Source organism: Dactylosporangium thailandense, from assembly GCF_059739745.1.
Genome location: NZ_AP029195.1, coordinates 968326 through 1023327, shown reverse-complemented (window position 1 = coordinate 1023327; position 55002 = coordinate 968326). Strand labels below are relative to the sequence as shown.

The 55002-nt window shown below is 71.8% G+C and carries 58 protein-coding genes and 1 pseudogene (1 of these 59 only partly in view); 18 read left to right on the top strand and 41 right to left on the bottom strand.

What is annotated here, in order from left to right; genetic code table 11:
• Positions 1 to 1217: 1217 nt before the first annotated feature.
• Positions 1218 to 2051, top strand: a complete 834-nt coding sequence (locus AC6JBM_RS04350; protein ID WP_497982329.1) for a hypothetical protein — start codon at positions 1218 to 1220, stop codon at positions 2049 to 2051.
• Positions 2044 to 3018, top strand: coding sequence for a TRM11 family SAM-dependent methyltransferase (locus tag AC6JBM_RS04345; RefSeq protein WP_497982328.1), 975 nt, complete (start codon positions 2044 to 2046; stop codon positions 3016 to 3018). The genes AC6JBM_RS04350 and AC6JBM_RS04345 overlap by 8 nt, the downstream gene beginning before the upstream one ends.
• Before the next feature lie 186 nt (positions 3019 to 3204).
• Here the strand turns inward: AC6JBM_RS04345 and AC6JBM_RS04340 are convergent, their stop codons facing one another.
• The 3 genes from AC6JBM_RS04340 to AC6JBM_RS04330 form a co-directional block, all read right to left on the bottom strand.
• The gene (locus tag AC6JBM_RS04340; protein WP_497982327.1) at positions 3205 to 3456 is read right to left on the bottom strand and encodes a hypothetical protein; all 252 of its coding nucleotides are present in this window, start codon (positions 3454 to 3456) and stop codon (positions 3205 to 3207) included.
• Positions 3457 to 4192: 736 nt separating this feature from the next.
• Complete coding sequence (locus AC6JBM_RS04335; protein WP_497982326.1) at positions 4193 to 4576, bottom strand: hypothetical protein; 384 nt, start codon at positions 4574 to 4576, stop codon at positions 4193 to 4195.
• Positions 4577 to 4612: 36 nt separating this feature from the next.
• Positions 4613 to 4954 (bottom strand): hypothetical protein, encoded by a 342-nt coding sequence (locus AC6JBM_RS04330; RefSeq protein WP_497982325.1) that lies wholly within the window; start codon positions 4952 to 4954, stop codon positions 4613 to 4615.
• A 75-nt stretch (positions 4955 to 5029) separates the two neighbouring features.
• On the opposite strand from AC6JBM_RS04330, the gene AC6JBM_RS04325 reads away from it, so the two are divergent.
• From AC6JBM_RS04325 to AC6JBM_RS04310, 4 genes and pseudogenes are all read left to right on the top strand, one after another.
• Positions 5030 to 5203 carry a hypothetical protein gene (locus AC6JBM_RS04325; RefSeq protein ID WP_497982324.1) on the top strand — a complete coding sequence of 58 codons (174 nt, stop codon included), beginning with the start codon at positions 5030 to 5032 and terminating at the stop codon, positions 5201 to 5203.
• A 959-nt stretch (positions 5204 to 6162) separates the two neighbouring features.
• Positions 6163 to 6481 (top strand): annotated as a pseudogene (locus AC6JBM_RS04320) (IS1380 family transposase); the annotation flags it as partial.
• Between the two features lie 159 nt (positions 6482 to 6640).
• A complete protein-coding gene (locus tag AC6JBM_RS04315) occupies positions 6641 to 7090 on the top strand; it encodes a hypothetical protein (RefSeq protein WP_497982323.1) in 450 nt (149 codons plus the stop codon).
• Positions 7091 to 7144: 54 nt separating this feature from the next.
• On the top strand, positions 7145 to 7624 hold the full coding sequence (locus AC6JBM_RS04310) for a site-specific integrase (protein ID WP_497982322.1): 480 nt from the start codon (positions 7145 to 7147) through the stop codon (positions 7622 to 7624).
• A 32-nt stretch (positions 7625 to 7656) separates the two neighbouring features.
• On the opposite strand, the gene AC6JBM_RS04305 is transcribed toward AC6JBM_RS04310, so the two are convergent.
• Positions 7657 to 7926, bottom strand: a complete 270-nt coding sequence (locus AC6JBM_RS04305; protein WP_497982321.1) for a hypothetical protein — start codon at positions 7924 to 7926, stop codon at positions 7657 to 7659.
• A 60-nt stretch (positions 7927 to 7986) separates the two neighbouring features.
• On the opposite strand from AC6JBM_RS04305, the gene AC6JBM_RS04300 reads away from it, so the two are divergent.
• Positions 7987 to 8685 carry a hypothetical protein gene (locus AC6JBM_RS04300; protein ID WP_497982320.1) on the top strand — a complete coding sequence of 233 codons (699 nt, stop codon included), beginning with the start codon at positions 7987 to 7989 and terminating at the stop codon, positions 8683 to 8685.
• Here AC6JBM_RS04300 and AC6JBM_RS04295 read toward each other — a convergent pair.
• The gene (locus AC6JBM_RS04295; protein WP_497982319.1) at positions 8655 to 10073 is read right to left on the bottom strand and encodes a DUF6745 domain-containing protein; all 1419 of its coding nucleotides are present in this window, start codon (positions 10071 to 10073) and stop codon (positions 8655 to 8657) included. The two genes, AC6JBM_RS04300 and AC6JBM_RS04295, sit on opposite strands and share 31 nt — an antisense overlap.
• A gap of 147 nt (positions 10074 to 10220) precedes the next feature.
• A complete protein-coding gene (locus AC6JBM_RS04290) occupies positions 10221 to 11429 on the bottom strand; it encodes a cytochrome P450 (RefSeq protein WP_497982318.1) in 1209 nt (402 codons plus the stop codon).
• A gap of 351 nt (positions 11430 to 11780) precedes the next feature.
• Between AC6JBM_RS04290 and AC6JBM_RS04285 the strand changes: the two genes are divergently transcribed.
• Entirely contained in the window at positions 11781 to 13808 is a 2028-nt protein-coding gene (locus AC6JBM_RS04285; protein WP_497982317.1) for a phosphocholine-specific phospholipase C, read from the top strand.
• Positions 13809 to 13827: 19 nt separating this feature from the next.
• On the opposite strand, the gene AC6JBM_RS04280 is transcribed toward AC6JBM_RS04285, so the two are convergent.
• From AC6JBM_RS04280 to AC6JBM_RS04255, 6 genes are read right to left on the bottom strand one after another with little or no spacing between them, the layout of a single operon-like run.
• A complete protein-coding gene (locus tag AC6JBM_RS04280; protein ID WP_497982316.1) occupies positions 13828 to 15420 on the bottom strand; it encodes a hypothetical protein in 1593 nt (530 codons plus the stop codon).
• A complete protein-coding gene (locus tag AC6JBM_RS04275) occupies positions 15420 to 15719 on the bottom strand; it encodes a YciI family protein (protein WP_497982315.1) in 300 nt (99 codons plus the stop codon). The genes AC6JBM_RS04280 and AC6JBM_RS04275 overlap by 1 nt, the downstream gene beginning before the upstream one ends.
• A complete protein-coding gene (locus AC6JBM_RS04270; RefSeq protein WP_497982314.1) occupies positions 15716 to 17038 on the bottom strand; it encodes a hypothetical protein in 1323 nt (440 codons plus the stop codon). Before AC6JBM_RS04270 ends, AC6JBM_RS04275 begins: the two co-directional genes overlap by 4 nt.
• 43 nt (positions 17039 to 17081) lie before the next feature.
• Complete coding sequence (locus tag AC6JBM_RS04265; protein ID WP_497982313.1) at positions 17082 to 17849, bottom strand: SDR family NAD(P)-dependent oxidoreductase; 768 nt, start codon at positions 17847 to 17849, stop codon at positions 17082 to 17084.
• Positions 17846 to 18823: an alpha-ketoacid dehydrogenase subunit beta gene (locus AC6JBM_RS04260; protein WP_497982312.1), complete on the bottom strand. Its 978-nt coding sequence runs from the start codon at positions 18821 to 18823 to the stop codon at positions 17846 to 17848. Before AC6JBM_RS04260 ends, AC6JBM_RS04265 begins: the two co-directional genes overlap by 4 nt.
• Positions 18816 to 19751, bottom strand: coding sequence for a thiamine pyrophosphate-dependent dehydrogenase E1 component subunit alpha (locus AC6JBM_RS04255; RefSeq protein ID WP_497982311.1), 936 nt, complete (start codon positions 19749 to 19751; stop codon positions 18816 to 18818). The genes AC6JBM_RS04260 and AC6JBM_RS04255 overlap by 8 nt, the downstream gene beginning before the upstream one ends.
• 133 nt (positions 19752 to 19884) lie before the next feature.
• Between AC6JBM_RS04255 and AC6JBM_RS04250 the strand changes: the two genes are divergently transcribed.
• Complete coding sequence (locus tag AC6JBM_RS04250) at positions 19885 to 21015, top strand: mandelate racemase/muconate lactonizing enzyme family protein (protein WP_497982310.1); 1131 nt, start codon at positions 19885 to 19887, stop codon at positions 21013 to 21015.
• A gap of 59 nt (positions 21016 to 21074) precedes the next feature.
• On the opposite strand, the gene AC6JBM_RS04245 is transcribed toward AC6JBM_RS04250, so the two are convergent.
• The 6 genes from AC6JBM_RS04245 to AC6JBM_RS04220 all read right to left on the bottom strand — a co-directional run bounded on the left by AC6JBM_RS04245 (position 21075) and on the right by AC6JBM_RS04220 (position 26822).
• Positions 21075 to 21413 (bottom strand): L-rhamnose mutarotase, encoded by a 339-nt coding sequence (locus AC6JBM_RS04245; RefSeq protein WP_497982309.1) that lies wholly within the window; start codon positions 21411 to 21413, stop codon positions 21075 to 21077.
• On the bottom strand, positions 21410 to 22246 hold the full coding sequence (locus tag AC6JBM_RS04240) for a carbohydrate ABC transporter permease (protein ID WP_497982308.1): 837 nt from the start codon (positions 22244 to 22246) through the stop codon (positions 21410 to 21412). The genes AC6JBM_RS04245 and AC6JBM_RS04240 overlap by 4 nt, the downstream gene beginning before the upstream one ends.
• A complete protein-coding gene (locus AC6JBM_RS04235) occupies positions 22243 to 23199 on the bottom strand; it encodes a carbohydrate ABC transporter permease (RefSeq protein ID WP_497982307.1) in 957 nt (318 codons plus the stop codon). The genes AC6JBM_RS04240 and AC6JBM_RS04235 overlap by 4 nt, the downstream gene beginning before the upstream one ends.
• A 76-nt stretch (positions 23200 to 23275) precedes the next feature.
• Positions 23276 to 24571 (bottom strand): ABC transporter substrate-binding protein, encoded by a 1296-nt coding sequence (locus tag AC6JBM_RS04230; RefSeq protein ID WP_497982306.1) that lies wholly within the window; start codon positions 24569 to 24571, stop codon positions 23276 to 23278.
• Positions 24572 to 24591: 20 nt separating this feature from the next.
• The gene (locus AC6JBM_RS04225) at positions 24592 to 25581 is read right to left on the bottom strand and encodes a Gfo/Idh/MocA family protein (protein ID WP_497982305.1); all 990 of its coding nucleotides are present in this window, start codon (positions 25579 to 25581) and stop codon (positions 24592 to 24594) included.
• The gene (locus tag AC6JBM_RS04220) at positions 25578 to 26822 is read right to left on the bottom strand and encodes a M20 metallopeptidase family protein (protein ID WP_497982304.1); all 1245 of its coding nucleotides are present in this window, start codon (positions 26820 to 26822) and stop codon (positions 25578 to 25580) included. The genes AC6JBM_RS04225 and AC6JBM_RS04220 overlap by 4 nt, the downstream gene beginning before the upstream one ends.
• 111 nt (positions 26823 to 26933) lie before the next feature.
• On the opposite strand from AC6JBM_RS04220, the gene AC6JBM_RS04215 reads away from it, so the two are divergent.
• Positions 26934 to 27785 (top strand): amidohydrolase family protein, encoded by an 852-nt coding sequence (locus AC6JBM_RS04215; RefSeq protein ID WP_497982303.1) that lies wholly within the window; start codon positions 26934 to 26936, stop codon positions 27783 to 27785.
• Positions 27786 to 27918: 133 nt separating this feature from the next.
• Here AC6JBM_RS04215 and AC6JBM_RS04210 read toward each other — a convergent pair whose 3' ends face one another.
• The 6 genes from AC6JBM_RS04210 to AC6JBM_RS04185 form a co-directional block, all read right to left on the bottom strand.
• Entirely contained in the window at positions 27919 to 28641 is a 723-nt protein-coding gene (locus tag AC6JBM_RS04210; protein ID WP_497982302.1) for an SDR family NAD(P)-dependent oxidoreductase, read from the bottom strand.
• A 60-nt stretch (positions 28642 to 28701) separates the two neighbouring features.
• Positions 28702 to 29649 (bottom strand): alcohol dehydrogenase catalytic domain-containing protein, encoded by a 948-nt coding sequence (locus AC6JBM_RS04205; RefSeq protein WP_497982301.1) that lies wholly within the window; start codon positions 29647 to 29649, stop codon positions 28702 to 28704.
• Complete coding sequence (locus AC6JBM_RS04200) at positions 29646 to 30812, bottom strand: ABC transporter ATP-binding protein (RefSeq protein ID WP_497982300.1); 1167 nt, start codon at positions 30810 to 30812, stop codon at positions 29646 to 29648. Before AC6JBM_RS04200 ends, AC6JBM_RS04205 begins: the two co-directional genes overlap by 4 nt.
• A gap of 2 nt (positions 30813 to 30814) precedes the next feature.
• Positions 30815 to 31648 (bottom strand): carbohydrate ABC transporter permease, encoded by an 834-nt coding sequence (locus tag AC6JBM_RS04195; RefSeq protein WP_497982299.1) that lies wholly within the window; start codon positions 31646 to 31648, stop codon positions 30815 to 30817.
• Positions 31645 to 32526 (bottom strand): carbohydrate ABC transporter permease, encoded by an 882-nt coding sequence (locus AC6JBM_RS04190; RefSeq protein WP_497982298.1) that lies wholly within the window; start codon positions 32524 to 32526, stop codon positions 31645 to 31647. Before AC6JBM_RS04190 ends, AC6JBM_RS04195 begins: the two co-directional genes overlap by 4 nt.
• A gap of 68 nt (positions 32527 to 32594) precedes the next feature.
• Positions 32595 to 33818 (bottom strand): ABC transporter substrate-binding protein, encoded by a 1224-nt coding sequence (locus AC6JBM_RS04185; RefSeq protein WP_497982297.1) that lies wholly within the window; start codon positions 33816 to 33818, stop codon positions 32595 to 32597.
• Positions 33819 to 34068: 250 nt separating this feature from the next.
• On the opposite strand from AC6JBM_RS04185, the gene AC6JBM_RS04180 reads away from it, so the two are divergent.
• Entirely contained in the window at positions 34069 to 34881 is an 813-nt protein-coding gene (locus tag AC6JBM_RS04180) for an IclR family transcriptional regulator (RefSeq protein WP_497982296.1), read from the top strand.
• 34 nt (positions 34882 to 34915) lie between these two features.
• On the opposite strand, the gene AC6JBM_RS04175 is transcribed toward AC6JBM_RS04180, so the two are convergent.
• From AC6JBM_RS04175 to AC6JBM_RS04130, 10 genes are read right to left on the bottom strand one after another with little or no spacing between them, the layout of a single operon-like run.
• Complete coding sequence (locus tag AC6JBM_RS04175) at positions 34916 to 35728, bottom strand: IclR family transcriptional regulator (RefSeq protein ID WP_497982295.1); 813 nt, start codon at positions 35726 to 35728, stop codon at positions 34916 to 34918.
• A complete protein-coding gene (locus tag AC6JBM_RS04170; RefSeq protein WP_497982294.1) occupies positions 35712 to 36548 on the bottom strand; it encodes an MBL fold metallo-hydrolase in 837 nt (278 codons plus the stop codon). The genes AC6JBM_RS04175 and AC6JBM_RS04170 overlap by 17 nt, the downstream gene beginning before the upstream one ends.
• A complete protein-coding gene (locus AC6JBM_RS04165) occupies positions 36545 to 37705 on the bottom strand; it encodes an aminotransferase class V-fold PLP-dependent enzyme (protein WP_497982293.1) in 1161 nt (386 codons plus the stop codon). Before AC6JBM_RS04165 ends, AC6JBM_RS04170 begins: the two co-directional genes overlap by 4 nt.
• 14 nt (positions 37706 to 37719) lie before the next feature.
• Positions 37720 to 38802 (bottom strand): amidohydrolase family protein, encoded by a 1083-nt coding sequence (locus AC6JBM_RS04160; protein ID WP_497982292.1) that lies wholly within the window; start codon positions 38800 to 38802, stop codon positions 37720 to 37722.
• Positions 38799 to 39761, bottom strand: coding sequence for a Gfo/Idh/MocA family protein (locus tag AC6JBM_RS04155; RefSeq protein WP_497986409.1), 963 nt, complete (start codon positions 39759 to 39761; stop codon positions 38799 to 38801). Before AC6JBM_RS04155 ends, AC6JBM_RS04160 begins: the two co-directional genes overlap by 4 nt.
• A 14-nt stretch (positions 39762 to 39775) precedes the next feature.
• A complete protein-coding gene (locus AC6JBM_RS04150) occupies positions 39776 to 40537 on the bottom strand; it encodes an SDR family NAD(P)-dependent oxidoreductase (RefSeq protein ID WP_497982291.1) in 762 nt (253 codons plus the stop codon).
• Positions 40534 to 41502 (bottom strand): phosphotriesterase family protein, encoded by a 969-nt coding sequence (locus AC6JBM_RS04145; RefSeq protein ID WP_497982290.1) that lies wholly within the window; start codon positions 41500 to 41502, stop codon positions 40534 to 40536. Before AC6JBM_RS04145 ends, AC6JBM_RS04150 begins: the two co-directional genes overlap by 4 nt.
• A complete protein-coding gene (locus AC6JBM_RS04140; RefSeq protein WP_497982289.1) occupies positions 41499 to 42377 on the bottom strand; it encodes a carbohydrate ABC transporter permease in 879 nt (292 codons plus the stop codon). The genes AC6JBM_RS04145 and AC6JBM_RS04140 overlap by 4 nt, the downstream gene beginning before the upstream one ends.
• Complete coding sequence (locus AC6JBM_RS04135) at positions 42374 to 43300, bottom strand: carbohydrate ABC transporter permease (protein WP_497982288.1); 927 nt, start codon at positions 43298 to 43300, stop codon at positions 42374 to 42376. The genes AC6JBM_RS04140 and AC6JBM_RS04135 overlap by 4 nt, the downstream gene beginning before the upstream one ends.
• Position 43301: 1 nt before the next feature.
• Positions 43302 to 44642, bottom strand: a complete 1341-nt coding sequence (locus AC6JBM_RS04130) for an ABC transporter substrate-binding protein (protein WP_497982287.1) — start codon at positions 44640 to 44642, stop codon at positions 43302 to 43304.
• A 202-nt stretch (positions 44643 to 44844) separates the two neighbouring features.
• On the opposite strand from AC6JBM_RS04130, the gene AC6JBM_RS04125 reads away from it, so the two are divergent.
• Together AC6JBM_RS04125 and AC6JBM_RS04120 are read left to right on the top strand one after the other, a co-directional pair.
• On the top strand, positions 44845 to 45015 hold the full coding sequence (locus AC6JBM_RS04125) for a hypothetical protein (RefSeq protein ID WP_497982286.1): 171 nt from the start codon (positions 44845 to 44847) through the stop codon (positions 45013 to 45015).
• A 31-nt stretch (positions 45016 to 45046) separates the two neighbouring features.
• Positions 45047 to 45379 carry a YnfA family protein gene (locus AC6JBM_RS04120; protein ID WP_497982285.1) on the top strand — a complete coding sequence of 111 codons (333 nt, stop codon included), beginning with the start codon at positions 45047 to 45049 and terminating at the stop codon, positions 45377 to 45379.
• Here the strand turns inward: AC6JBM_RS04120 and AC6JBM_RS04115 are convergent.
• The 6 genes from AC6JBM_RS04115 to AC6JBM_RS04090 all read right to left on the bottom strand — a co-directional run bounded on the left by AC6JBM_RS04115 (position 45357) and on the right by AC6JBM_RS04090 (position 50509).
• On the bottom strand, positions 45357 to 46622 hold the full coding sequence (locus tag AC6JBM_RS04115; RefSeq protein ID WP_497982284.1) for an MFS transporter: 1266 nt from the start codon (positions 46620 to 46622) through the stop codon (positions 45357 to 45359). The genes AC6JBM_RS04120 and AC6JBM_RS04115 overlap by 23 nt on opposite strands.
• Positions 46623 to 46644: 22 nt before the next feature.
• On the bottom strand, positions 46645 to 48069 hold the full coding sequence (locus tag AC6JBM_RS04110; RefSeq protein ID WP_497982283.1) for an NAD(P)-binding domain-containing protein: 1425 nt from the start codon (positions 48067 to 48069) through the stop codon (positions 46645 to 46647).
• Positions 48070 to 48147: 78 nt separating this feature from the next.
• Entirely contained in the window at positions 48148 to 48651 is a 504-nt protein-coding gene (locus tag AC6JBM_RS04105; RefSeq protein ID WP_497982282.1) for a GNAT family N-acetyltransferase, read from the bottom strand.
• Positions 48648 to 48980, bottom strand: a complete 333-nt coding sequence (locus tag AC6JBM_RS04100) for an ArsR/SmtB family transcription factor (RefSeq protein ID WP_497982281.1) — start codon at positions 48978 to 48980, stop codon at positions 48648 to 48650. The genes AC6JBM_RS04105 and AC6JBM_RS04100 overlap by 4 nt, the downstream gene beginning before the upstream one ends.
• Before the next feature lie 27 nt (positions 48981 to 49007).
• On the bottom strand, positions 49008 to 50255 hold the full coding sequence (locus AC6JBM_RS04095; RefSeq protein WP_497982280.1) for a M28 family peptidase: 1248 nt from the start codon (positions 50253 to 50255) through the stop codon (positions 49008 to 49010).
• Positions 50252 to 50509 carry a hypothetical protein gene (locus tag AC6JBM_RS04090; RefSeq protein WP_497982279.1) on the bottom strand — a complete coding sequence of 86 codons (258 nt, stop codon included), beginning with the start codon at positions 50507 to 50509 and terminating at the stop codon, positions 50252 to 50254. The genes AC6JBM_RS04095 and AC6JBM_RS04090 overlap by 4 nt, the downstream gene beginning before the upstream one ends.
• 236 nt (positions 50510 to 50745) lie before the next feature.
• On the opposite strand from AC6JBM_RS04090, the gene AC6JBM_RS04085 reads away from it, so the two are divergent.
• The 5 genes from AC6JBM_RS04085 to AC6JBM_RS04065 all read left to right on the top strand — a co-directional run bounded on the left by AC6JBM_RS04085 (position 50746) and on the right by AC6JBM_RS04065 (position 53732).
• Positions 50746 to 51126: an ArsR/SmtB family transcription factor gene (locus AC6JBM_RS04085; protein WP_497982278.1), complete on the top strand. Its 381-nt coding sequence runs from the start codon at positions 50746 to 50748 to the stop codon at positions 51124 to 51126.
• A gap of 290 nt (positions 51127 to 51416) precedes the next feature.
• On the top strand, positions 51417 to 52133 hold the full coding sequence (locus AC6JBM_RS04080; RefSeq protein WP_497982277.1) for an arsenate reductase/protein-tyrosine-phosphatase family protein: 717 nt from the start codon (positions 51417 to 51419) through the stop codon (positions 52131 to 52133).
• Positions 52130 to 52570: a three-helix bundle dimerization domain-containing protein gene (locus AC6JBM_RS04075; RefSeq protein WP_497982276.1), complete on the top strand. Its 441-nt coding sequence runs from the start codon at positions 52130 to 52132 to the stop codon at positions 52568 to 52570. The genes AC6JBM_RS04080 and AC6JBM_RS04075 overlap by 4 nt, the downstream gene beginning before the upstream one ends.
• 32 nt (positions 52571 to 52602) lie before the next feature.
• Positions 52603 to 53334: an aquaporin gene (locus tag AC6JBM_RS04070; protein ID WP_497982275.1), complete on the top strand. Its 732-nt coding sequence runs from the start codon at positions 52603 to 52605 to the stop codon at positions 53332 to 53334.
• Positions 53331 to 53732 (top strand): arsenate reductase ArsC, encoded by a 402-nt coding sequence (locus AC6JBM_RS04065; protein ID WP_497982274.1) that lies wholly within the window; start codon positions 53331 to 53333, stop codon positions 53730 to 53732. Before AC6JBM_RS04070 ends, AC6JBM_RS04065 begins: the two co-directional genes overlap by 4 nt.
• A gap of 91 nt (positions 53733 to 53823) precedes the next feature.
• Here AC6JBM_RS04065 and AC6JBM_RS04060 read toward each other — a convergent pair whose 3' ends face one another.
• A protein-coding gene (locus tag AC6JBM_RS04060) for a tetratricopeptide repeat protein (protein ID WP_497982273.1) crosses the window boundary here: on the bottom strand, positions 53824 to 55002 show its 3' portion. It continues 630 nt past the right edge of the window; the window shows 1179 of its 1809 coding nt (coding positions 631–1809); the start codon falls outside the window, past its right edge; its stop codon occupies positions 53824 to 53826.

Here is a 55002-nt window from a genome sequence, read left to right as displayed (position 1 = left end):
TCGATGCACAACACGCACAGGGCGCGTCGGCGTCGACGCTAACGTGTGGTAGCCCAGGCGGGCGGCGGCTCGGCGGGCGTGGACATGCCGACGCCCGGTACCCCAGTCGCAACGAACGCGTGCGCCGCCCTACCCTGGCCCACCGATACGCCGCCCGCGGCAGGAGGCGGACCGCCGCCGGTATCGGTGGCCCGGGGGCTGGTACCGGCGCGGCGGGCATGCGCAACCGGTGCGATACCCGGCGGCCATCCGCAGCGGCACCGGTGGTGCCCGGTGCGGTATCGGTGACCGCTACAGGGCAGTGGATGGGCGCGCCGGCCGGTACCGGCGATCAGTGTCCGGTGCGCTACCGGCGGCCGCCGCCGTGTACCGGTCGCGCCAGGCAACGCCGACACCGAGGCCTGACACGCACGGCGACCGTCGTGGTCAACGAAGCGCGGTGCTGGTGCGGTGTGTCAGCCAGCTTCGGCCGCCGGTGTGCTGATGTCGGCACGCGGTGTCTGCCCTGGCTACGACGGGGCCGGGACCGCCACGGCAAGGTGACCGGTCTCGCCGGCCGTGGCGATGTGCGTGGCTGCCGCTGACCAGATGCCGCAGCCAAGACGGCGTATTCGTGACTGCCAGTGGTCGCTGTCCCGGTGCGAAGACCTCGGGTTGGCACACGGTTTGATCGCCGACCGGTCCGGTACCACCGGGCGTGACCGGGCCTGCGCCCGGCGCCGGCGGTGGGCACCGCGCGCGATACCGGACGGTGAGGGGGCCGGTCATCGGTGCCGGTTGGCGACTCCCGGCATCGGTGCGACCGGTGACGGGGAGGGCGAGCGGTACCGGCGGGCACCGCACCGCTCCTGGCCTGGTACCGGTATGCCGAGGGCACGCGTCGCCGCAATCCGCCGGGTGCTCGTTGAGGCTGACGGCCCACCGCGGGCGGGCCGACGCCTTCGACCGGACCGCCTCGGGCGCGCCCGGCCGACCGGTGGCCACCCAACTGGACCGGACGCCGTTGGGTGGGCGTCGAGTCCGGGGCTGGCTGGTTGGGTACCCAACCAGCATCCGGTTGGGCACCGGACTGCGTAGGTGGTTCGCGGTCGCCGTTCTCGCCCAACCTCGTTCGGTGTCGGCACCCCGCGCAGTTGGATGCTGCGAGGGTTAGTTGGCTGCCGGTTGGGCGCCGTTCCCGGCCGAGCGCTGCGGGCCGGGGTCCAGTTGGGCCATGGGTGGGCGTGAACACAAGCCGCCCGGCGCGGGACCCACACCCGCCCATAACTGACGACGACGACCGCCTCGACCACGAAGGTCCTGACCCGAACGCCCCGCATCACCCTGCCACCCCGCCCGACCCTGCCCCGAATACCGGCGACGTCGCGGGCGCCGTGGGTGATCCGCTTGCGTTGTCCGAACTGATCGCGAGCGGAGACATCGACGTCGTCCCCGGTGACCCGCCGGTGCCGCTCGCGGTGTGGCGCGTCGCGGACGTCGACGTCCGCTGGGGCCACCGCCGTGCCGACGCCTTGAGTCCGCGGCTGGCCGCGCTGCTGGTCGGCGTGCACACTCGCCCCGGCGACACGATCGTGTCGGTTGGCCACGACCTGGCCCTGGCCGGCGCGGCCGGCGCCGGCGGGCGCGGCTACCGCAGCGTGGCCCACTCCGACCAGCTCGCCGGTCTCGACCAGGCCGCCGGCACGGTCGCGCTGATCGTGCTGCCCTGGCCCCCGGTCAACCAGCCAGGCGGGGTGCGCCGGGAGAGCCTGATCGCCATGTTCGGCGCCTGCCGCCGGCTGATGAGCCCGGATGGCTGCACCATCGTCGCGCTGGCCGGGCTACCTCCCGACCAGACGTTCGTCGAGCACAGCAGCGCACTCATCCCGGCGGCGCACCAGGCCGGCCTGGGCTGGCTGCAGCACATCGTCGCGATCACTGCCCCGATCGTTGGCCAGCGCATCACCTGGCGGACGGCACCGGCCGACCCGGCGATGCTGCGCGCCGCCACGCACCTCAAGGTCCACCTCGATCTGTTCGTGTTCGTCGCTCGGGGTGGCCGCCATGGCTGAGCGCACCGAGCCGCATGTCGCAGCACCCGCCACGACCGGCGCTGGCGTGTCGCCCTGCTGCGGCGACACGCCGGCACCGGGCAACCAGTCACCGTTGCTGTCGGTGATCCTGGTCGGGCGGCGCAGCCTGGCCCGGCAGCGCCGCGGCCGGTTCGTCGCCGGGTCCGGGGCGCACCCGGCCCGGATGGCACCGGACCTGGCCGCCACCCTGATCCGCGGCTACACCCAGCCCGGCGAGCTCGTCTTCGGCCCCCTCGCGGGAACCGGCACCACCCTGGTCGAGGCCATCCACGCCGGCCGTGACGCCCTCGGCATGGAGTACGAGCCCGGCTGGGCGGCCCTGGCCCAAGCCAACATCGACCTAGCCCGCCGCCAGGGCGGTACCGGCCACGGCCGGATCCTGCGCGGCGACGCTGCCGGCCTGCCCCGCGGCGTGCCCGGCGAACTGCGTGGCCAGATCAGCCTGGTGCTCACCTCACCGCCGTACGGCAAGACCATGCACGGGCGGGTCGAGCACCGCCGCGGGCCGCTAACCCGCTTCCACAACACCTACAGCAAGTACTCCCCCGGCCTGGGCCGTGGCGGCAAGGCCGCCGCACACGAAGAGCCGGACCCGGCCAACCTGGCCCACCGTGGACGCGCCGCCCTCCTCGACGGCATCACCGCCGTCCTGGCCGGTTGCATCCCGCTACTCAAACCCGGCGGAATCATCGCTGTGGTCGCCCGGCCCTGGCGACGCGACCACTTCCTGGTCGACCTGCCCGGCCAGACCATCCAGACCGGTCTGGCCGCCGGCCTGGAGCTCATCGCGTGCCGCCGCGCGGTCCACGCCGCAGTCCGCGACGGCCGACTCGTCGCGCACCACTCGTTCTTCCAGCTACACGTGGCCCGGGCCAGCCGCCGCAAAGGCTCCCCGGTTAGCCTCATCCAGCACGACGACATCGCACTGTTCAAGGCACCTTACTAACCCTCGGCGGCCGGAATGAAAGCGCCGTACCACAGCCGCCGCACCGCGGCACCGCCCGAAAAGCCACGGCGGCCCGCGCCGGTGAGAGGCATAAGCGGCACCGCTCGAAGTCGACCGCGCCACGCGAGTCGCGCTACCGTCGCCGCCCGCCCGTGCCGGCCGCGGACCAGCCAACCCCGGAAGCCATCAGGTGCTGCGGCTGACGCTGACCCAACCGGATACCAGGCCCCGAATACCGAGCAGCAACGCCAGCAGGCGGTCCAGGCGCTGTTCGCTATGATCGTTGACGGGCTTCAGCGGCAGGCGTAGCACGGCCGACCGGCTTACCAGACGCGAGGCTCGGCCGACGAGGCTCAAGCCCCAGCCGGTTGGGTTCGTTGGGTCTGATTGGGCGTCTTTCAAGCGGTGCATACCAAGTTTGGCGCCCAGTTGGGTCATGGTAAGCGTGAATAGAGTTCCCGATCGCGACGCCGCAACTACCGACGACGACACGACCGAACCGCGTCAGCACATCGACACTCGCAACGACAGCTCGATATCTGGCCCACGGCATCTCATGCTCATCCCCCCAGATGAGCCGCCCGTGATCACGCCATCCGCCGCGCGCGCAATGCTTAAGATCCTCAGCGCAGCACGCGACCGGGCCCCACGACCGTCGGTACATGGCGATACGTCTTCACCGCCCAATCGTCCGAAGTGCGAGGCGGATTCCTGACGCCGCCCCTACGTAAGCACCTGGCCTGGGGGCGACAACCACAACCGGGCCGCGAACGTGAAGCTCGAGCACGAACGGTTGCGATCCCCGCTGGGGACGATGACGACGCCAAGCCTGCCGCGCCCGTCCAGCTGGCGCTCGTCATGTTGCGATCCCCGGTGGGGGCGATGACGACAGGAGCGGCGAGGACTTTGAACTCGACGGTTCGCTGTTGCGATCCCCGGCGGAAACTCCGCCAGAAGATCAGCGGCGGGCTACGCACCTGGGCCGGAGCCGAGACCTTCTGCGCCATCCGCAGCTACCTCTCCACCGCCCGTAAACACAGCATCAACGCCCTCGACGCACTCACCGGTCTCCACAACGGACGGGCCTGGCTACCCGGAACCACCTGAACAGTTACTCGCGCCGACCGCGATTGGGCACCTTCAATCGGTAAGCTTGCGAGCCCGCAGCCTGCCATTACGACTCTTGGTTCGACTCACCGCTCTCACCGACGAAATTGACCCGCCTCGAAAGTGCCGCAAGAATTTGGTCGACTCCCTCATTGATAATCAATCTATACCAGTACTTAACCGGCTCCACGGTTCGTAACCCTATCAGCCCTACGACACCACCTTCCGACTCAAGAACGCGAAAGAATGACTGCCACCCGTCGAAGGTTCTCCAGAGGTCGGATGCTGCGTAGCGGTACTGCCAGATATCCCTCAGGTTGTGTGCGTTCGGCCAACCGACATCCACGCTGGGCGAAGTCATTTCCTCGACAAATTCCAACAGTTTGTCGGTTTGACATTCCGGAATTGGTGGCGAAGAAGAAATCAGAGCAAGTAGCTCGCCCTTCGACATGCTAGTTGGTCTTCTATTCACGATGCCACCGGCCCGTTATCGACTGATCTCTCTTGGCACGCCACTAATGGTTCCCTCAATCAAAATTTCATGTTCAAATGCCATACCTGGATCAGCCCAGGGCTGGTCGTTGACGTGGATGTGCGGCTGCCCATCGGGGATTCTGGTGGCGAACGTGGTTGCCGACGTTTGCAGGAGCGGGTTGGTGGCGGTGGTGCTGACGACCAGGCCGACAGCGTTCGTGGTGTAGTCCGTCGAGGCCAGGTTGCCGTTGGCATCGGTGATGGTCTTAACGCGTCCGACCGGGTCATACGTTGTCTTGCTGGCGCTCTGGTAGTGGAACGCGCCGGCGGTGTAGTCGTCGGCCTGGTGGACCATCGTCGGATCGCCCTTGGATGGTGCGACTGTCTGCGGGAAGTCTCGCTGAACGTTGGATCGTCGTAGAAGGTCCGGATGTTCGAGATGACCTGGGCGGGCCGACTCACCGAGCTCGGCGCGGTGAGTGTGTTCATCGCCCCGGGGATCGAGGGCTTGGTTCCTTGGGTGAAGCTGCCGCGGGCGACGGCGTCGACCTCGACCTCGGCGGGTAGGGCGACAAGGTTCGCGGTCGTGTTCGGCGGGGCGTAGGTGGTGCGGGTGCACCGGTCGTAGGCGGTGTTTGCTGGGACGGTATGGGTGTACTCGAGGAGCGGGGAAGCGTAGGTCGCGCTGGCGGCATTGGTGTCGTAGCTGGTGTCGGTTTCGCTGTAGCGCCAGGTCGTCGCGCCGCTGCCGGTGACAGCCTGCCGTTTGAACGTCTCGACGGGGGCGACCCAGTTGGCTGTCAGCGCGGGCAGATCGGTCCGGGCGCGCGTTGCCGTGGCCGGCGAAACCCAGTACGAGGTGATCGTCGAACTGTCGACCGGGCCGCCGTTGCCGAGGTACGCGGTGCTTTCGAGTACAGCGCCGGCGAGCTGGTCGAGGTCCTCGTGGGTGCCTGACAGTCCCCCTTCCGGTTTTCGTAGTGGCCCGTGCTTCCGCGATTACAGAACTAGTGGTCCAGCTTGTCCAGATACTGTCCGTCTATCCCTGCTGGTGCATTTCCGCGGTCTCATCGCCGCCACGAGGAATGGCCACTCCCTGCTGGGCGTTTGTCGCCGCCCTCCCCGTCCTAGCCGTCACCGCCTGGGTCACTGTGAGCACCAACCAGGTCCCGATCGCCCCCACCGGGGATCGCAACACGTCGTACACGGCGTGCATGGTCGCCTCTTCGACCAGTCGTCATCGCCCTCCACCGGAGATCGCAACGCGAGGTCGACGCTGTCGGCGTAGGTGTGCCGCGGGTCGTCATCGCTCCCGTCGGGGATCGCAACGCGTACCCGCCACGGGCCTGCTCGACGGTGTCACTGGTCGTCATCGACCCACCGGGATCGCAACACGCCACAAAGCACTATGAGCCCGGGTCAATCGTTAAAGGTTGCTGCCCACATGCTGGGTCGAATGGGAACAGGTGCCGTCTGAGCTGGGAAGATAGGAATTGTCGAGGGTCATATCCATCCCGCCCGGAGGGCACTTGCATGGTGAAGCGTACCTGAACGCGTCCAAGGATCGTGGTGTCCGCCGACGGTCGTGGTGTCGTCGGTCATGCCGGTGCGCGCCCGCTCACCGACGTCGCCGATGTGACCGGGCTGACCGGCGCGTGCAGTGACGTGCTTGCCGGGTTGCGGCAGCGCCGTGGCGGCCATGACCCTGGCCGGATCGCGGTTGACCTGGCGGCGACGCTCGCCGACGGCGGGGAAACGATCTCGGACCTGGCCGTGCTGCGGGATCAGGCGGCGTTGTTCGGGCCGGTCGGCGTCCGACTCCACTGCGTGGCGACTGCTGTCCAGCATGGACGCCGCGGCGCTGCATCGACTGGCCGCTGCGCTTCCGCTCAGATCAATTGCAACTCCTCGCGGACGACGATCATGTAGTTCGGGTTAGACTCGGACCTTCGACACACTTTTGTGGCATACCTGCTGGCGAGTGTTCAAGTGGCACTGGACACTCGCCATACGCATCTCTGCACACCCGCGAAGGCGCGTCGTGACGCGGCCGATCGCACCTCTCATCCCGTCATCCGCGGACGGTGAGCCGCGCCGTCCGCTCGCCCGGCCGCCGCTCCCCCTCGCCGAGCTGGCCGAGGGACGGTCCCGTTCGTGGCACTACGCCGTCTCCACGATCGACAACCGCGGCCGGGCCGCGGAAACGTCGGTCGTCGGGCTCTCGGGTGGGGTGGCCGGCACGCGGCTGCACGTCCGCGAGCAGGGTCGCCTGATCGTTGCCGGCCTGGACGAGCAGGGCGTGTTCCAGATCAGCCGGACCGGGCACCTGCTGATTCCGGTCGCGGTCCGGCGGTGGTGCGGTCTGCGGCCTGGTGACCGGATTCTGCTCGCCGGCGACCCGGACCGGAACATGGTTGTCGTGCACCCGCCGGAGGCCATCGACGCGATGGTCGAGCAGCTGCACGCGATCCTTCTCGAAGACGCGTCGTGACCGCCGCAGCAGGACCAGCAGAGTTGCAAGCCGCTCGGCTACTGCTGGGCGCGGATGGGCATCTCCCCCGCGGATCTCGCCGGCGCCGGGCGGCCGGCGGCGCCGAGGTTCGCCGAGTACATCCCGGTCGTGCGGGAGGAGGTCGGTGACGGCAGTCGCAAGGCGTACAACACGTACTGGAACCGGGTCCTTGAGCACTGGTCGCAGGGGCGGATCGACGAGATCCAGGCGTCGGATATCGAGCGGCTGGCCGAGCACGTCAAGGCCAACCGGGTCCAGCGGCGCAACGCCCCTGGTGGGCACGGCTCGGCGGAGAATCTGATCGCCGCGCTGCGGTGCCTGTACCGGCCGGCCGTCGCTGACGGGTCGCTGTCCGAGGGCGAGAATCCGGCGCTAAAGGTCAGCAAGCCGCGGCGGATACCAAGCACGCGGCGGGTGCTCGTAGCGATGGACGACCACACGGGCGTTCCACGTACTCGAGGCGAGACCGGCCCGGATGGCAGCGGTCGGCGATTCAAGCGTGGCCGCCGGTGAGGTTGTCGCCGTGATCGGCAGCGCGACGCCGCTCAGGATTTGTGGCCGACCAGCCACATGCTGACGTTCTCGGGCCCGGTGCGGACCACGAGCTGGAAGCGCCCGAGGTCGGTCTGGTGGTCCGACGTGCGGGGGCAGGTGCCGTTGAAGGCCGGGGAGCACGAAGGCGTCGTGTCGGGCTGGGCGTGGCCGGCCAGGAAGTCGGTGACCCGCTTCGGCTCGTCGCCCCGCAACGCCGGCCCGGCACAGCCGGCGACGACCTGTTCGACGGCCTTGCGGGTCATGGTGATGTACCCGTTCACGCCCAGCGAATGTACGTTAATGCCAAGGCGGGGTGGCGGGAGGCCGACATCGCGGCGAGCGTGAACATCCTGGTCAGCAAGTGGAACCAGCTGCACGCCGAGCCCGACCCGTACAAGGACACGCTGAACAACGACAACGCCGACTCCATCGAGCACCGGTTCATCGCGCTTTGGGCGTACAACAGCGGACTGCACCCGTACGACCAGCGCAACCTGCCCGGCAGCGGCGGCCACTTCGGCCTGGGCTGGCTGAACAACCCGGCCAACCCGGACTACAGCACCGGCCGCGACGGCTTCCTGCGCGACACCTTGGCCGACGCGGAGGCGCCGAACCGCTGGAGCTCCCCCGAGCGGATCATGGGGTGGGTCGAGACGCCGCAGAACAAGGGCGGCCAGTTCAGCCAGGCCTACAAGTACCCGGTCTGTACGACTTCTGCGACACGCAGTTCGGCTGCTCCCAGGCGAACAACGGCTGCCGGGCCGTCAACAGCTCATGCTGGTGGCACGGGCACATGGACTTCGCCGGCTGTACCGCGGGCCGAACGTGCAGATCAACATGGTCTACACGCTGCGGGACACCGGCCAGTACAACCTCGGCTGCGCCATCCCCACGAACACGCTGAGCGGCAAGTTCCTGCTGTGCGGCGGGTCGCCGGCGGGGCAGGACGGGGCAGGACGGGGCACCGTACGCCGACCGTAGACGGTCGTCCCGATGCCGCGGGGCACCTTCAGGTCCCGGTCAGTGCCCCGCTGGCGTAGTCGATCCGGTCCGGCGGGTCGGCCGCCCGGCCGTGCGTGCACCAGGCGGTGACCCCGTCGGACCAGCGCAGGGCCGGGCCGTCCTCGCGGTGCAGCTGCGGGAGATGGTCGTCGGATTCCACGATGGACATCTCCAGTGGGCATTCGCTGATGACGACGAAGTCCGCGTTCGGCCACCACCATCCGGCGCGGCCGGCGTCCGTGTAAGCGTCGGCGAGCTCCCACAGGTTGCCGGGCAGCCGCAGGCCGGCATGCTCGCGAAGCCAGAGCGGGCCGGCGAGCAGGCTGGCCGCGTAGGCGCCGCCGACGTGCGGGCTGAAGGACTCGGCCAGGCGCGGCGTCTTCACGAAGCCCGGTGTGTCGGACTGGGCCGGTCCGGCGACGGCGGTCACCAGACGATCAGCGACGCCGACGACGGTCTGGCGCAGCAGCCGCTCGTCGGCGCCGAGCGGCACGTCGTCGTCGTCATCCAGACTCGCGTTGACGACGCTCTCAGTCGTGCTGTGCAGGCCGCGCAGGGCGACCCGGACCGGGTCGTGGGCCGCGCGTGCGACCTCGTCGCGCACGGCGTCGCCGGTCGCGGTGTCGACCGCGACGCGGACCGCCTTCGGCACCGCGTCCCAGATCCGCTCGGCGGTGCGGTCGAGGGCCGGCTCGGGCGCCGGCGGGCGCGGCGGCTCGGGCACCACGACCCGGGTGCACGCCGCCACCACCGCCGCGACGACAGCGCCGGCCACCGCCGCGGCCGGGCCCCAGCGCAGCCCGGCCCCCGCCGCGGGCCCGAACCAGCTGCCCAAGCCGGTCTGCACGCCGCTGAGCCAGGCGCCGATCGACGCGCCCTCCAGGGTGAAGACCACGGTCCCGACGAGCCCCAGCAGCGCGACGCCCACGCTCGGGCCGGCCTTGCTGCGCGAGTTCGAGCCCACCACCGCGACGACAGCGAAGAGGCCGCCGACGATCGCGCCCACGATGGCCGGCGCACCGGCCAGGCCGGCGTAGACGGCGACCCCCGACCAGGTGCCGGCGAGCGCGGCGGCGAGGAACCCGGCCACGACGCCGATTGCGGCGCCGATCCGGACGATCTCGCCCACACGGCGCCGCCGGGGCGCGGGCCTCGTCGGGGGCGGCGGCGGGTTTCGAAATCGCTCGATCCGGACCACGGCCTGCGCCACGGCCGCCGCGCCGACAACGGGCGAGCCGACCCAGACGACGTTGCCGTGCCACGGCAGCCCGGCCGCCTCGTAGCAGCGGCGGATGCCGGCCACCACCTCGGCCCGTCCGGCGTCATCCAGCGGTGCGCAGTCCGTGCCCCGTTCGATCCAGTCCCGCACGTACGGCGCGAATGTGTCGCGCTGCGCATCGGTAAGTGCGTCGACCCTATCCCGCATGGCGGCCCCCCGTTCCGGTACGAGGTGTGCAGCATCACGATACCGTCCGCTGTCGATGTCACGCGCCCGTCCACGCTGATCAGGAGCAGGGCGGTACTGCGGCCGGTGTCGGCGCCGCGGGTCCCCCCGGTGCCCGGGCCGGCCGGGTCACGCGGCGGCGGTCCGCCGGGCCGTCAGGGCCACCGGCAGCCTGGTCGGGCTGACCATCACCCACGGGTTGCGGAACTCGGCGGGTTCGGTGGCGTCGACGGCGATGTCGCCGTACCGGTCCAGCAGGATCTCCATGGCGATCCGCGCCTCCAGCCGGGCCAGCGGGGCGCCGAGGCAGAAGTGCAGCCCGTGGCCGAAGCCGAGGTGGGGGTTGGGCGCCCGGCGCGGGTCGAACCGGGTCGGGTCGGCGAAGACCCGCTCGTCGCGGTTGGCGGCCGCGAGCCAGGTGACGACCACCGCGCCGGCCGGGACGGCGGTCTCACCCACCGTGGCGTCGGTGGTCGCCCGCCGGGCCAGCCGCGGGAAGGGCGTGTACAGCCGCACGACCTCCTCGATCGCCCCCGGCAGCAGCGACCGGTCGGCCCGCACCTCGGCGGCGGCGTCCGGGTGCGCGTCGAGGCACAGCACCGTGTTGCCCAGGGTCGCCGTCGTGGTGATGTGCCCGGCGAGCAGCAGGAGCCCGGCGAACCCGACGATCTCCTCGTCCGACAGGCGGGTGCCGTCGGCCTCGGCGAGCACGAGCCGGCTGATCAGGTCCTCGCCCGGGTCGGCCCGGCGGGCGCGGATGTGCGCCAGCAGGTAGGCGTTCATCTCCCGCAGCGCCGGTGCGATCGCCTCCACCGCTTCCTTGCCGGTCAGCGCGGCCGGCGAGTCGTCGGGGCCGGCGTCGGAGCGCTCGAACAGGCGATCGGCCCAGGTGCGAAACAGCGGGCGGTCCGCCGCGGGGATGCCGAGCAGCTCGGCGATCACGATCACCGGCAGCGGATAGGCGAGGTCCTCGATGAGGTCGATGCGCCGCTCGCCGGCCCGCCGGTCCAGCAGCCCGGTCGTCACCTCGGCGATGCGGGGCTCCAGGCCGGCCACCGTCCTCGGGGTGAACGCCTGGCCGACCAGGCGGCGCAGGGTGTCGTGCCGGGGTGGGTCCATCCGCACGAAGTTGCCGCGCTGGAACAGGTCCAGGTCCTCCTGCTGGGGGAGCAGGTCGCCGAGGTCGGAGGAGAACGTCGCGGTGTCGGCGAGCACCGCGACGATCTCGGGGTGACCGAGTACGGTGCAGCACCGCCGCTCGTCGTCGTAGTACGCCGGACCGCGCCGGCGCGACTGCTCCAGCCACGCGTGCAGGTCGGACAGGGTGAAGGTCGGCATGGCGCATCACACTCCCGCGTGTGTCGGGGTCACGGGCCGCTCGCCGCTCGCACGGCCTACCCGGCCGCCCCGGCGCCAAACCGGCCGTTCAGGCGACCTCCTCCGGCCGGCTGCCTGCGGTGCTACGGGGGCGGCGGTTCCGGGCCGGCCGACCGGCAATGGTCGCGTCCCGGAGAGGTTCGAGCCCCGCGCGCATTGCCCAGTCTCGATACGTCTGCCATCGTTGATCGTCAAACTCCATCCTCCCGGAGACCAGATGCGTAGACGCCCGCATTTGGTTCTGGCCGTCCTCGCCGTCAGCTGACCCGACCAGGGGTTTCCAGCACCCCCTCACCCCGAAGGAGACCTCATATGGGACGGCTTAGCCGCAGAAGCTTCGTCACGCTGTCCGCAAGCGCCGCCGCGGGCGCGGTGGTGGCGCCGGGAATCCAGACCGGCCCGCCGGCCGAGGCCGCCGCAGCGACCACGGGCACGATCACCGATGTGCGGCACGTGGTCATCCTGATGCAGGAGAACCGCAGCTTCGACCACTACTTCGGGACCTTGAAGGGAGTGCGCGGCTTCGGCGACCGCAGCACCGTCACGACCAGCACCGGCGGCTCGATCTTCCGCCAGCCCAACGGCACCGGGTGGCAGTACCCGTGGAAGATGAGCAGCACCCTTCCCGCGGGCGGCGCGGACCCCGACGACATGGCTCAGTGCAACGGGCAGCTCGCGCACAGCTGGTCATCGCAGCACGCGGCGTGGAGCACCGGCAAACTCGACAACTGGATCTCCGGAGTCGGCAACGTCCGCACGATGGGCTACCTCGACCGGAACGACATCCCGTTTCACTACGCGCTCGCCGACAAGTACACCATCTGCGACGCCTACTTCTGTTCGACGCTGAGCGCGACGGGACCCAACCGCACCTTTCTCTGGAGCGGCAAAGTCGACGCCGGCAGCAAGGACGGCGGCGACGAGTCGGGGCTGACCTGGCAGACCTACGCCGAGGCGCTGCAGAACGCCGGGGTGACCTGGAAGGTCTACCAGCGTTCGAGCGACAACTTCGGCGACAACGGCCTGGCCTACTTCCAGCAGTTCACGAGCGCCTCGCCCGGCAACCCCCTGCACGATCGCGGCATGGCCTCGGTGCCCGGCACGAAGCCCACGCACGAGGCGATCGCCGACGCCATCAGGGCCGACGTCGTCAACGGCACGCTCCCCCAGGTCTCCTGGGTGGTCGCCAACGAGGCGTTCTCCGAGCACCCATCCGCCCCGCCCGGCGACGGCGCGCACTTCGTCAACCTCGTGATCCAGGCCCTCAACGCCGACGCGGGCGTCTTCAACTCGACCGTACTGTTCCTCAACTACGACGAGAACGACGGCTGCTTCGACCACGTGCCGCCGCCGGTTCCCCCGAGCGGCACCGCTGAGGAGTTCCTCGGCGGCGTACCGATCGGGCTCGGCTTCCGCGTGCCCATGCTGGTGATCTCGCCGTGGACCCGCGGTGGCTGGGTGAGCTCGGAGGTCTTCGACCACACCTCCGTCATCCGGTTCCTGGAACGGTGGACCGCGGCGCTCGGCAGGCCGGCGACATGCCCCAACATCAGCGCATGGCGCCGAAAGGTGACCGGCGACCTCACCGGCGTCTTCGACTTCGCCTCGCCCGTGTACGGGCTGCCGCAACTGCCCGCCACCAGCGTGATCACCCACGCCTACTGCAAGACGCTGCCCAACCCGTCCCCGGGCACCAACGCCCTGCCCGCACAGGAGCCCGGCACCCGGCCGGCCAGAGCCCTGCCCTATCAGCCCAACGGATACCTCGACCGGCTCGAGTTCGGCGCCGGCGGCAAGATCCTCGCCTGGTTCCAGATGGTGAACCAGGGCGCCGGGGCGGCGCGGGCGGTCCATTTCTCGATCCACCCCAACGCGTACCGCAACCGCGACCCCTGGCAGTACACGGTCGACGCCGGCGGCACCGCAACCGACTTCTTCAACGTCGGATCAGGCTACGGCTCAGGCCAGTACGACCTGAGCATGGCCGGCCCGAACCGCTTCCTGCGCCGTTTCGCCGGCAACGCCACCACCGCCGGCAAGGACGCCTTCGTCAGCAGCTACTACGCGGTGGCGGCCAACACCGGCAAGCAGGCGATCTGGTTCCGGATGAAGAACACATCGGCCTCGGCGATGACCTTCACCATCACGTCGAACCAGTACCGCACGGACGGCCCCTGGACCTATCCGGTGGGTGCCGGGCAAACCGTGGAGGACTGGTTCAACGCCGTTGCGTACAACAACGGGTGGTACGACTTCACGATCACCGTCAACGTCGACGCGGCCTGGTCGCAGCGCTTCACCGGCCACATCGAGACCGGGACGCCCAGCGTATCGGGATGACCATCGACCGGGCCCGCCCTCAGGCCCGTGATGCCTCGCCGGCGTGGGCGAACCGGGAGGCGCGTTCGGCCAGCCACAGCCACCGGCGCTGCACCTCGCCGCTGGTCGACGCCGCGATGTCCAACGCTTCGCCGCGCACCCGGTCGAGCGGCCCGCCGGCGGACGGGTCGTCGAGCAGCCGCGTGCCCGCGCGGAAGGCCTCGGCCTCGGCGGTGCCGCCGAAGCGCGGGGCGACCTCGGCGCGCCAGAACGCTTCCCAGGACAGGGACGGGTTCCAGGTGAAGCGGGCGTACGCGAGATAGTTGACCTCGTTGGTGGGGTGGTAGGCGGACGGCTCGCCGAAGATGGTCAGGCCGCGCATGCCGGCCGTGGCGGCGCGCACCGCCATGTCCGCGAACAGCTCGGGCACCCACGCGTGGCGCTGCCGGTTCCACTGCGAGCCCGCGTGCGTGCGCAGCACGTTGGTCGTGTGCGGCAGCCGGGAGACGTGCTCGGCGGTCAGCCGGTCGCGGTGCTCGAGCCAGAAGCCGCGGTTGACGCAGTACTGGTAGGCGACGTCGTCGGGCAGATCGGCCAGCGGTTGCTGCGCCTCGAGGTCGAAGATGTTGTCCCAGTACACCTCGACCAGGTGTCGCAGCGGGGCACCGCCCGGCCCCGGGCGCCGGGCGGCCTCCAGCAGCGTGGGGTACACGGCCCGCATCGCCTCGTACGACCAGGAGGTGCGCTCGCCGCCGGCCCGGGCGGTGCACCGGTCGCAGGCGCAGCTGCCGTAGTCGCCGGTCTCGAAGTTGATCCCGCCGACGGGAATCGTGTCGAGCAGCCACGCGATCGCGTCCCGGTGCCAGGCGAGGTTGTCCGGGTGCGACGGGCAGGCGGCCATCTGGTAGTCGCTGGCCGGGAAGTGCAGGTCGCCGAACTCCTCGATGTCGAACCCGATCTTCGGCGGCATGACCGCGGCGAGGTCGGGGCGCCGGCGCAGCCAGGTGGCCAGGTTGAACCGGTGCCGGCCGTCGAAGTAGATGCCGCCGTACGCGTTGATGCCGACGCCGGCGAGGATGCGCACGCCGCGCGCGTTCGCGTATTCGCACAGCTCGCGGGCGGCCTCCACGCCGCCGTGGGCGTCGCGCAGCAGCCCGTAGACGACGACCGCGCCGATGCGCTCCCGGCTGCAGAAGTCCACCAGCCGGCGATAGTCGGCGCCGAAGGCCTCGGCGGACTTGCTGTACGGGTTGAGTGCGCCGATCTCCTGCCGGCCGAGCTGCCGGTCGTCCCAGTTCGTCGAGTGGTCCCACGTCCACAGGGTGCGCAGCGGCAGGCCCGGGGCATCCTCGACCGACCCGGTCGGCAGGCCCGCCGGGGTCAGCCGGCCGGCCAGGTCACGCGCGGCGTGAACCAGCCCGGCGAAGCGGCTGCCGGTCAGGGTCACCGCACCGTCGGCCGGGACCTGGATGCGGTACGCCGCCTCGGGCAGCGCCTCGTCGACCGCGAGCCGCACCGGGAGCCCGTCGGCGTGCTCGCCGCCGAACGCGTCGCGGATCAGGTCCGCCGCGAACGGGGCGGCCTCGCCGCCGGTCACCCGGACGCCGCGGGCCGGTCGCATCGCCGTGCTCATCACTGCCTCCCGATGCTGTCACGCGTCGCGGCGAGAAACGGCGCGACTTCGATGGACGTCCACACGCCGTGGCGCCAGTAGGGGTCCCGCTCCGCCAGGGCCCGGGCGGCGCCGGCGTCCTCGGCCCGGACCACCAGCACCGACGCCGACAGGTCGGCGAGCGCCCCGGCGACGATGCACGTGCCGTCCTCGATCAGCCGCCGCACGCCCGCCAGGTGCTCGGCGCGGTGCGGCTCCCGGCGTTGCGCGGCGTCGGCCACGTAGGCGGCGGTGACGAGGAAGTACGGGTCGAACCTCACGATTCGCCTCCGATCGCGTCCACGAGTCGCTGCAGGGCCACCCGGTAGACCGTCTGGGGCCGGCCGGCCCCGGGGCTCATGTGCAGCCCGGCCTCCTCGGCGAAGCCGGCGGCGCGCAGGGCGTTGAGCAGCCGCCGGGCCGAACGGACCTCCACGCCGTAGGCGTCGGCGAGGCTGCGGGCGGTCACCTCGCCGGCGTCCATCTGGTGCAGCGCCTCCAGCAGCCGCCGGGTGGACAGCGGGCCGAGACCGAGCTGCTCGGAGATGCGCAGCACGCCCGGAGCGGTGTCGCGCAACCGTTTCGGCACGGCGGTCTCGCCGGTCGAGTAGACCTCCCCGTCGGGGAAGACCACGTGGGTGTGGCCGCCCTGGCCGCCCATGGCCAGGGCCTTGCGGGCGTTGTCCTCGGCGGCGGCGATGGTGGCGCCGGCACCGAAGCCGACCGTGTGCGGCAGGTCGATCCCCCGCAGCGTCAGCAGCGACGCGTGCCCGGACCGCTGCCGGGCGATCGCGCTCTCGACGGTCCCTCGCGTGGTGGTGATGAGGAAGGTGTGATCGTCCAGCGTGGTCAGCCGGCCGCGCATCCGCTCGGCGTGCGCGAGCAGCGCCTCCCGCAGCCGCAGCTGCGCGCGCTCCGCCTCGTACGGGTTGCGCGGCCGGCTCGGTGGCTGGGTCAGGGCGATCAGCATGACCGCGATGTGGGTGCCGCGGGCCTGCCGGACCTCGGCCGCGAGCCACGCCCGGCGCAGCGCGTCGCGGACCGAGGCCCGCGTGTGCTCGACCCGCCAGACCGGCACGCCGGCCGCGCTCAGCTCGCGGTGCACCGCGCCCAGGCAGGTCATGCAGGCCTCGACGGCGCCGGACTCGTAGCGCTCGCGGTGGTACGCCGTGATCTCGTCCAGGGTGGAGAAGAGGCGGCCCTCGGCGTCGGTGATCGGCCGGATGTCGGTCGGCGGCTCGAGGTCGATGTCGTGGTAGGTCTCCCGGACCGTCGCGCTGTCGATCGTGTCGACGCTCACCCGGGGCAACCGGCCGGCGTTGGCGATCAGCATGCGCGACAGCGTCCGGTACAGATCGATGCCCGCGTGCGGCATGAAGTCGATCTCGGCGCGGAGCGGGCCGGCCACGGAGGCGAACGCGTACGGGATCCGTCCGGTGAACAGCAGCACCTGGCACACCTCGTCGAGCTCCTTGGCCAGTGCCGGCGCCTGCTCCGGGCGGGTGTACGCACGGGCGGTCACCTCGTCGGCACGCCCCTCCCCCTTGGCCACCTCCAGCACCAGCTGGATCGAGTCCTCCGGGCCGATGATCCCGATCACGTTCTGCCTCCGTGTTGTGGTCCCACCTGCCGGCCGGCGGCGCTCAGCTGGTGAAGACGGTGCCGTCGAACCCGCCCGCCACCGGCGAGGCCAGCAGTGCCAGCACCGCGGCCACGTCCGCGGGCCGGCCCAGCTCCGCCTGGATCCGCGCCACGCTACCGGCATCGACGCCGTTGCGCTGCGCTTCGTCGAGCGAGCGTCGCATGAGCGGCGTGTCGATGTCGCCGGGGCACAGCGTGTGCACGCGGATGCCGTGCGGGCGGAGCTGGCGGTCGAGCGTCATCGCCAGGCCGTGCAGTCCTCCCTTGCTCGCGCCGTAGGGTACCGAGCCCGAGCCGGTGATGACGCCGGCCCTCGATGCGACGAACACCATGACGCCCCGGCCGGCCGGGACCATGTGCCGCGCCGTGTGCTTGGCGACCAGCACCGGGCCGGTAAGGTTGACCGCGATCACCCGGGCCCAGACGTCGAGCGGGAGGTCACGCACGTCCAGGCCCTGCCCCTGCATGATGCCGGCGACATGCAGCAGCGCGTCGACCCCGCCGAGGTCGGCCACCGCGGCGCCGACGGCCGCGGCCACCTGCGTCTCGTCGGCGATGTCGACGGCGTGGGCGAAAGCCGGCACGCCGGCCGCGCGGGCGTGCGCCGCCGCGGCCTCGGCGCCGTCGCCGTCGCGGTCCAGCACCGCCACCGCCCCGCCGGCGGCGGCGACCGCCTCCACCGTTGCCCGGCCGATCCCGGACGCGCCGCCGACCACGACGACGCGCTGACCGGCCAGCATGCCGGCCGCCGGTGCCGGCTCGCCCGTCATCCGATCGTCTTCCGGACCGCGTCGATGACCGCCGAGGCCTCCGGCACGACCACCGCCTGCAGCGCGGGCGCGGCCGGCATCGGCACGTCCGGGGCGGCGACACGAGCCACCGGGGCACGGAGGTCGGCGAAACACTCCGCCGCCGCGCGGGCGGCGATCTCCGCGCCGAAGCCGCCGGTGCGGTTGGCCTCGTGGGCCACCACCAGCCGGCCGGTGCGGGCGATCGACGCGGCGACCGTGTCGAAGTCGAGCGGGTTGAGCCAGCGCAGATCGACGACCTCGACCGCGATGCCCTCGGCGGCGAGGGTTTCCGCCGCGTCGAGGGCCACCGGGACGAGCCGGGACCAGGCCACCACGGTCACGTCCGTGCCCGGGCGCACGACCCGCGCGCCGCCGATCGGCTCGACGGGCGCGTCGGTGCGGACCTCCCCGCGGACGGGATACAGCATCCTCGCCTCGGCCACCACGACCGGGTCGTCGCACTCGACGGCGGTGCGCAGCATCTGGTACGCGTCGTCGGGGTTCGACGGCAGCGCCACCCGCAGGCCGGGGGTGTGCGCGAAGTACGCCTCGGGCGAGTGCGAATGCTGGGCGCACGCGCCGGGCGAGTACCCCTGCTGCATCCGGATCACCAGCGGCGCCCCCCACCGGCCGCCGCTGGCATATCGCGTGTTCGCGATCTGGTTGACGATCTGGTCCATCGCGACGAAGGCGAAGTCGGCGTACATGATCTCGGCGATCGGCCGCAGCCCGGTCATCGCCGCGCCGAGCGCCATGCCGAGGAAGCCGGTCTCGGAGATCGGGGTGTCGAAGATGCGGCTGGAGCCGAACTGCTTGTGCAGGCCCTTGGTGGCGCCGAAGGGCCCGCCGGGCAGCGCGACGTCCTCGCCGAAGTACACGGTGTCGGATCGGCTCTCCAGCGCCCAGCGCAGCGCCTGGTTCACGGACTGGATGTAGCGCAGCGACTCAGGCATAGACGTGCTCCTTGACGGACGCCGGGTCGGGGAGGTCGATGGCGCGGGCGGCGTCGACGGCCGCGTCGATCTCGGCGGCCACCTCCGCGTCGATCGCGTCGAGCTGGGCGGTGAGCTGCGCGTCGGCCGCACGGCGGATGCGGGCCAGCGGCTCGCGCTCGCGCGCCGAGGCCACCTCGCCGGCCGGCCGGTACTGCTGGGCGTCGCCGCTGTAGTGCCCGACCAGCCGCTCGGTCATGGCCTCCACGATGGAGGGGCCGGCGCCGGCGCGGGCCCGTTCGACCGCCGTGCCGACCGCCTGCGCCACCGCGTCCGGGTCGTTGCCGTCCACGACGCTGCCCGGGATGCCGTAGCCGGCGGCGCGTTCGGCGAGCTGCTTGACCCGGACCATGTCCTCGATGCGCGACATCTCCGAGTAGACGTTGTTCTCCACGACCAGCACCAGCGGCAGGTCCAGCACGGCGGCGAGGTTGATCGCCTCGTGGACGTTGCCCTGGTTCATCGCGCCGTCCCCGATGGACACGACGGACACCTCACCCGCGCCGCGGTGCCGGGCGGTCAGCGCGGCGCCGGCGGCGATCGGCACGCCGGCGCCGACGATCGAGTTCTCGCCGACGAACCGGCGGGAGGCGTCGGACAGGTAGGGCGAGGCCGCCCGGCCGCCGCACAGCGCGGAGTCGCGCCCCATGATCTCGGCGAACAGCGCCGTCAGGTCGACGCCGCGGGCCAGGGCCCAGCCGTGGCCGCGATACGTGGCCGACACGTAGTCGGTGTCGCGCAGCACCCGGCACGCACCGACCGGGATCGCTTCCTGCCCGTTGCACAGGTGGATCGAGCCCGGGACCTCGCCGGCGTCCTTGAGCGACATCAGCCGCTCCTCGAACCGGCGGATCCGGGCCATCAGCCGGTAGTCGTCCGCCAGACTCATCGCACCCCCACTGAAGCTTTATGAGCCGTATTTTGGCTCGTTCGCCGGTGAGCCTAGACCAAAGCTACAGCGCTATGGAAGAGTGCGATGAAGAGATTGTGGCCGTTATTAGTCTCAAATTGGGAGCGGGACGATGGAGATCGCTTCGATCGAGTCGGTTGTGCTGGGTGACGCCCACTTCGTCACCGTCCACACCGACGACGGACTGGTGGGCGCCGGGCAGTCCGCGTGCTGGGGATACCCCGCCGCGGTGCACGCGGTCGTGGAGTCGTTCCGGCCGTACCTGCTGGGCGCCGACCCGTCGCGGATCGAGCACCACTGGCACCACCTGTACCGGATGGGGCCCTTCCGCGGCTCGGTGCTCTCCGCCGCCGTCTCCGCCGTCGACCTCGCCCTGTGGGACCTCAAGGGCAAGGCGCTCGGGGTGCCGGTGTGGCAGCTGCTCGGCGGAAGGTGCCGCGACCGGATCCGGCTGCACCTGCTGCTGGGCGGAACCGGCGCCGAGCAGCTGGCCGCCCAGGCCGCCGCCGCGGTCGCGGACGGGTTCACCGCGGTCAAGTTCGACCCGCTGCCGGCGAACTACGGCGACGTCTCACTCGCCCGGCTGGTCGCCGACACCGAGGCGGCGACGGCGGCGGTGCGCGACAGCGTCGGCACCGACGTGGACCTGCTCATCGAGCTGCACCGCAAGCTCACGCCGCTGCAGGCCGAGGCGGTGATCCCGGCCCTGGGCCGCCACCACCCCCTGCTGGTCGAGGACCCGATCCAGATCGACAGCATCAGCGGCCAGGCCGAGGTCGCACGGCGCGCGCTGGGCGTGCCGGTGGCCAACGGCGAGCGGCTGCACACCATCTGGGAGTTCAAGGAGCTGCTGGCCCAGGGCGGGGCGCAGTACGTGCGGCCCGACGTCGGCCTCGCCGGCGGGCTCAGCCACGCCCGGAAGATCGCCGCGATCGCCGAGGCGCACCACGCCGCCGTGGTCACCCACAACTGCCTCGGCCCGCTGCTCACCATGGCCTCGGTCCAGCTCGACACGGCCATCCCGAACTTCGTGGTCCAGGAGTACTCCCCGCTGGACGACCTGCTCGCCGACGGGCCGGCGCGGGCGTGCGTGCGCCGCGAGGGCGGGTTCCTGCCCGTGCCGCAGGAGCCGGGGCTCGGGGTCACGCTCGACCTGACCGACGCCGAGCCGCTCGACCTGACCGGCCGTCCACTGTGGAAGATCCCGGTCCGCTCCGACGGCTCGGTCGCCTACGCCGTCTGAGCACACGGCAACGGCGGCGGTCGGCCGACCGCCGCCGTCGGCACACGGCCGCTCGGCCCTCAGGCGGGAGCGCCGTCGTGGCGGAAGACCCGATGCGCCCACAGCGGCTCACCCTCGGCGTCGGCGATCTCGGCGAACAGGTGCGTCAGCGACGCGGTCCAGCGCGCCTGCACCGGCGAGGCAGCGGTGACCCGCTGGGCGTGCGCGAACCCGCATCGGGTCCGCAGCACGCAGATCAGCAGCGAACCGTGCCGGAAGATGCTGTAGTCGTACATGCCGGCCTCGTCCAGCAGCGCCGACAGCTCCGGCCAGATCCGCTCGTGCCGGCGCTCGTACTCCTCCTCGGCGCCCGGCCGCAGCCGGTACACGTAGCACACCTGCTCCCCCGGCGCGGTCACTTGCCCGACCCCGCCAGGGCACCGGCGACGAGCTGGCGCTGGAACACCAGGTACACGATGAGCACCGGCAGCAGCGCGACGATGAGCCCGGCGCTGACGAGGGGTACCGACACGTCGTACTGCCCGGTCAGCAGCGACACCCCCACCATGAGGGTCTTGCGGTCCGAACCGCCCATGATGACCAGCGGCAGCAGCAGGTCGTTCCACATCCAGACGAAGTTGAAGATGGCCAGCGCCGACAGCGCCGGCGCGGCGATCGGGGCGAGCAGGCGGAACAGGATGGTGAAGTGGCCGGCGCCGTCGACGCGGGCCGCCTCGATGAGCTCGTCGGGCACCTGCTGGAAATAGCCGGCGAGCTGGTAGGTGCCCAGCGGCAGCCCGAACGCGGCGAAGGCCAGGATCAGCCCCTGGTACTGCCCGGACATGCCCAGGTCGAGCACCGTCTGGTAGAGCGGGTAGATGATGGCCTGGCTCGGGATCGTCAGCGTCACGATGATGAGCAGGAACACCAGCCGGCCGCCGCGGAAGCGGATCTTGGTCACCGCGTACGCGGCCAGCAGCGCCGCGAGGATCGACAGCACCACCCCGCCGATCGTGGTCACGAGCGAGTTCAGCAGCAGCCGCGGCATGTCCATCCGGCGGAACGCCTCGAGGTAGTTCGACAGCGTCACCCCGTCGGTGGGCAGGCCCAGCGGATCGCGGGCGAAGCCGCCCTGCGTCTTGAGCGAGCTGACGATGGTGAACAGCAGCGGGTACAGCGCCGCCACGGCGACGACGACCAGCACGAAGCTGAGCAGGTAACGGCCGGCCCGGGCCGTGGTACGCCTCGTCATCGCGGCTTCGAGGTCCCTTCCTTGAACATGTGCCGGACACTGAAGATCGACACCAGCGCGACGAACACGAACAACGCGATGCCGATCGCCGAGCCGTAGCCGCGGTCGAGGAACTGGAACGTGGTCAGGAAGACCAGGTACTCCGGCAGCATGGTGGCATCGCCCGGCCCGCCCTGCGTCAGGGCGTAGATGAGCGGGAAGAGCCAGATCAGCGCGCCCGAGGCGCACAGCACGCCCCAGTACGCGACGGTCGGGCGCAGCATCGGCACGACGACGGAGAACAGCCGGCGCCAGAAGCCGGCGCCGTCGAGGTACGCGGCCTCGAGGACCTCGCCGGGGATCGTGGAGAGCCCGGCGAGGTACGTCATGACCCCGAGCCCGAAGAAGCTCCAGACCGCCACCGCGACGAGCGAGAACAGGGCGCTGTACCGCCCGTTGAGCCACTCGATCGCGAGCGGTTCCAGCCCGACCTTGCGCAGCCCGGCGTTGAGCGGCCCGTCGGGGGCGAGGATCTGCCGGAACATGATGCCCACGACGATCGGCGCGATGGTGTACGGGATGAAGTAGATCGCCCGGAACAGCTTCCAGCCCGGGATGCGCTGGTGGATGAACAGCGCGAGCACCAGCGGCAGCAGAATCCACAACGGCAGCGTCGCGACCACCATGAGCGCGTTGCGGAAGCTGGAGAGGACCATCCCGTCGTCGAACATGCGGGTGTAGTTGTCGGCGCCGGCGAACGACGAGCCGTCGAACCCGCCGGACGACTCGAGGCTGGTCGCCACGCCACGCCCCAGCGGCACCAGCTTGAAGGTCACCGCGAGGGCGAGCGCGGGGAACACCAGGGCGGCACCCAGCCACCACTGCCGCATCCGGTCGGGCCGCCTGCGGTGTGCGGTGGTTGCGGCCGCCGGTCCGGACGCCGGCCTCGACGCCGGCTCGGTGGCGATCGTCATGCTGTTCCCTTCGGCGCTGGCGGTTGCGAGAACGTTGCCCGGGCGGGGCGGCACAGCGCCGCCCCGCCCGGTGGGATCACTTACTCTGTCGCTTGGTGGGGCTGCGCTCCAGCGCCTGCTGCATCTGCTCGGCCCACTTGTCGACGGTGAGCTGCCCCAGCGTGACCTGCTGCCAGCCGCGTGCCAGCGCGTCGGCCTCCGGGCCGGAGAGCATGACGCCCGAGTGCAGGGTCGGCTGGGCGACCAGCTCCTGGATCTTCAGGAACGACGGCGACGTCGGCAGCAGCGCCTTGTCGACGGTCTTGTTCAGCGGCTGGCCCTTGCCGTACTTCACCCACAGCTCGCCGTTCTCCTTGCCGGCGAGCCAGCTGATGAACTCCAGGCCGGCCGGCTTCTGCTTGCTCCACTTCGTGACGCCGTAGACGGCGCCTTCGATGCCGGAGAACTTCTGCGCCAGCGGCGCGCCGGGGTTGATGACCGGCCAGCGGGTGACGCCGAGGTTCTCGTCGCCGAGCGCCTTGCCGAACGCCTCCCAGTTCACCGCGTCGGAGATGATGGTGCCGGCGAAGGCGGCGTCGCCGCGCTGGAAGATGTCGGCGCCGTCGGGCAGCATCGTGATCGACGGAGCGTTCTTGTTGGCCCAGCCCTTGGTGGTGATCTCGGCCAGCTTCTCCAGCACCGAGACCAGCTTCGGGTCCTTCCACGACAGGGTGCCGGCCAGCAGCCCGCGGATGTCGTCCTCGCTGAGGTAGTTGCGCGCGATCTCGGGGAAGTCCCAGTACGCGGGGAAGGTCCCCGACAGGCCGAGCGCGAGGCAGGTCTTGCCGGCGTTCTTCACCGCGTCGCACGCGGCGCTGAACTCGTCCCACGTCGCCGGGGGCTTCTCCGGGTCGAGGCCGGCGGCCTTGAGCACCTGCTTGTTGAAGTACAGGACGTTGCCCTGGTAGGAGAACGGCACGCCGTAGCAGGTCTTGCTCGGGTCGAAGCCCTCGCAGGCGCCGCTGTAGGTGACGAGATCCTTGCCGATCTCCTTGATCCGGTCACCGAGCGGCTCGTACGCCACGCGCCGGTCGAACAGCTCCAGGCCGGCGTTGTTGGCCATCACGTCCGGGCCGGACTGCGAGGTGACGTACGGCCCCTGCACCTCCGGATACTTGTCGAAGGGAACGGCCTGCATCTCGAGCTTGATGTCCGGGTGGCCGGCCTCGAACGCCGACTTCACCTGCTTCCAGTACTCGGCGCCGCCCGGCTCCCAGGTCAGCACCTTGAGGGTGACCGGGCCGTCGGCCGCATTGTCGCCACCGCAACCGGTCAGCAGCCCGGCGGCCGCGACCGCGCAGGCGAGAACGCTCACAATCCTGCGTCGCAACATCAATGCTCCTGTCTGGGGGTTCAGGAAGGGATCCGGCGGAGCACACCGCCGGCGGTGGCGCTGTCGACGACGGCCGCCGCGACCCGCACGACGTGCAGGCCGTCGGCCAGCGGCACGACCGCGTCCGGCTCGGTGCCGGCGACGCGGTCGAGGAAGTGCCGCAGTTCGGCGGCGAGCGCTCCGCCGCCGGTGGACGGGGACAGCAGCCAGTCGGGCGCCTCGGCCTGTGCGGCCTGGAGCATCAGGGTCGGGTGCGCGAGGTCGACCTGGGCGACCCCTTCGGTGCCGTACACCTCGACCGAATCGAACGTGTGGTTGAAGGTGGCCTCGGGCAGCAGGTAGCTGTTGCGGATCGACGACACGACGCCGTTGGCGTGCCGAAGCTCCGCCCAAACCAAGACCGGTGGGACGATCCCGGCTCGGCTCTGGGCGACCGCGCGCACCTCGACGACGCGCGAACCGGCGTACCAGAGCGCGAGGTCGATGTCGTGCACCGCGGTCAGCAGCGCGGGATGATCGTTCGGGAACAGCCGGCTGAGTGTGCGCGGCCGGTCCCGGCGGGACGAGACGGCCAGCACGTCGCCGAGCTGACCGGTGCGCACCGAGTCGTGCAGCGCCCGGTACGGGCCGGCGAAGCGCAGCAGGTGGCCGGGCTGGCAGAGCACGCCGGTGGACGCGGCGGCCGCGACGATCGCCTCGGCGTCGGCGACGGTGGTCGCCAGCGGCTTCTCCACGAGCACCGGGACGCCGGCGTGCAGCAGGGCGGTGGCGATCGGGCGGTGCGTGGCGCCGGGCGAGCACACCGACGCGGCCTGCGGCGGCTCGGCCGCGAGCAGCTCCTCGACGGTCGCGAACGCCCGCGGTACGCCGTACCGGTCGCACAGCCGTTCGCGGGCGGCGGGATCCGGGTCGACGAGGGCCGCGACCGGTACCCCGAGCGAGCGGTAGGCGGCCACGTGCCGTTCGCCGAAGGCTCCGGCGCCGACGACGGCGACCTCGGGGGCGCTCATGGGGAGACCGCCGTGATGCCGCCGGCCGCCTGGTCGGCGCCCGCCTCGACGGCTCGCGGTCCCTGGGGGTCCGGTGCGGACACCCGACCGGCGAGGACCGCCCGGGTCAGGCGCTCCAGCGCCGCGACGCCGGCCGGCAGGCAGCGCTCGTCGACGTCGAAGCCGGCGGAGTGCAGCGGCGCCCCGCCGGAACCGCCGCCGACGCCGAGCTTGAGGTACAGGCTGGGGCCGAGCGCGCCCAGCAGCGCGAAGTCGTCGGTGGTCAGCGGGGGCTCGGCGAGGTCCGCGACGGCCACCACCGAGGGCAGCTCGGCGTGGGCGAGCGCGACCAGCTCGGGCGCGTTGCGGATGGCGGGCATCTCGTTGGCCCAGGTGAAGTCGATGCCGAGGTCGAACGCGCCGGCCTGCTGGCGGGCGAGCCGCTCGATGACCGTCTTGAGCCGGGCTCGGGTGTCGGCGTCGTGGGTGCGCAGCGTGCCGGTGGCCTCGGCCCGGTCCGCCACGAGGCTCTGGGTGGCACCGCCCGCGATCGTGCCGATGTTGAACGCCACGAGCTCGTGGGGGTCCCGGGCACGGGCCACGGCGCCGTGCACGGCGCTGACCACGTTGCTCAGCCCGAGAATGGCGTCCCGGCCGCGGGCCGGTGTGGCGGCGTGCGCGGCGCGACCGTGCAGGACGACCCGGAAGGCGTCCTTGGCAGCCATCGCCGTCGACCGGTCGATGCCGATCGTCCCGGCCGGCAGGTCGGGCCAGCAGTGCAGCCCGAGGACGGCGTCGAACCGGCGCCCGGCGAGGACGCCCTCCGCCAGCACCGTGGCGGCGCCCGACCGCTCGCCGAACGGGATCTCCTCGGCCGGCTGGAACAGCACGGTGAGCGACCCGCGCGCGGCCGGCTCGGCGGCGAAGCGGGCGGCGACGCCGTAGGCGACCGTCATGTGCACGTCGTGCCCGCAGGCGTGACAGACGCCGGGGTTGCGCGAGGCGTAGGCCACGTCCTTCGCGTCGGCGACGGGATAGGCATCCATATCGGCCCGAAGCAGCACGGCGGGGCCGTCCTGGCGCCCGGGAAGGTAGACGACCAGACCGGTCCCCGCGACGCCGGTCTGAATTTCGGCCATGCCCGCCAGCCGACCGGCGAGGACGGCGCCCGTGCGATGCTCGGTGAAGCGCAGCTCGGGATGTTGGTGAAGCTCGCGGCGCAGCCCCACCAGCCGATCGACCTCGTCCCCAGCCAGCCCCACGCGACCCGCCCCCTTGCCGTCGGCGATAATCCGGACCTAATTGAGACAGAACCTAAATGACCATGCGTGCCGAGTCAATGGCCCCTCCGGGATCCGTTATCGTTGCGGCCCATGGACCGCGCCGACGCCCACATCCACCTGTTCGCCGACGGCTACCCCGGCCGCTACGGACGATCGCCCGCCGGAGGCGATGAACTGGCCGTCTACCAGGGACTTCGCCGCGAGCACGGCATCGGCACCGCGCTCGTCGTCGGCTACGAGGGCGAGCCCCGCTTCACCGGCAACAACGACCATCTGGCGGCCCTGGCCGGGCGGCATCCCTGGATCGCCCCGCTGGCCTACGTCCCCGCCGCCGGCCCGGCACCGGACGAGATGCGCCGCCGGTTCGCCCAGGGCTTCGTCGGCGTGGCCGTCTACCTCCCGGACGCCACCGCGGCCGACGCGTTCACGCGCTGGTCCCCGGCGGTCGTCCGGCTGCTCAACGAGCGCGGCGCCGTCGTGAGCCTGAACGCGCCCCCGCCGGCGACCGGCGTCATCGGCGGGGCAGTGGCCGCGCTGGACGGCTGCAGCGTGCTCTTCAGCCACCTCGGCCTGCCCGGGCCGGCCCCGCGACCCGACCCGGAGCAGGCGGCCCGCACGCTCGAGCCGCTGCTGCACCTGGCCCGGCTTGCGCATGTGGGGGTCAAGCTCTCCGGGCTGTACGCGATCAGCGAGCCGCAGCACGCCTACCCGCACCTGGCCGCGACACCGTTCGTGGAGCTGACACTGCGGTCATTCGGCGCCGAACGGCTCTTGTGGGGCTCGGACTTCGCGCCCAGCCTCGACGCGGTGTCGTTCGCCCAGACGATCGACCCGCCGGCGGCCCGGCACCTCGGCGCGGCCGACCGGGACAAGATCTTCGGCGGCAATCTCCTGCGGATCCTCGACCGGCACCGCCGGCGCACCGGCACCGCGCCGGGCTGATCCCCACGGCAGGAGGACCGCCGCAACTCGAGCGCCGCCGACAGCGTCGCGAACCGATCGCGGACAGGCGCGACCCCCGGCAACGACCACCGCACCTAACCTGCGGGCCGGTGCGGGTGAGGCGGCCAGCGGCTCATCGTCCCAGTACCGTTCCCCCGTTGACCCCCACCAGCTGCCCGGTGATGAACGATGCCCCGGGCGAGGCCAGGAAGTTCACGACGGACGCCACGTCCTCGGGCGTACCGGCGCGTCCGACCAGCGTGCGGTCGACCCTGGCCTGGTGGAACCGCGGGTTCATCCGGTCACCGAAGAACTCGGTGTCCGGCACGTATCCGGGCAGCACCAGGTTGGCGGTGGCCCCGGCCGGCCCCAGTTCCGCGGCGAGCCAGAAGATCCACGCGTGCAGGGCCGCCTTTGCCGCGCCGTACGAGCCGCTGTAGCCGCTGCCGAGCTGGGCGCCGATCGAGCCGATGCCGATCACCCGGCCCTGCTCGGCCAGCTTTGGCCGCAGCGCGGCCACCAGCAGCACGCAGGTCAGCACGTTCTGGTCGAAGTCGGCACGCCACTCCCGGGCGATGGCGTCCAGTTCGGACGGCACCGCCGCAGCGGTGCCGCCGGCGCCTGCCACGATCACGTGCACCCGGTCCACCGCGCCGGCCACCCGCGCGGCACCGTCCGCCGTGCTCAGGTCGGCGGCGACCCAGGTCGCCGCGGGGCCGAGCGTCTCCGCCGCGGCGCGCAGCGTCGGCTCGCGCCGGCCCACCAGGACCACCCGGTCGCCGCTCCCGACGAACGTCGCGGCGACCGCCCGGCCGATGCCGGTGCCGCCGCCTGCCACCACCACCGTACGGCTCATCGAACCCTCCCGAGCAGACTCCCGGCTTTCGCCGCGACGAGGAATTGGGACACCCCGCGGTCAGGGCACCAGCATCGTCTTGATGCGTGCCGATGGGCCTCGCATCAGCGCCTCGAACACCTCGACACCGTCGGCGAGGTCTCGAAGCTCCAGCCAGTCCTCGTCGACGGCGGCGACCAGCGGCACTGCCGCCGCGAACTCCGCGGCGGTGTAGCAGAAGCTGGCCAGGACCGCCTTCTCACCCCGGATCATCGCCCGGCAGTCCACATCGGACTCCGCGGCATGCAGGCCGAGCCAGACCGCGGCACCGCCCGGATGCAGCAGGGCGACGGAGTCGGCCCGGGTCCCGGCCGTGCCCACCGTGTCCACGATGACGTCGAAGGCGCCGGTCAGCCGCTGCCCGGTGCGGCCGGCGCCCGCCTCGACCGCGCTCGCCAGCCGCTGTTCGGCCAGGTCGGCGACGTGGATGCCGGTCAGGCCGCGGCTGCGGAGCACCAGCAGCACCGCTGTGCCCAGCATGCCGGCTCCGATCACGCCGACCCGGGCGCCGGGGACGAGCCGGTCGGCGACCAGGTTCGCGGCGTGCACGGCGTTGGCCATGGGTTCGACGAACGCGCCGCGCTGCGGGGACACACCGGCCGGCAGCGGGTGCACGTTGGCTCGTGGCACGGCCACGTACTCGGCGAAGCCGCCCGCCCGGTTGATCCCGAGGATGCTGCGGTTGTCGCAGATGTTCGTCCTGCCGCGCCGGCAGTTGCCGCAATCGCCACACGCCACCAGCGGATTGACCGTGACCAGGGTCCCGTCGTCGACCCGGTGCCCGGCGAACTCGTGGCCCATCACCAGTGGCGGCTTGCGGAACGGACTCTGGGTGGCGAAACCCTCCACCTCGGATCCGCAGACCCCGGCCGCGGCCACCCGCACCAGCACCTCGTCGCCGGCCGGGGCCGGAGCGTCGAGATCGGTGACGACGAGTTCGAGCGGCCCGGCGTAGAGCAGTGCTTTCATGCGACGCGCACATCCTTCCGCGCGCCGATGCGCGCACCGCTGTGACTGTCGAACCAGCAGGCGCCGCTCAGGTCGAGCAGCACCCGGCACTCGTCGTCGACGGCGAGGCCGGCGTCACCCGGGACCTTCGCGTAGTGCAGGTCACGCACGGCGGCCGCGCCGAGCTCCTCGCTGTTGGCGGCAAGCCCGAGCCGGAACCCGATCACGGTTTCGGCGCCCAGCCGTTCCACCACCGCCACCCGGGCCGGCAGGCCGGGGCCCGTCGCGGCGATCCGCACCTTCTCCGCCCGCACGCCCAGCAGGGCCGTCCCGTCGGGCACCCCGCCGGCGGGCACGGTCGTACCGCCGTCGATCGTGGCCTGTCCGCCCTGGACCGTGACCGGCACGAGGTTCATCGCCGGCGAACCGATGAACCGGGCCACGAAGGTGTTCGCCGGCTCGTCGTAGATCTCCTGCGGGGTCCCGCTCTGCTGCACGACGCCGTCGTTGAGCAGGATGATGCGGGTACCCATGGTCATCGCCTCGACCTGGTCGTGCGTCACGTAGATGAAGCTCGCTCCCACACGCCGGTGCAGCGCCGTGATCTCGGTGCGCATCTGCGCCCGCAGCTTGGCGTCCAGGTTGGACAGCGGCTCGTCCAGCAGATAGATCGAGGGCTCCCGAACCAGAGCCCGGGCCAGTGCGACCCGCTGCCGCTGCCCGCCGGACAGCGTGCGCGGCCGGCGGTCGAGGTAGGGCGTGAGCTCCATCGTCGCGGCGATCTGCTCGATGCTCGTGGTGATCGCGGGGTCGCGCATCGCCCGCCAGCGCGCCACCATGCCGACCACCGGGATGTGCTGCCACCAGCGGAAGCGGCTCATCAACAGCGGAAAGGCGATGTTGGCCCGCACCGTCTTGTGCGGGTAGAGCGCGTAGGACTGGAAGACGAACGCGACGTTGCGCTGCTTGGGTTCCAGGTCGTTGACCCGCTGGCCGTCGAAGAGCAGGTCACCGCTGGTGATGTCGATGAGCCCGGCGATCATGCGCAGCATGGTGGACTTTCCACACCCGGACGGGCCGAGCAGCACCAGGAACTCCCGGTCCGGGATCTCCGTGGAGAACTCGTGGATGACCGGTGTGTCGCCGTAGGACTTCCGGATGCCCCGGAACGCGATGGCTGGCATGCCTACCCCTTCACCGAACCGGAGGTGAGGCCACTCACGATCCGGCGCTGGACCAGTAGGAAGAAGACGATGGCGGGAACGGTGAACACCAGCGCGGCGGAGAACACCGTCGACAACGGGGTGATGAACTCGCCGATGAACGACGACAGGCCCTTGCTGGCCGGCCATTTCGTCGAGTCGCGGATGAACGTCGAGGCGAACAGGTACTCGTTCCAGCCGTCGAAGAACGTGATGACGGCGGCCGCGGCCACCGACGGCGCCACCAGCGGCAGCGTGACCTGGGAGAAGATCACGAAGCGGGGCGCGCCGTCGACCCGGGCCGCCTCCTCGATCTCGTAGGGGACGGCGTCCACGGCCGACTTGATGATCCACGCGGCGACCGGCATGGCGAAGGCCGTGTCGGCCAGCACCAGGCCGAACAGCCCGTTGATCAGGCCCAGCGACACGAACAGCGTGTAGAGCGGCACGATCAACAGCGCCTCGGGCAGCATCTGGGTGGCGAACAGCGCGAAGCCGATGAGACCACGGCCGTGGAAGCGGCGGTACCGCGACAGCCCGTATCCGGCCAGCACGGCGAGCGCCAGGCTGAAGAACGTCGTGCCGGACGCCACGATCGCGCTGTTGGTGAGCCAGCGCAGCAGTGGTACATCGCTGCCGAAGACGTCGAAGATGGAGCCGATCCGGTCGACCCGCGGCCACAGGCTCTGCCCGTTGAACAGTTCCTCGCGGGTGGCGAGGGCGGTGTTGAGCATCCAGTACACCGGGAAGCCGGCGACGACGATCAGTACGACGACCGCGAGCCATCGCCCGGGACCCGCTCCGGTCAGCCGCTTCACTGGGCCTCCCGCCGCGCCGAGCGCCGCTCGACGACGAAGTAGACGACGGTGACGACGAGGGACAGGCACAGACCGAGCATCCCCAGGGCGGACGCCCGGCCGAGGTCCGAGTTGGCGAACGCCTCCCGGTAGACGTTGATGACGAGCGTGTTGGTGGCGTCGACCGGTCCGCCGCCGGTGAGCAGGTAGATGATCTCGAACCGGCGCAGCGACCAGATCGTCATGAGCAGCGCGACGATGCGCAGGGTCGGCGCGATGTGCGGCAGGACGATCTCCTTGAGCGCGGTGAACCGGTCGGCGCCGTCGACCCGGGCCGATTCGCGCAACTCGGCGGGCACCGACTGCAGGGCGGCGAGGACGACGAGCATGATGAACGGGAACACCTTCCAGACGCTGACCGCGGTCACGGACAGCAGGCCGAGGTCGGGGTCGATGAGCCAGCCCTGCTCACCGATGCCGAGGACGGCGAGGCCGCGGTTGGCGACCCCGTCGCCCACGTTGAAGATCCAGGTGAAGACGAGCACGACGGCGATCGACGGCACCGCCCACGGCATCGCGAGGATGGCCCGCACGACGGCCCGCCCGCGGAACCCGTCGTTGATCGCGAACGCGGCGGCAGTGCCGAGCAGCAGCGACCCGGCGACCGTGCAGGCGGTGTAGAGGACCGTGGTGAGCACCGACGACGCGAACCGGTCGTCGGCGAGGAGGTCGTGGTAGTTGTCCAGGCCGACGTACTCGCCGCCGTCGGGGTTGAGCAGCTTGGTGTCGGTGAAGCTGAGCAGCACCCCGCGCAACAGCGGGGTGGCGGTGAACACCAGCAGATAGACTGCCGCGCCGCCGACGAACAGATACGGCGCGAGCCGCGATCGGGTGCTCATGGCCCTCCTTCGGGGGATCGTGCGCGGTAGATGCCGCTTGGCCCGGCACCTACCGCGCCGGTGGCGGGTCAGCCCCCGACCGCCGCCTTGGCCTCCTGGGCCGCCTTGGCGAGGGCCTCCTCGGGCGGGACGTTCTGCAGCAGCACCTTCTCGATCCACTGCAGCACGATGTGGCGGATCTGCGGGGTCTTGGCCTCGAACCCGTCCACCACGGCGTCGTGCGAGAACGGCGCGTTCTCCCGGTAGGCGGTGACCCACGGGTTGGCCTTCACGTACGCCTCGGGGACGGTCGTGTCGACGGCCACGGTCGAGGCGTTGCCGATGACCTCGGAGAGCTTCTGCTGCGGCTGCGGCTGAACCAGCCAGCGCAGGAAGTCCTTGGCCAGCTCCTTGTTCTTGGAGTGCTTGTTGATGACGAAGTAGATGCCGACCTGGCTGGTGTTCTTGCCCGGGAACGGCAGCTTCGAGGACATGATGGAGGTGCCCGGCACCTTGTCGCTGATCATCGCGGTCGGCGCGCCGGTCGCGTCGATGAGCATCGCCAGCTTGCCCTCCTTGAACTTCGTGCGGAAGGTCGACGCGTCGTCACCCACGGCGAAGGCGCCGGAGTCGTAGACGGCCTTGTAGGCCTTGAGCGCGGCGATGTTCTCCGGCCGGTCGATGGTGAGGGTCTTGCCGTCGGACCAGCCGCCGCCGAAGCCCTGCGGCCAGTTGTTGAAGTCGATCCACCACGGGTTCTCCTCGGCGATGCGGTGGCGCACCGCGAAGCCGGTGATGCCCGTCTTCTCCTTGATGGTCTTCGCCGCCGTGACGAGCTCCTCAGGCGTGGTCGGCGGCTGGACGCCGGCCTGGGCCAGGATGTCCTTGTTCCACAGCAACGCGTAGGGCGCGATCTGGGCGGTGATGGCGAGCTGCTTGCCGCGCCACTTGCCGCCCTCGTTGGTGACGTTGAGCTTCGCGTCCGCGCCGAAGACGCCGTCGAGCGGTTCGAGGACGCCCGCCTCGGCGAGCTCGGGCAGGAACGTGTCGGCGACGGCGAACACGTCGGGGCCGCCGCCCGCGGCGATCTGCGTCTTGATCGTGGTCTCGTAGTCGGCCCGGGTGATTTCCTGCTTGGTCAGCGTCGCCTTTGCGTTCTGCTGCTGGTAGCCCTGAAAGGTCTCCCACATCTTCGCGCCGTAGCTCGGTGCCAGCAGGTCCCAGTGGGCGATCTCGAGGGTGCCGCCGTCCTGGGCGGACTTGGTGGGTTCGTCGGTGTCGCCGCATGCGGCCGTCAGGCTCAGCGAAGCCACGACAGCGGCCGCCAGAAGTGCGGATCGGTGTCTCAACATTCCAGTCCACCTCGTGTGGGCAGTTGGTGTGTCGGAGGGACGCGGGACTTGGTCCACGACTGTAGACGCGGTGATCGAGTATGGGAATAGGCGTTCAGAGATCTGAACAGCTAGTCGGTTTTAGCAGCTCAGAACCAGCTCATTGCCTGCGATCGGATGCGTGTGGCACCCTGCTCGGGACTCGACTCACGGACAAAGGCGGACGGAAACCATGGCGCCGACAACCCGAACTCTTGACGCCGCGGGCGCCGCGGCGCCGGCCGGCTCGATCAAGTCGGCCGAGCGGGTACTGCAGATCCTGGACCTGGTGGCGCGGCATACCGACGGGATCGACGCCAGCGGTATCCGTACCGCCCTGCAGCTCCCTCGCAGCAGCCTGCACGGGCTGTTGCGGGTGCTGTCGGATCACGGCTACCTGTTCATGGACCCGCAATCCCGGGTCTACCGGGTCGGGCTGCACGCCTGGGAGGTCGGGCAGGCGTACGCGCACAACCGGAACATCACCGTCCTCATTGGACCGGAGATGCGCGCGCTGCGGGATGAGCTCAACGAGACGGTGCAGCTGGCCGTCCTGGACGGCCTCGACAACGTCTATCTGGCCAAGGAGGAGTCCGACCATCCGCTGCGCCTGGTCTCCGGCATCGGCCTGCGGCTGCCCGCGCACACCACGGCGCTGGGCAAGGTGCTGCTCGCCGGTCTGCCGGCCGCCGAGCTGCGCCGCCGGCTGATCGGGGTCACGTTGCAGCGGTTCACCAAGAGCACCATCGGCGACAAGGCCGAGCTGCTGCGCCGGCTCGCGGCCGTGCGGTCCAACGGCTTCGCCGAGGACGACGGCGAGTACACCGTCGGGCTCTACTGCGTCGCCGTGCCGGTGCGCAGCGAGTCGGGGGCGGTCGTCGCCGCCGTGAGCTGCTCCACCCCCTCGGCCCGCGCGGGCACCGCCGGCGACCGCGCCCAGCGGTACCTGCCGGCGCTGCGCGGCTGCGCGGGCCGGCTCGCCCCGCTGATGGCCCCCCTGTCCTGAACGCCGCCGGCGCTCCGATGTGGACGAGCACCGGTCACTGACCACCGCCTCGCCAGCCGAGGCCACGGGACATCGCCTCGCAGTGGCGGGTCAGCGTGTCCACCAGGTGGTCGCGGTGCGCCGGTCCCTCACCGAGCCGGACACGGGGGATGGAGCAGCTCATCGCGGCCACCACCCGCCCGGTGCCGTCCCGGACCGGTACGGCGACGCAGAAGACCCCAGGGGTGTACTCGCCGTCGTCCTCGCCGAAGCCGCGCTCACGGATGTCCTGGACCCGCTCGAGCAGCTGCTGCCACGTGGCGACGGTGTGCTGCGTGAACCTGCGCATGCTCACGCCCTCGAGGCGTGCCCTCAGCTCCGCCGGATCAAGGTGGGCCAGCAGCACCTTGCCCAGGCCGGTGGCGTAGGCGGGCAGCCGCATCCCGACCCGGGACACCAGCCGCAGCGGATGGTCGGCCTCGACCTTGGCGATGTAGACGTTGTCGATGCCGTCGAGGACGGCGAGCTGCACGGTCTCGTTGAGCTCGTCACGGGCCGCCCGCAGGTGCGGTTCGGCCCGGTGGGCAAGGCTGTCCAGGTAGTCGAAGCTTTGCGCGGTCTCCCAGACCCGCACCCCGATGCGGTAGCGCCGCTGCTCCTCATCCAGATAGATCCAGCCCCGGCCCACCAGCGTGCCCAGCAGCGCGTGCAGGCTGCTCTTGGGAAAGCCCAGGTCCTGGCTGATCTGCGGGAACGTCGCGCCGGAGCGGTGCGACGCCAGGTACTCCATGAGATCCAGAGCCCGCTCGGCAGACTTGACGCCGGTCGTGGACTGGACGTTCGGCGGGGTGTTACGGATGGCGGTCATGACGCTGGCCTCCTTGCGTGCTGAGGTGTGACCGGCCGTCCCGCCCAGGTTCGATCGGGAAGCGCGCCGCGTTGCCCGGGTCGTGCAACGCCACCACCTCATCACACACGCTTCGATACTGTTTGATGGCCCGTCGGCACCCGGCGGCGTCCTCGGCGATGCCGATCGGGAGCTCCTCGGCGATGTTGCGGTCGAAGAACGCCGTCTCCAGCAGGCCGACCACGCCGTCGGCGCAGCGGACCCGGACGCCGGCCGACCCGGGGTGATGGCCGCCGGTGGTCTCGAACTCCAGCCCGGGCGCCACGGTGACCGGCCCGTCGGTCAGCACGAGCCGCCCGGCGACCGCCAGGTCCCGCAGCAACGACCAGGTGCCGCTCGTGAAGTAGAACTCGGTCGGCGGGTGCCCCGGCGGAGCGCACAACATCTCCCGTACCCCGGCGTACGAGGCGTAGATCGTCGCCCGCGGGAACAGGTCCGGCAGGAGTCCGCCGGTGTGGTAGGTGACCGTCTGGGTGAGCAGGACGAAGTCGACGTCCTCGCCGCGGACCCCGAGCATTTCGAGGGCCTCGGGCAGCAGCCGGACGTCGTGGAACGCGCATCGCGGGTCGAGCGCCTGGTTGGCCCTCTCCAGCGCCGCCCGGTCGGCGTCGCCGATCGGCAGGCCGGTGTCGATCAGCCCGGTCCGCTTGCCGTCGGTGACGAGCCAGACGTAGAACCACAGGTCGTAGAAGCCGGGGTCGTTGCGGCCGAAGAACGCTGCCGAGCCCACGATCGGCATGCGGGCCACCGGCGCCGCCGACAGCCGCCACGGGCTCGTCATTGGTCGAGCACCTCGACCAGCCGCTTCGCGAGCGCGGCACCGTCGCCGGGCCGCAGTCCCATCGGGTTGACGACGAGCACGCCCTGCCAGGCCCGGTCCTCGCCGACGTGGATGCGGGGCGCGCCCCGGTCCAGCTCCCGCACGACGTCATCGGTGTCGCGGCCCGATGCGGACAGGTCGATCTCGAGGACCGGCACATCGAGGTGGTGCTCGTAGCCGTCCCGGACCGCGCACCGGGTGTCGGCCTCCAGCGCGGACCGGATGTCGGCCAGCTCCTGCGCCCCGTGCCGGTGGTGGGCGTCCGGGTCCCGGACGAACGCCCGCAGGGCGACGAGCAGGCCGACGATCTGCTCGCGGCCGACCTTCATGCCCCGGCCGATGCCGTGCCGGCCGCGGACGGGGTCGGCGCCGGTGATCTCCGAGCGCTGCCAGGTGCGGGGCCGGATGTCCATGTCCTGGTGATGCAGGGCGACGGCGCCGACCAGGTCGGCCCGGCCGCAGAGGATCCCGGCGGTGTGCGGGCCCCGGAACGCCTTCCCGGCGCTGATCGTGACCAGGTCGGCGCCGCCGTCGAGCAGTTCCGCGAGCCTCGCCAGGGGTGGTACGTCCATCGCCGCATCGACGAGCACCGGCACACCGGCGCGGTGGGCCAGTTCCGAGACCTCGGCGATGCCGAGGTGGTCGCCGCCGCGGCCGGGCCGCCACAGCACCAGCGCGGCCCGTTCGTCGAGCTCGCGGGCGAGCTCGTCGGGGCGGGTCGAGCCGGGGTAGCCGATCTCGACCAGGTCCGCGCCGACGGCGGTCAGCGCGTGGTCGTAGGGGTCCCGGTGGGCCCGCTGGACGATGACCCGGCGGCGGGGCCCGGCGACCTCGGGCAGCACGTCGATGGCCGCCGGGCGGTCGCCGGCGAGGCAGACCGCGGTGGCGAGGCTCAGGGCCGCGGCGGCGCCGCTGGTGACGTAGGCGGCGGGCGCGCCGAGCAGGGCGGCGATCTCGGCGCCGGCGGCCTCCTGGAGCTCGTCCATGCGCACGTTGCGCGCGCCCGCCGCCCGCATCGCCTCCACGACCTCGTCGGACAGCGGCAGGCCGCCCAGCCGGGTGGCCGGCCCGACCGCGTTGATGATGGTTCGCACGCCCAGTTCGGTATAGATGTCCATGTGTCGACTCCCCTTCAGATTGGTTCGGCGCGGTACACGATCTCGCCGGCCCGGACGGTCAGCACGGCCGCGACGGCCGGGGCCGGGTCCTCGGTCACCCGCAGGACCGCGACGTCGGCCGGCGCACCGGCTCGGAGGGTCCCGACACCGGCGCCGTCCAGCCCGGCGACCCGGGCCGGCGCCACCGTCGTCCGGCGGACCACCTCGGGCAGGGCGACCCCGAGCCCGAGGAACTTCGCCATCACGTCAGGCAGGCCGCCGACGATGTCGCGGGAGTAGGTGTGCAGGTCGGAGCTGATCGTGTCGGGCAGGAACCCGGCGCCGACCGCGGCCCGGGCCTGCTCCAGGTCGAAGCCGCACATGCCGTGCCCGACGTCGAAGAGCACGCCGCGCTGCCGGGCCTCGCGGACCATGTCGACGACCCGGCCGCGCTCGGTGTACGGCGTGCCGGACAAGCCGGTGAAGCAGTGGGTGAGCACGTCGCCGGGGCCGAGCCGGGCCAGGATGTCGGCCAGGGACGCCGGCGGCGGCCCGAGGTGCACCATCAGCGGCAGCCCCTCGGCGTCGGCGACCTCGCGCGCCCGGTCCAGGGCCACGACGCCGTTGTCGCCGGCGACGTCGGCGGACGCCCGGACCTTCACGCCGATGATCCGTTCCCGGTGCTCGGCGATCGCCGCGCGGCAGGCGGCGGGGTCGACGTACGGGAGGGTCTTCAGCTCTCCGGAGAGCAGGATGCTCGTGGTGCCGACGGTGGAGATGTTGATGAACGCGCCGATCCGGGTGCGGGCCCGTTCGACGGTACCGCGGACGAACGCCCCGAACAGGTGCGCGCCGGCGCTGCCGGTGTCCACCATGGTCGTGACCCCGCTGGGCGGGCCGACCACGTCCGGGTCGACGCCGAGATCCTGGCCGACGAAGACGTGCGTGTGCAGGTCGACCAGGCCGGGCGTCACCACCAGCCCCGACACGTCCACGACCCGGTCCGCCGGGTTCGCGGTGGCGGCGATGCTCCCGTCGCGCACGACGACGTCCCCCGGGGCCAGGGTGCGGGTCTCGGGGTCGCAGACGAGGCCGCCGCGGAGCACGAGTCCGGTCATGACAGCCGCACCGGCTGCCCGGTGCGGGCCGACTCGGCCGCGGCCGCGGCGCAGACCACGGCCAGCCGCCCGTCCTCGGCGGCCGGAACGGCGGGCTCCGCTCCGGCGCAGGCCGCCACGAACGCCGAGAGCTGCCGGTGCAGCCAGTCGTCGCCGGCGTACGACTCGGCCCGCTCCCCCGCGGTGCACGACACGGCGAGCGCGCCGCCCTGCTCGATCCGCAGCTGCCCGGCGCTGCCCTGCACGACGGTCAGCGACCGGGGGCCGGCCACGTGCGTGCGGCCGAACGACAGCGCGATCCCGGCGACCGCGCCCGACGCGAACGTCCCGGTGATCGCGGCCGCCGACTCGGCCTCCCCGGGAAGGCCGGTGGTGCGGCAGGTCAGCTCGGCCAGGGGCAGGCCGACCAGCCACGGCAGCCGGTCGAAGCAGTGGTGCGACTGCAGCTGCAGGATTCCGCCGCCGCGGCCGGCGTCCCAGTACCAGGGCGGTGTGCCGGGCGTCGCCTCGACGATCACGTCGGTGACCGACAGCGGCTCCCCGATCACGCCGTCGGCGACCAGCCCTCGGGCCGCGAGCCACTCGGCCCGGAACCGGTAGCTGAACCCGACCATGAGCACGATGCCGGCCGCGTCCCGGGCCGCGATGATCCGGTCCGCCTCGGCGACGGTGTTGCACAGCGGCTTGTCGATCAGGACGTGGACGCCGCTCGCCGCCGCCTCGACGCAGGCGTCGGCGTGGCCGTCGTGGGGCAGCCCAAGGTAGACGGCGTCGGCCGCGCCGGAGTCGAGCAGTTCCCGGAAGCCGGCGAACGGGATGCCGCCCGACCGGTCGGTCAGCGCGGCGGCGCGTCCGGCAACCGGGTCGGCGACGGCGGTGACCCGCACCCCGGGCAGCCCTTCGGCGGCCGCCGCCACCTTGGCGCCCATGATCCCGGCGCCGACGATGCCAAGCCTCATCACGACGTCGCTCCTCACATGCCCAGCAGCTCGCCGCCGTCGACGACGATGTCGCCGAGCAGGACGTGGGAGCTCTCCGCGGAGAGCAGGAAGCGCACCACGGCGGCAACGTCGCTGCCGCGGGCGACCCGGCCGGCCGGGATGCGGGGGCGGAACGCCAGCAGGCTACCGTCGGCCAGGTCGTCGACGGAGGCGTGGTCGCTGGCGAGCTGGCGCATCATCTCCGTGTCCGTCGGCCCGGGCGAGACGGTGTTGACCCGGACTCCGCTGCCGGCGACCTCTAGGGCGAGGACCCGCAGCGACTGGCGCAGGGCGGCCTTGGACGCCGCGTAGGCGGCCTGCCGCATCCGGGGCATCCGCGCGGCGACGGACGCGACCGCCACGATGGACCCGCCGCCGCGAGCGGCCATGCCGGCGGCGTAGCGGCGGGCCACGTCGAAGCAGCCGACGGTGTTGACCCGCAGGATGCGCTCGAAGTCGGCGGTGGTGACGTCGAGGGTGGGTGAGCTGTCGAAGATCCCGGCGGCGATCGCGACCTTGTCCGCCTCGGCGGTCTCGGCGACCAGGTCCTGTACCGATCGCTCGTCCGTGACATCGACGTGGCGGGCGGTCGCCTCGACGCCCTGCACCCGCAGCGTGGCCGCGACGCGTTCGACGAGGGCGGCGTCGATGTCGGCGAGGACCAGCCGGTCGCCGGGGCAGGCGCGGGCGAGGTCCTCGCCGATCGCCTGCCCGATGCCCCGGCCCGCGCCGACCACGACTGCTGTTGTGCTCACGGTTGTTCTCCAGGTTCTGTGGCGGGCGCCGCCGCGTACGCGAACGCCCGGGCGGGGTTTGCGACCGTCATGCGGTGGATGTCGTCCTCGGACACTCCCCGGTCGCGCAGCATGGGCAGGAAGTTCTCGATCACGTTGGCGTAGCCCGGTCCGCCGTACGCGGCGAGCTGGCCCAGCTCGCAGATGTCGTTGGACAGCATCAGCTGCCCGGCCAGTCCCAGGGCCGTCAGCTCGGCGACGTTGTCGGCCCGGAACGACAGGGGCGCGTAACCCTGCACGAAGGCCAGGTTGTCGATGTTGAGCCAGGCGCCCCGTTCGGCGATCGGCAGCCACCACTTCGTCCCGCGCCGGTCGCCCAGGTGCGACACGATGACGCGGGCCGGGTCGACCCCCTCGTCGGCGAGCAGGTCGAGCTGCTCGAGGGCAAGCTCGCCCCAGTGGGTGGTATGCGTCATGATCGGGCAGCCGGTGCGGCGATGGGCCCGGCCGGCGGCGCGGAACACCCGCTCCTGGTGCGGGGTGATGTGGCCGCGCTCGGTGCCGATCTCGCCGATGAAGCCGGGGCGGATGCCGCTGCCGTCGACGCCGTCGGTGATCTCGGCGACGAGGCGGTCGGCGAGGGCCTCGGTGCTGTCGGTGGTGATGTAGCCGGGATAGACGACCTCGCGATACCAGCCGGCGCCCATCACGATGTTGACGCCGCTGGCCTCGCTGATCCGGCGCAGGGCCTGCGGGTCGCGCTTGAGCCCGATGTTCGTCGGGTCGCAGATCGTCCGGCCGCCGGCCGCCGCGAACCGGCGGACCTCCTCGACGGCGATCTCCTCGTCGTCGAGGATCGCCTCGTACAGCTGGCGCAGCCCCCACCCGTCGACCAGCACGTGGTCGTGGCTGAGGGTGTTGCCCATGTCCTCGGGCTCGATCGGCCCGAGGACGGTCATGACCTTTCCGGCAAGACTTTCGATCACTTCACACTCCCTGCGGCGAGGCCTGTCACGATGTACCGCTGAAACGCCAGGGCGATGAGCACCGGCGGGACGACTGTGAACATGGTGGCCGCGGCCAGCGTCGTCCAGGAGAACTGCTGCAGGTTCTGCAGGCCCGCCACGACCGGCGGTACCGTGAGGGCGTTGGTGAGCACCAGCGAGTAGAAGAACTCGCTCCACGCCTCCAGGAAGACCAGCAGGCCGGCGGCGATCAGCCCGGGCCGGGCGATCGGGGTGACGACCACCAGCAGGCAGCGCAGCCGGGACGCGCCGTCGACCTCGGCGGCCTCCTCCAGTTCCTTGGGCACGCTGTCGAAGTACGTCTTGAGCAGCCAGATCGCCAACGGCAGCGTGAACGCGTTGTAGCTGATGACCAGGGCGAGCGACGTGTTGAGCAGCCCGAGCTGCCGGAACGCGACGAAGAACGGCAGCACGATCGCGATGGCCGGCACCACCCGCGAGGCGAGCAGCAGCAGGTACGCCAGGCGCGAGCCGCGGAACTCGTACCGCGAGAACGCGTATCCGGCGGCCCCGGCGATGACCAGGTTGCTGGCGACCACGACGACGCCGACGACCAGGCTGCGGGCAATCGCCGGCATCAGCCGGGCGACCGCGTCGGTGCTCGAGACGATCCCGCCGTCCTGCCCGGTGGAGAACGGCGCGCTGTTGCCGGTGAAGATGGCGGCATAGTTGGCCAGCGTGGGGTCGTGCGGCCACCAGTGGAACGGCTTGGCGCCGATCTCCGACGGCCCCATGAAGCTGCTCAGCACGGTGAAGTACAGCGGGAACAGGATCCAGACGAGGAACAGTGCGAACCCGATGTAGATCCCGGCCGAGGCGAGCCGTGAGCGCTTCACTCGACGCCCTCCGTGATCGTGCTCGAGCGGTACAGCAGCTTGACGAACACGAACCCGAGGACGAGCGCGATGCCGCCGAGGACGACGGCGGTGGCCGAGCCGAGGCCGGTGTTCGTGTAGACGAACAGCTGCTGGTACAGGTAGATCGACAGCACCGAGGTGGCGTCGCCGGGGCCGCCCTGGGTCAGCGCCCAGATCGTGTCGAACTGCATGAACCCGAAGATCGTGTTGATGATGACCACGACGACGATGACCGGCCGCAGCCAGGGCAGCGTCAGGTGCCGCAGCCGCTGCCAGGCGTTGGTTCCGTCGACCATCGCGGCCTCCGGCACCTCCCGCGGGATCGTCTGCAGCCCGGCCAGCAACAGCAGCCCGGTGAACGACGCCTGCCGCCAGGCCCCGGCGAGGATCGCGACGACGAGGGCGCCGGTGCTGTCCGACAGCGGCGCCACGCCGTCCAGGCCGAGGGCCAGCAGCGCGCCGTTGAGCGCGCCCACCTCACCGTCGACGAACCACTTCCAGATCATGCCGACCATCACCCAAGGGCAGGCCCACGGGACGATGAGCAGGCTGCGGGCCAGCCACTGGCCACGGAAGCCGGTGTTGAGCAGCAGCGCGAACCCGAGCCCCAGCAGCGTGGAGACGAGCAGGAAGCCGACCGCGTAGAGCACCGTGGTGGTGAGCGCGTGCCGGAACTGCTCGTCGGCGAACAGCGTCCGGAAGTTCGCGAACCCCGCCCACCGCGCCTCGCCGCGGAAGCTGACCCGCTGCAGCGAGTAGATCGTCGTGCGCATCGCCGGCCAGGCGACCAGTCCCAGCACGAACACCAGCGCCGGGGTGGCGAGGACCAGCCCGAACCGGGCGTTCGCCCGGCCCCGCGGCGACGTGCGCCGCCGCGGGGCCAGGGCCGTCGTCTCGGCCATGTCAGCTGCCCGCGGCGGCGAGGTTCTTGGCGTCCGCGGCGAGCCCGTCGACGGTGTCCTTGACGCCGGCCTGGCCGAGCAGCATCGCCTGGAGGCGGTCGCCGACCTTGACCTGGAACGAGGCGTACCACGGGGCGACCCGCGCCGGGACCACGTCGCTCTGGTTGGCGAAGGTGTCCTCCAGCTTCGGCATCTCGTAGTAGTCCGGGAACGCGGCCAGGAAGTCCTTGTCCTTGAACAGCCCCGGGTACGGGCCGAGCAGCGCCGCCGCCTTCGCCCAGGACGTGAAGGTCGAGTACTTGCCGGCCTCGTCCTTCCAGCCGTAGAACTTCAGCAGCTTCCAGGCGTCCTCGGCCCGCGCGCCGCCGGCCGTGGCCCCGATCTGGATGACCTCACCGATCTGCAGCGTCTTGCCGGTGATGCCGGGGTGGCGGTACGAGATCGTGACGTTCTTCGACTCGGGACCCTCCGTCGTGCGGATGATCTGCAGGAAGTAGTGGTGCAGCGTGTAGAACGTGGAGTTGCCCTGTGCCATCGCGGTGACGTGCGCGCCCGGGTCGGCGGTGAGCACCTCCTTGGACGTCAGTCCCTCCTGGTACATCGCCTTCCACCACTCCATGACGCTCAGCGTCTTGGCGTCGTCGGCGAAGACCGGGGCACCCTTGGCGTCGAACGGCGTGATCCCGTCGGCCAGCAGGTAGACGAGGAAGTACTCCTCCAGGAACTGCTTGGTCCAGTAGCCCGCGTACGGGCTGGCCACCCCGGCGGCCTTGAGCTTCTTGCACTGCTCGTACACCTCCTCCTTCGTGGCCGGAGGTGCGCCGATGCCGTGTTTCTGCAGGTGGCTCTGGTTGTACATGAGGCTGTGCACCGCGGAGAAGTACGGGACGCTGATGATCCGGCCGTCCGCGAGCCGGTGCCGGGCCGCCGAGGCGGGGAACATGTCGCCCAGCATGTCCTCGACGCCGGCGAACTTGTTGAGCGTTCCGGCCCAGCCCGCGTCGACGTACTTGGTCGAGGCGTAGGCGAAGTTGTAGAAGGCGTCGATCGCCTGGCCGCCCTGCAGCCGCGTCTGCAGGGCCGGGCCGTAGCCGACGTTCGGGACAAGGGACAGATCCACGCCCACGCCGGACTGGTCCTTGAAGGACGACAGCAGGGTGCGGATCTGATCCGGGTACGCCTCCCAGGCGGTCATCGACAGCGTGCCGGGAGTGTCGTTGGTCTTCGGCGTGGACGCACCGCCGCACGCAGCGAACAGCGATGCCGTGGGAACGGTCAGGCCCGCCGCGAGCGCGCCGCGCAGCAGGCTCCGACGGGAGATCGACGTGCTGGCAGAGAACAAGCCCGGAATCGGGCGCCGCTCATCCATGTGACCCTCCGGCCGGCCAGATGGTTCATATACATGAACCTAAGTTCTGAGTTGAGCATTCGTACCAGGTCAGCGGGGCGCAAGCAAGAGGCGGCTTCTGCGCACCGGCGAGGTCGCCGAGCTCCTCGACACCGGGCCTCCAACCGGCAGCAAGGTCTCCGGCGTCCTCGCCGGGGTGCTCACCACCGCCGGCGCCGCGGTCGCCGAGCGGACACTCCTCGCGGTCTCCGCCGGGCTCGGCGTGCTCGCCCTGAGCCTGTGGTGGCCGCACCGCCGCCGCAACGCCCGCCGGGCCGCCACCGCTGGGACCGGATGCGGATGTGGCGGCACCGGATGCGGCTGCTGACCGCGTCGCCGCAGTGTGCTGCGATACCGGCATGACGATCATCCGGTCCGTCCTGCTGTTCCTCGTCGCCGCACTCGCGGAGATCGGCGGCGCCTGGCTCATCTGGCAGGGCGTCCGCGAACACAAAGGCCTGCTCTGGATCGGCGCCGGCATCGCCGCCCTCGGCGCGTACGGCTTCGTCGCCACCCTGCAGCCCGACGCGAACTTCGGCCGGATCCTCGCCGCCTACGGCGGCATCTTCGTCGCCGGATCCCTGGGCTGGGCCATGGTCATCGACAAGTTCCGCCCCGACCGCTACGACCTCATCGGCGCCGCCGTCTGCCTGGTCGGTGTCGTCGTCATCATGTACGCGCCTCGTCATTGACCCGGCCGGTGGGTGTGGCCGGGACCGGCGACGGTGCGGCGGCCCGGGTGACGATGCCGATCGCGGCGATGAGGCAGGCGATCGCGATGGCGGTCAGGACGGGGATGTAGCCGCCGGTGCTGAGCAGGGCGGCGGCGCCGAGGGGTGCGCCGGCGCGGGCGAGGGTGATCGGGACGGTGAGGGTGCCGGCGATGGTGGCGTAGGCGATGGTGCCGTACCGGTCGGCGAGCAGGGCCGGGGTGGCGAGGCTGGAGATGCCGAACCCGAGCCCGAATGCGACGACCCCGGCCACCGCCCCGGCGCGGCTACCGCCGGCGGCGAGCAGGGCCAGGGCGGCGATGGCCTGGACGGTGAAGATCGTGGCGACGACGGTGGTGATCCGGATGCGGCGTTGCGCGCCGGTGAGGACGAGCCGGCCGGTCACGGACAGGACGCCGAGGAGTCCGGCGACGGTGGCCGCGAACGTGACCGGGTGCCCGCGGCTGGTGAGGAACCCGACGAGGTGCACGGTCATGGCGGCCATCGCCGCCCCCTCGGCCACGAACGCGACGCCGAGCACCCAGAACCGGGTGTCGCGCAGCGCGGCCCGGACCACCGCCGCGCGATGAGCAGCAGCGTGGCGTTGCGCTGGGTGCGTGGGCTGCGGCGCGCGGCGGACGACGAGGGCGTGCAGCGGGATGGTGACGACGCCGTGCAGAGCGGCGAGGACGAGCAGAGTGTGCTGCCAGCCGTGGCGGGCGACGAGGGCCCCGGTCAGCGGCAGGAAGATGGCGCTGGCGAAGCCGGCGACGACGGTGATCGCCAGGAGTGCCTTGGCCCGCCGGCTCGGGTCGAACCAGGACACCACGACGGCGAACGCCGGTTCGTAGAGCACCATGGCCGAGGTGAGCCCGACACCGATGAGCACGACGTAGAGCTGGGTGACGGTGCGGACCTGCGACCAGGCCAGCAGGAGCCCGGTCGCGGCGGTCGAGCCGATGGTCATGAGGGCGCGGCCGCCGTGGCGGTCGAGCCATCGCCCGACCGGGATCGCCATGGCCGCGCCGGCGAGGACCGAGGCGGTCAGCGCGCCGGTGACGGTGGTGGTCGAGGCGTGCAGGGTCGCGGCCATCGGCTGGAGCAGGACGGCGAAGGCGTAGTAGAGGGTGCCGTAGCCGACGGTCTGGGTGACGGCGAGGGCGGTGACGATCCGCCAGCCGTGCAAGACGGGCCGGTGGCCGTCGGCAGCGGAGTCGGCGGCCACCGTGGCAGGGTGGTTCACCCGGTCAGCCGCAGCAGCTGCCGGACTGCTCGCCGTCGGCCGGCGCCGAAACGGTGCGCAGCGTCAGTGGCGCGGACAGCAGCCCACCCGCAACCCCGGTGGCCAGCCCCCGCCCCCCGGGTACCGTCTCGGCGGCGGGCGCGCCGCAGCAGCCGCCCCCGGTGGCGTCGATCGTGGTGTCACCGACGATCGGGTTGCTGTTGCACACCCCGGTCTCGGGCAGGTCGAGCTGGACGTCCCGCGCGGCGGCCCAGTCCCCGGCCAGTGCGGCGACGACGGAGCGGGCCTGTTCGTAGCCGGTGGCGAGCAGGAACGTCGGCGCCCGCCCGTAGGACTTCACACCGATGGCGTAGAAGCCCGCCTCGGGATGGGTGAGCTCGTCGACGCCGTGCGGCGGGACGGTGCCGCAGGAGTGCTCGTTCGGGTCGATCAGCGGCGCCAAGGCCCGGGTCGAGCCGAGGATCGGGTCGAGGTCCAGGCGCAGCTCGGCGGTGATGGTGTGATCGGGCCGGAACCCGGTCGCCGAGACGATCCGGTCCGCCACGAGTTCACGTGTCCCGTCGCAGACCACGACCCGCCCGTCGGCGCCGGGGTGCAGGGCTTGCACGGCGAAGCCGGTGACGAGTTCGATGACGCCGGCCTCGACATGCTCGCGCAGCCGGGTGCCGAGCGCGCCGCGGGCCGGCAGGGCGTCGGCGGTCTCGCCGCCGTAGGTGCGGGCCGGGCTTGCCGACCGGATCGCCCACACCACGGATGTGTCAGGCGCCGCAGCAGCCAGGTCGGCCAAGGCGAGCAGCGTGTTCGCGGCCGAGTGCCCGGCGCCGACGACGAGCGTGCGCCGGCCGGCGAACCGGGCCCGATCGGCGCCGAGCACGTCCGGCAGCGCGGACTCGACGAACGCGGCCGCAGCGTGTTCGTCGTGCGCGGGGATGCCGGACGCGCCGAGGACATTCGGGGTGCCCCAGGTGCCGGAGGCGTCGATGACCGCCCGGGCCAGGACGTCCTCGCCGCCGTCGAGGCGGACGAGGAACGGCGCCGCGTCGCGTCCGGCGGTGCGCAGCCGGTCCAGGCCCAGCCGGGTCACCGCGGCGACGCGGGCGCCGTAGCGCACGTGCGGCTTCAGCGCGGGCAGGTCCGCGAGGGGCTGGAGGTAGTCGGCGGCCAGCTGCGCGCCGGTCGGCAGGACCTCCGGGTCCGGCTCGACCCAGCCGCTGTCGGCCAGAAGACGGCGGGCGACGGCGTCGGTGTTGTACCGCCAGGGCGAGAACAGCCGGACATGACCCCACTGCCGGATCGCGGCGGCGGACTGGTCGCCGGCCTCGAGCACGAGGAACGGCAGGCCGCGCTCGGCCAGGTGCGCGGCGGCGGCGAGACCGACGGGCCCGCCGCCGATGACGACGACCGGCAGGTTGTCGAGCCGAGTACTCACAACGAATTCCCTTGTCTTGAGTGATATCGAATCAGAAGGGCGGACTGCGCCCAGGCGGTCCCGAGCGCGGGAGGGTGGCTAGATGTGCGGGCTGCGGCGTTCGATGAACACGACGTCGCGCCACCGGCCGCCCTGCGACACGTGGCGGCCGACGCGTTCGCGGACGCCGACGGTGCGGAATCCGGCCGCGTGGTGCAGGGCGAGGCTGGCGGTGTTCTCCGGGAAGACCCCGGACTGGATGGTCCAGATCCCGGCGGCCTCGGTGGAGGCGATGAGCGCATCGAGCAGCGCCCGTCCGATCCCGCGGCCCTGGGCGGCCGGGTCGACGTAGACGGAGTGCTCGACCACACCCGCATACACGGCGCGGGCCGACACCCGCGAGACGGCCACCCAGCCCCGGACCGTCCCGGCGGCGTCGACGGCAACGAGCCGGTGGTCGGGCAGCTTGGCCCCGTCGAACGCCACCCAGTCGGGGGCGGCGTGTTCGAAGCTGGCCTGGCCGCTGTCGAGGCCGGCTTGGTAGATCGCCAGCACCGCACCGGCGTCGGCCTCGGTCATCGCGCGGGCCCGGATGCCGCTCATTCGCAGGTTCCGATCGGGTTGGGGGCCGGGCGGCCCATGACGACGTCGGCGGCGGAGGGGAAGCAGCCGATGCACGCCTGGTTGATCCGGTAGTGGCGGGCGGTGCCGACCGCGTCGACGAGGACGAACCGGACCTCGGTGAGGATCTTCAGGTGCTGCGACACCGTGGACTGCGCCAGCCCCACCGCCTTGACCAGGTCGCCGACGGGCATCGGCCGGCCCTGGCGCGCCAGGTACTCCACGATCTGCACCCGAGAAGGGTCGGCGAGGGCCCGGAACCACGATGCGTAGGTCTCCGCGGTCGCCCGGTCGAGGAGTTCGGTCACCATCCACCATCTTCATCGTCTATCGCCGATCTACGATGAAACTGTAGCCGCGCCGGCGGCCGCGAGCAATCCGGTCGCCACGACCAGCCGGGCCACCGCAGTCAGGGTTGCGGTTTCGACGCGGTCCGGGGTGTCGGCCGGGCTGTGATAGCCGGCCATCCCGGCGCCGATGCCGACCGCGGCGAGCCCGGCCGCGGCGTAACGCCGGTTGTCGGAGGCGACCGGCCCGGCCACGAGGGGCAGGCCGGTGTGCCGGCCCGCCTGGTCGAGCGCCGCCAGGAGCGCGTGCGCGGGGCCGCCGGCCTCGACCGCGGCCGCCTCCCGGAGGTGGCCGGCGCCGTCGACGTTGATGACCAGCGGGGCCGCACCGCCGGCCCGGAGCCGCGCGGCGTGGTGGGCGGAGCCGAGGGCACCGGCCTCCTCGGCGTCGAGCAGCGCCACGGCCAGGCCGACGCCGCCGGGCAGGACCTCGGCCAGGACGGCGGCCGCCTCGAGGACGACGGCGACGCCGCTGCCGTTGTCCGCCGCGGCGGGCTGGCGTAGACCGGGGTGATCGCCGACGCCGTCGTAGTGCGCGGTCAGCAGCAGGTCCGGGCCGCCGTCGGCCGGACGCCAATGGGCGTGGACATTGGTGGCGGGGACGTCGAGCCGCCGGATCGGCGTGTTGGCGGCGAACGTGCCGATTCCCGCGCTCGCCGTGGCGAGGAGGCCGGCGTGGGTGGTGGTGCCGGGGGTGAGGATCGGCAGCGGTCCGGGGTTCGGCCCGGCCAGCATCGTGTACTGCCAGCCGTCCGCATCGACACCGCGGCCCAGCAGCAAGCCGTGGGCGCCGTGGGCGTGGCCGTAGGCGTCGAACAGCGTCATCCCGGCCGGGACGACCAGCCACCGCCCGGCCGGATCATCCACCCCGGCCACCGCGAGCCGGCCCCGGCGGACCAGCGGCTGGTCGGCGGAGGCGAGATGGACCGCCACCTCCCGGCCGAACCGCAGGTCGCGTTCGGTGGTGCCGTCGGACCAGGCGACGGTGGGCGTGGTGTAGACCTCGGGAATGCCGCGGACGGTGAACGCGTCGAGGGTGACGGTGGCGCCGGCGGCGTCGAGGTGCTGGGCCAGCCAGGCCCGGGCGGCGGCCCCGCCCGCGCTGCCGACCCGCCGCCCGGCGAACGCCGCCGACGCGAGGGTGGCGACGGTGCCGGCCATCCGCGTGCCGGAGATCCGGCCGACGACCTCGTGCAGGAGCCCGGACGGGAGCCGCGCCACTTCCCCGGAGGTGGTCATCCGCAGCAGCCCTGGCCGGCCGCGACCGCGTCGGTTTTCGCCGCGGTGCCGCAGCAGGCGCCTTCCGCGGTCGCCTCGGCCGGCGTACCGCAGCACGGGCCGCCGGCGACGGCCGGCCCGGCCGGCGTGAGAGCCGCGACGGGTGGGTTGCCGCAGCAGCCACTGGTCCCGGCGGCGTGCAGCGCGGCGGCGGGGTCGCCCCCGGTGAATCCGCCGGTGACGGCGGCCGGAGTGCTGATGGTGGTGTCGCTCATGGCGCAGATTCCCCTCGTGGTGTTGTTCAGCGGGGCCCGGCGAGGGCGCTGAGGTGGGTGCGGATGCGGTCGATCCGGGTGGCGGCGCGCCGGTCGCAGAACCGGACACCCGACGCGATTCGGGTACGGCGGAGCGATCGGGGGATGGCCGCCTCCCCGCAGCGGCGCCGAGGCTGTCTCGACGTCTGTCGAATCAAACGGTTGCACGTTGATTTGAGATCTGTCAACCTAGACGCATGTCAAATCAGCCGGCCGCGCTCACCCTCACCGACCTCAACGCGGCCGAGCCCTGCTGCCCGCCGATCACCCAGCAACGCCTCCCCGCCGAGACCGCCACCCTGCTCGCCCCGGCGTTCAAAGCGCTCGGCGACCCGGTCCGGTTGCAGCTGATGTCGATGATCGCGTCGGCGCCCGGCGGGGAGATCTGCGTCTGCGACCTGACGCCGGCGTTCGAGCTGTCCGGGCCGACGATCTCGCACCATCTCAAGTCGTTGCGCGAGGCCGGGCTCGTCGATGCCGATCGGCGCGGCACGTGGGTCTACTATCGCGCGCGCCCCGGCATCATGCGCCAGCTCGCGGTCCTCCTCACCGTCGACGTGGAAGCGCAAGCGGGCTGACGCGGTCAATCTGGAGATTCCGGCCTCGCGGGAGCCGTTCGATCTTGAGAGTCCCGCCATGCGTCACGCGCGCCGCCGGTGCCGCGCTACCACGACCCCGGCCCGGGCCCGCCGGCCGGCGGGCGCTGCCCGGCAGCCGGGACTCCCGCACGTCCTGGATCAGCACCGCGAACTCGACCTTGCGCCGCCTCCTTGGCCACGCGCCGGCGAGCCCGCCCGCCCAGGGCCAGGACAGGCGACACCGGCTGTTCACTTGACGCAGCCCAGAATGCTCACCAATCATTGAGTCAATGAACACTGAGCTATCTTCGGTGCAGCGGCGCGCCCGGATCCACGCCGCGCTCGGTGACCCGGCGCGCCTGGCCATCGTGGACACGCTCACGCTCGGCGACGCCTCGCCCGGCGAGATCGCCCGCGCGCTCGACCTGCCGACCAACCTCGTCGCCCACCACGTCAACGTCCTCGACGAGGCCGGGCTGCTCGTGCGGACCCGCTCCGAAGGCGACCGGCGCCGCACCTACCTGCGCCTCGAACCCGGAGCTCTCGCGTCGCTGGCGGCGCCGGTGCTGACCGGCGTGTCCCGGGTGGTGTTCGTCTGCACGCGCAACTCCGCCCGCTCCCAGCTCGCCGCTGCCCTCTGGACGCACCGGGCCACGATCCCCGCCGCCTCGGCCGGCACGCACCCGGCCGCACGGGTCAACCCCCGCGCCGTCGCCGTCGCGCACCGGCACGGACTGCTGATCAACGCGACCGGCACCGCCCACGTCGCCGACGTCGTGCACGACACCGACCTCGTCGTCGCGGTCTGCGACAACGCCCACGAAGACCTCACCCAGGGCGTCCGGCCCCGCCTGCACTGGTCCGTCCCGGATCCGGCGGACACCGACGCCGCGTTCGAGGCCACCTTCGCCGACCTCGCCGCCCGCATCGACCGCCTCGCGCCCGCCCTCGAACCGGCGGACAGGCCCACACCCCGCACCCGCCCAGCGCGCCGGAGCACCCCATGACTGACGCGATCGTCCACTATCACCCGGACCGGTCCGTCGACCAGCAGCTCGCCCTGCGCACCGCCGCGGTCCGTCTCGGGTTCGCGTTCGACGGCACCTGCACCGCCGAGACCATCGAACGGTTCCTGCACACCAGCGACGACCAGTTCGCGTCACTGTCCAGCGTCCCGAACGTCCTGCCGCCGCTCGCCGAACGCTTCGCCCGCCAGCGCCTGCACGCCCTGGCCCGGGTCGAGGGCAAGCACCGCGACGGCAAACCCGTCGTGCTGTTCCTGTGCACCCACAACGCCGGCCGCTCCCAGATGGCGCTCGGGTTCTTCACCCACCTCACCGGCGAGCGCGCCGTGGCCGGCTGGGACCTCGACGGCGTCCGCCCTCTGCGCGACGGGATCGAACGCCGCGTCCGCCGCCTCATGGACCAGCTCGCCATCGCCTGACCACCCGAACCCGAGACAGGACCTCCACCCTCGTGAACCCCACCCTGTGGCGCCGGCTGCTCGCCGAGTTCACCGGCACCGCACTGCTCGTCACCGCCGTCGTCGGCTCCGGCATCATGGCCACCGCCCTCAGCCCCAACGACGTCGGCCTGCAGCTCCTCGAAAACTCCGTCGCCACCGCCTTCGCCCTCGGCGCGCTCATCCTCACCTTCGGCCCCGTCTCCGGCGCCCATTTCAATCCGGTCGTGTCGGCCGCGGACTGGTTCCTGGGCCGATCCCGCGGCACCGGCCTGTCCGGCCGTGACCTCGCCGGCTACATCCCGGCCCAGGCCGCCGGCGCGATCGCCGGAGCGGTCCTCGCCGACCTGATGTTCGACCTGCCCGCCGTCGCGTTCTCCACCAAAGACCGTGCCGGCGGGCACCTCTGGCTCGGCGAGGTCGTCGCCACCGCCGGGCTCCTGCTGCTCATCTTCGCCCTCGCCCGCTCCGGCCGGGCGACCGTCGCCCCGGCCGCGGTCGGCGCGTACATCGGCGCCGCGTACTGGTTCACCTCCTCCACCAGCTTCGCGAACCCCGCAGTCACAATCGGCCGCGCGTTCACCGACACCTTCGCCGGCATCGCCCCTGCCTCCGTGCCCGGCTTCATCGCCGCCCAGCTCGCCGGCCTCGCGTTCGGCGTCGCCTTCCTGCTCGCCCTGTACCCGTCCGCCGGCAACGCCGCCGATGACGTCGTCGTCCGTACCACAGAAGGAACCAGCCGATGAAGCCCACCGTCCTGTTCGTGTGCGTCCACAACGCCGGCCGCTCCCAGATGGCCGCCGGCTGGCTACGCCACCTCGCCGGCGACACGGTGGAGGTCCGCTCCGCCGGCTCCGAACCCGCCGATCAGATCAACCCGGTCGCGGTCGAGGCGATGCGGGAGGTCGGCATCGACATCACCGCCAACACGCCACGCAAACTCGATTGGGACACCGCGGAGTCCTCCGACGTGCTCATCACGATGGGCTGCGGCGACGTCTGCCCGGTCTTCCCCGGCAAGCGGTACCTCGACTGGAAGCTCGACGACCCCGCCGGGCAGGGGATCGACGCCGTCCGTCCGATCCGCGACGAAATCAAGCGCCGCGTCGAACAGCTCATCACCGAACTGCCCGTCGCCGCCTGACGTCCCGTCCTTGAGTCTTCGCCGCCGGGCCGGCTCCTCACCGGTGGCGGCCCACCGTTCCGAGAGGTGTCCTGGATGGTGACAGACCGCGTCAACGCCGATGAGACGGCGCATGAGCCCGGCAGCGGTTGAGCCCGGCGCGCAGGTCGCGGCGGAGCTTGGCGTCCAGGCCGGGCACGGCCAGCGCGGCTGTCAGGTCCTCAGCGGCCTCGCCCCAGCGCTCCAACCGCATCAGCGCGGTGGCACGGTTGTAGCGAGGCTCGGCCGCGGTCGACAGCACCACCGCGCGGTCGAGGTCGGCCACAGCAGCGGCGGCGTCGCCGCGTTCGAAGCGTACGGCGGCCCGGTTGGTCCACGCCTCGGCCAGTCCGGGATCGGCGTCGAGGGCCCGCGTCAGCAGCTCGTCGGCCTCGTCGAGGGCACCGCGTTCGGAGCGGATCAGACCCAGCGTGCACAGCAGTGCGGGGGCGTCGCGCCGCTCGGCCGGAGCTGAGCGTACGCACGCTTCGGCGGCGGCGAGGTCGCCCCGGGCGAGATGGAGGTTGGCCAGCGCCACGCGGGCGTCGAGATGGGATGGATCGATGGCCAGGACGCGCCGCAGGTCCTCACGTGCAGCCCCGCTCTGTCCGGTCTCCTCATACAGCGTCGCGCGGTTGTAGTACGCCTCCGGCAGGTGTGGTCCGAGCCGGATCGCCGCCGCGTAGTCGCCCAAGGCGGCGCTCGTACGCCCAGCGGCGCGGTGCAGGGCCGCCCGATCGACGTAGTACTCGCAGTTCTCGGGGTCGAACGCGATGACGTCGTCGAGGTCGGCCAGCGCCTCGGCGGCCTTGCCGAGCGCCAGGTGGAGCTGGGCCCGGTTGTGCCGGAGGCGGGCCTGATCCTGCCGACGCTCATCGGCGCCCAGGACGGCGGACAGCTTCGCCAGACCTGAGTTCACCAGGTCCAGCGCCTGGTCCGCCCGGCCCTCGCGGCTGTCCAACAGCGCGATGCCTTGCTCGTAGAAGACGGTCGACACGACGCGCCGGCGTTCGTCGGTGATGCCGCCGGCCAGGTGCAGTGCCCTCTCCAGCCACTGCCTGGCCATGGCCGGGTCCTGCTGCGCCGGGGGAAGGTGGCGGGCGTACAGCATGGCCGTGGAGTATGCGGCCGACATCGCGATCTTCGGATCGTCGGTGACGGCTCGGACCTCGGCGTACAACTGGAGTGCCTCACCGGCGTCGCCGAGCGCGGCGAGGGCGGTGGCCAGTCCCGTGGTGAACGACCACCAGTG

Coding starts and splice junctions, on each gene's coding strand:
- AC6JBM_RS04345 (WP_497982328.1), top strand. CDS start 2,044: ATGGCTGAGCGCACCGAGCCGCATGTCGCAGCACCCGCCACGACCGGC.
- AC6JBM_RS04340 (WP_497982327.1), bottom strand. CDS start 3,456: ATGACCCAACTGGGCGCCAAACTTGGTATGCACCGCTTGAAAGACGCC.
- AC6JBM_RS04335 (WP_497982326.1), bottom strand. CDS start 4,576: ATGTCGAAGGGCGAGCTACTTGCTCTGATTTCTTCTTCGCCACCAATT.
- AC6JBM_RS04330 (WP_497982325.1), bottom strand. CDS start 4,954: ATGGTCCACCAGGCCGACGACTACACCGCCGGCGCGTTCCACTACCAG.
- AC6JBM_RS04325 (WP_497982324.1), top strand. CDS start 5,030: ATGTTCGAGATGACCTGGGCGGGCCGACTCACCGAGCTCGGCGCGGTG.
- AC6JBM_RS04310 (WP_497982322.1), top strand. CDS start 7,145: ATGGGCATCTCCCCCGCGGATCTCGCCGGCGCCGGGCGGCCGGCGGCG.
- AC6JBM_RS04295 (WP_497982319.1), bottom strand. CDS start 10,073: ATGCGGGATAGGGTCGACGCACTTACCGATGCGCAGCGCGACACATTC.
- AC6JBM_RS04290 (WP_497982318.1), bottom strand. CDS start 11,429: ATGCCGACCTTCACCCTGTCCGACCTGCACGCGTGGCTGGAGCAGTCG.
- AC6JBM_RS04285 (WP_497982317.1), top strand. CDS start 11,781: ATGGGACGGCTTAGCCGCAGAAGCTTCGTCACGCTGTCCGCAAGCGCC.
- AC6JBM_RS04280 (WP_497982316.1), bottom strand. CDS start 15,420: ATGAGCACGGCGATGCGACCGGCCCGCGGCGTCCGGGTGACCGGCGGC.
- AC6JBM_RS04265 (WP_497982313.1), bottom strand. CDS start 17,849: ATGACGGGCGAGCCGGCACCGGCGGCCGGCATGCTGGCCGGTCAGCGC.
- AC6JBM_RS04260 (WP_497982312.1), bottom strand. CDS start 18,823: ATGCCTGAGTCGCTGCGCTACATCCAGTCCGTGAACCAGGCGCTGCGC.
- AC6JBM_RS04255 (WP_497982311.1), bottom strand. CDS start 19,751: ATGAGTCTGGCGGACGACTACCGGCTGATGGCCCGGATCCGCCGGTTC.
- AC6JBM_RS04250 (WP_497982310.1), top strand. CDS start 19,885: ATGGAGATCGCTTCGATCGAGTCGGTTGTGCTGGGTGACGCCCACTTC.
- AC6JBM_RS04240 (WP_497982308.1), bottom strand. CDS start 22,246: ATGACGAGGCGTACCACGGCCCGGGCCGGCCGTTACCTGCTCAGCTTC.
- AC6JBM_RS04235 (WP_497982307.1), bottom strand. CDS start 23,199: ATGACGATCGCCACCGAGCCGGCGTCGAGGCCGGCGTCCGGACCGGCG.
- AC6JBM_RS04230 (WP_497982306.1), bottom strand. CDS start 24,571: ATGTTGCGACGCAGGATTGTGAGCGTTCTCGCCTGCGCGGTCGCGGCC.
- AC6JBM_RS04225 (WP_497982305.1), bottom strand. CDS start 25,581: ATGAGCGCCCCCGAGGTCGCCGTCGTCGGCGCCGGAGCCTTCGGCGAA.
- AC6JBM_RS04215 (WP_497982303.1), top strand. CDS start 26,934: ATGGACCGCGCCGACGCCCACATCCACCTGTTCGCCGACGGCTACCCC.
- AC6JBM_RS04210 (WP_497982302.1), bottom strand. CDS start 28,641: ATGAGCCGTACGGTGGTGGTGGCAGGCGGCGGCACCGGCATCGGCCGG.
- AC6JBM_RS04205 (WP_497982301.1), bottom strand. CDS start 29,649: ATGAAAGCACTGCTCTACGCCGGGCCGCTCGAACTCGTCGTCACCGAT.
- AC6JBM_RS04200 (WP_497982300.1), bottom strand. CDS start 30,812: ATGCCAGCCATCGCGTTCCGGGGCATCCGGAAGTCCTACGGCGACACA.
- AC6JBM_RS04190 (WP_497982298.1), bottom strand. CDS start 32,526: ATGAGCACCCGATCGCGGCTCGCGCCGTATCTGTTCGTCGGCGGCGCG.
- AC6JBM_RS04180 (WP_497982296.1), top strand. CDS start 34,069: ATGGCGCCGACAACCCGAACTCTTGACGCCGCGGGCGCCGCGGCGCCG.
- AC6JBM_RS04175 (WP_497982295.1), bottom strand. CDS start 35,728: ATGACCGCCATCCGTAACACCCCGCCGAACGTCCAGTCCACGACCGGC.
- AC6JBM_RS04170 (WP_497982294.1), bottom strand. CDS start 36,548: ATGACGAGCCCGTGGCGGCTGTCGGCGGCGCCGGTGGCCCGCATGCCG.
- AC6JBM_RS04165 (WP_497982293.1), bottom strand. CDS start 37,705: ATGGACATCTATACCGAACTGGGCGTGCGAACCATCATCAACGCGGTC.
- AC6JBM_RS04160 (WP_497982292.1), bottom strand. CDS start 38,802: ATGACCGGACTCGTGCTCCGCGGCGGCCTCGTCTGCGACCCCGAGACC.
- AC6JBM_RS04155 (WP_497986409.1), bottom strand. CDS start 39,761: ATGAGGCTTGGCATCGTCGGCGCCGGGATCATGGGCGCCAAGGTGGCG.
- AC6JBM_RS04135 (WP_497982288.1), bottom strand. CDS start 43,300: ATGGCCGAGACGACGGCCCTGGCCCCGCGGCGGCGCACGTCGCCGCGG.
- AC6JBM_RS04120 (WP_497982285.1), top strand. CDS start 45,047: ATGACGATCATCCGGTCCGTCCTGCTGTTCCTCGTCGCCGCACTCGCG.
- AC6JBM_RS04105 (WP_497982282.1), bottom strand. CDS start 48,651: ATGAGCGGCATCCGGGCCCGCGCGATGACCGAGGCCGACGCCGGTGCG.
- AC6JBM_RS04100 (WP_497982281.1), bottom strand. CDS start 48,980: ATGGTGACCGAACTCCTCGACCGGGCGACCGCGGAGACCTACGCATCG.
- AC6JBM_RS04095 (WP_497982280.1), bottom strand. CDS start 50,255: ATGACCACCTCCGGGGAAGTGGCGCGGCTCCCGTCCGGGCTCCTGCAC.
- AC6JBM_RS04090 (WP_497982279.1), bottom strand. CDS start 50,509: ATGAGCGACACCACCATCAGCACTCCGGCCGCCGTCACCGGCGGATTC.
- AC6JBM_RS04085 (WP_497982278.1), top strand. CDS start 50,746: ATGTCAAATCAGCCGGCCGCGCTCACCCTCACCGACCTCAACGCGGCC.
- AC6JBM_RS04080 (WP_497982277.1), top strand. CDS start 51,417: ATGAACACTGAGCTATCTTCGGTGCAGCGGCGCGCCCGGATCCACGCC.
- AC6JBM_RS04075 (WP_497982276.1), top strand. CDS start 52,130: ATGACTGACGCGATCGTCCACTATCACCCGGACCGGTCCGTCGACCAG.
- AC6JBM_RS04065 (WP_497982274.1), top strand. CDS start 53,331: ATGAAGCCCACCGTCCTGTTCGTGTGCGTCCACAACGCCGGCCGCTCC.